The organism is Pantoea phosphatilytica, assembly GCF_051025615.1.
GTDB lineage: Bacteria > Pseudomonadota > Gammaproteobacteria > Enterobacterales > Enterobacteriaceae > Pantoea.
The window spans coordinates 1-56,814 of sequence record NZ_JBPFDF010000005.1 but is presented as its reverse complement, the minus strand read 5'-3'; the positions used below and the strand labels follow the sequence as shown (position 1 = coordinate 56,814).

Genomic DNA, 56,814 nt, shown 5'->3' with positions numbered 1-56,814 from the left:
CCCCCTTCAGCGCGTTGCAGATCGAATGTTTTGCCAGCAAGAAAGCGCTGGCGCAGGCGGTCGTGGCGCGGGCCAGACATCGTCAGCAGCGCTTTTTCTGTCACGGACAGTTTAACCCGTGGATCTGGCTGGCGCTGCTCATCGGGAAACTGCGCCGCTCACAGATCTTCTGGCACGTCTGGGGAGCCGATCTCTATGAAGATTCGCGCAGCCTGAAGTTTCGTCTGTTCTATCAAATTCGCCGGATCGCCCAGGGCCGCGTGGCTCAGGTTTTTGCGACCCGTGGCGACCTGCATCACTATCAGCAGCGCCATCGCCGTGTACCCGGTTCACTGCTCTATTTCCCGACCCGCATGCCCGCCGCCGCCATCGCGTCTGCGCCTTCCGAGCCATTTACGTTGCTGCTGGGTAACTCCGGCGATCCGAGTAACCGGCATATTGAAGGGCTGAAGGCGATTCGCGCGCAGTTTGGCGGGCAGGTGCGCATCGAGGTTCCGCTGGGCTATCCACCGGGCAACCAGGCCTATATCAGCCAGATTCAGGCCGCTGCAGAGACGCTGTTCCCGAACGGGCGGGTCAATCTGATCCGTGAAAATCTGCCATTTGAGCACTATCTGGCCCTGCTGGCGCGCTGCCATGTCGGTTATTTTATGTTTGAACGTCAGCAGGGTGTGGGAACGCTCTGCCTGCTGATTCAGGCCGGAGTGCCATTTGTCCTGACCCGTAAGAATCCATTCTGGCGTGATGTGGCTGAGCAGCAGCTGCCGGTCCTGTTCAGCGAAGATGCGCTGACGCCTTCAGTGATTGCTGAGGCGCGGCGTCAGCTGGCGAGTTGTGATAAGCAGGCTATCGCCTTTTTTGCGCCGGGCTATCTGGCCGGATGGCGGGCGGCGTTACAGCTCAGCGAAGGGGAGTTGTCATGAGTCTGATGCAGTTTGGCGGCCTGCTGGTGGTCTATCTGCTGTCGCTGGTTTTTATCCTGACCCTGACCTGGCGGGAGTTTAAGCGTGTCCGTTTTAACTTCCATCTCTTCTTCACGCTGCTGTTTCTGCTGACTTTCTATTTCGGCTTCCCGCTGACCTCGGTGCTGGTGTTCCGTTTTAATGTCGATGTTGTGCCGGTTGAAAATCTGCTGGAGGCGCTGCTGTCGGCCACGGCGTTTTATGCCATCTATTACGTCAGCTATAAAATACGGCTGAAGCCCGCCAGCCCTACGCCGGCCAGACCCTGGCTGCAGATGAATCGCGTCGAAACCCATCTGACCTGCGTGATTCTGGCGCTGGTGGCGCTGGGCACCGTCACGGTGTTCTTTATTCACAACGGCTTTCTGCTGTTCCGCCTGACCGCCTACAACCAGATCTTCTCCAGCGAAGTCTCGGGCGTGGCGCTTAAGCGATTTTTCTACTTCTTTATTCCGGCGATGCTGATCCCCTACTTTTTACGCCCGACGCGCCGCAACTGGCTGCTGTTCCTGCTGGTCACCGTGACCTTTGGTTTAGTGACCTATGCGCTGGTCGGGGGGACCCGCGCCAATATCATTATCGCGTTCGCCCTGTTCCTGTTTATCGGGATTACCCGCGGCTGGATCACGCTGTGGATGCTGGCGAGCGCCGGTGTGATGGCGATTGCCGGGATGTTCTGGCTGGCGCTGCGCCGCTATAACCTGGACGTCATGGGCGATGAAGCGTTCTATACCTTCCTCTATCTGACGCGTGATACGTTCTCGCCGTGGGAAAACCTCGCCCTGCTGCTGGATAACTACGCCAGAATCGAATTCCAGGGACTGGCCCCGCTATGGCGCGATTTTTATGTGTTTATTCCGACCTGGCTCTGGCCGGATCGGCCGCTGGCGGTGCTGAACAGCGCTAACTACTTTACCTGGGAAGTGCTGAACAACCACTCCGGCCTGGCGATTTCACCCACGCTGATAGGCTCGCTGGTGGTGATGGGCGGCGTCTGGGCGATTCCTCCCGGCGCGGTCGCGGTCGGGATGATTATTAAGGCCTTTGATGCGATCTATCAGCGCGGCTGCCTTGAGACCAATCGCTACAGCGGCGCCATCCTGCAAAGCTTCTGTTTTGGCGCGGTCTTTAACATGATCGTGCTGGCACGCGAAGGGCTCGATGCGTTCGGCTCTCGCGTGGTGTTTTTCTGCATTATTTTTGCTGCCTGCCTGGGCATGGCTAAATTACTTTTCTGGTTACTGGATCGCGCAGGTTTGATTCGCGACCGCAGCAGGCGGGTCGTGCACAGCCCGCTCTGATTAACCTCTGGGATTAACGGAAGATATGACAAAGTTAACGGAAACGCCGCAGTACCGGATTCGTGGCGTTGAGCTGTATGGCTTCGAGAACATGCCGTCGGCGGTGAGTTTTCTGATGCCGCCGCAGCAGGTACGCAGCGGCATTCTGGTGGCGATCAATGCGGAGAAGATCCTGACCGCTGAGCGGGATGAGGGACTACGCACGCTGCTGACCCAGGCGGAATATGCCTACGCGGATGGCATCAGCATTGTGCGTTCAATTCGCAAGAAGTATCCCCGGGCGCGGGTGCAGCGCATTGCGGGTGCGGATTTGTGGGAGGCACTGATGGAGCGTGCCGGGCGGGAAGGGACGCCGGTATTTCTGATCGGCGGTCGTCAGCAGGTGCTGGATGAAACCTGCGATAAGCTGCGCCGCCAGTGGAATGTCAATATTGTCGGGGCGCAGGATGGCTATTTTGCGCCAGCCGAACAGGATGCACTCTTTGCCCGGATTGCGGCCAGCGGCGCAAAGCTGGTGACTGTGGCGCTGGGATCGCCGCGTCAGGAGCTGCTGATGCTGGCGTGCCGCGCGCACTGGCCTGATGCCCTCTATATGGGCGTAGGTGGCACCTATGATGTTTTCACCGGTCATGTGAAGCGTGCGCCTCTGATCTGGCAGCGGCTGGGGCTGGAGTGGCTTTATCGCCTTATTCGTCAGCCCTCCCGCCTGCGGCGGCAGCTAAAACTGCTGAAATATTTGCGCTACTACTGGCGAGGCGATCTCTGATATTGCTGATATATGCCGCATTTTTAGTCTCTGCCCGCGCATGAATGCGCTATTTCTCGACAAAATGCACAAAGCGTAATCAAACGCGTCTTTTTATTTAAAAAGCACTAGACACGATGGGCGCTTATCTCTAGTATGCACATCCGCAACGGCGCTACGCGCCCGTAGCTCAGCTGGATAGAGCGCTGCCCTCCGGAGGCAGAGGTCTCAGGTTCGAATCCTGTCGGGCGCGCCATATCGTTTGTGCGCATGAGCTTCGGTGGTTGATTTACCGCGGTTGGCAGTAAAGATTTAAATGCTGCAGGTTTGTAATCTGTATCATAAAGAATTGTGGTGGCTATAGCTCAGTTGGTAGAGCCCTGGATTGTGATTCCAGTTGTCGTGGGTTCGAGTCCCATTAGCCACCCCAGATTTTGCTGGGATACGCGAAGGTGGCGGAATTGGTAGACGCGCTAGCTTCAGGTGTTAGTGTCTTAACGGACGTGAGGGTTCAAGTCCCTCTCTTCGCACCAGGCAAAACAGTTTAAAAAAATCGGCGAGTAGCGCAGCTTGGTAGCGCAACTGGTTTGGGACCAGTGGGTCGGAGGTTCGAATCCTCTCTCGCCGACCATTTTTAGAAACCTGTCTGAAAAGACAGGTTTTTTTTCGTCTGTGGAAAAGAGGATGAGGACCTCCGAAGGAGGTTTGCGCCGAGCGCAGCGAGACAACGTTGCGTCAGCAACGGCCCGAAGGGCGCAGCTCGAAGAGCGGCGTTATCCTCTCTCGCCGACCATTTTTAGAAACCTGTCTGAAAAGACAGGTTTTTTTTCGTCTGAGGAAAAGAGGATGAGGACCTCCGAAGGAGGTTTGAGCCGGGCGCCGGGCGTTTTCCTCTTCTGACCCTGTGCCCTGCGCGTCCGGCTGGCGATGTATCGAAGTCAGATCTGACCGCCCTCTGACATCTTTCTGTCAGCATTCATGCCTCTGTCAGCCTTAACAGACACTGTCTTCTGAACATAAACGCAGCGTCGTGAATCGCCGACAGATAACGCCTTGTTATTGCTGGATTCACGGAGATTCGCGGCTGGCTGTCTCCATTCAGAGACAGCGAAAGCCACCGCTGTCGCCGGATGCCGACAGTTCCTGCCTGACACCCCCGCAGCGCAGATGACTGATGCGCCTAACTAGCTGAATTTTAATTATTTAAAAAATAGTCATCAACCTGGCATGGCTTGTGCAATACTTCTGCTGTAGATGCTCATTCCACCTCTTATGTCTGCTGATGCTACATAAACCTGGGAATGATGCAGAGCCAATTTTCAGATACCTGTTGTCTGCCTGCCTGTATCGCGCAAGCCTTACAGGGTTAACAGACACTACGTTGAGTCAGGTATCTCCCGGTTGTCTTACCGACCTGATCTTGCACCTGCCCCTGGCAGGTGTTTTTTTTTGCCTGCGTCAGGGCGGGATGAGAGGAGAGGGGCATAAAAAAGCCGGGCAAGCCCGGCTTTTAATGTCTCCAGACGGCATCAGCCGTTGGGATTGCTCTTCAGCGTCAGCAGCAGACCTTCGCGGCGCATTTTCGCTGCCTCTTCGGGACGATGCAGGCGATCGTAAACATCCGCGAGCCACGCATAATCGAACGCATCAGGACGCTGTTCCAGCGCCTGCTGCAGAGCTTCAGCCGCCTGCTGCCATTCGCCATGACGCATCAGCAGCTGTCCCAGCGTACTGTGCAGCAGCGGCGTAGCGCCATGCTGTTTAATCTGCTGGCGGAGCGCCTTCTCCAGCGCTTCGGGATTGCCGCTTTTAATACGAGGCATCAGCAGAACCAGACGATCGTCATAATGACGCTTGAGGCCCTCCAGCACGATCGCCTGCGCGGTGTCGTGATCGTTGCATTCGATCAGATGATCCGCCATTGCCACCTGCAGCGTCGTATCCTGACGGGTTTTACGGCTCAGGGTGTTCCACCAGCGCTTCAGTCCATCGCTGCCCTGATCGGCCATTGCCTGATTCATCAGACCCAGCCAGGCCTGCTGCTGCAGGGCTTCGCGATGCAGATCGTCACCGACCTGCGCTTTCTGCATGGCAGGCAGAATATCCAGCAGGGCACTCCAGGCTCCGGTTCGGATATAGGCCTGTTCAGCCAGACGCAGCACTTCCGGATGACGCGGGGCCACTTCCAGCAGACGATCGATGCTGTGACGCGCCGCGTGATCTTCGTTACGTGCCAGCTGAATGCGCGCGCGCGCGATCTCAACCGGGATGGTATTGCTTTCAGAAAGCTCCGCAGCGCGCTCCAGATGCTGATTTGCACGGACTTCGTCGCCACGCTGCTGCGCAGCTTCTGCGGCCAGCAGATAGTTCGCGACCGGCACATCGGCGTGGTCGGCATCTTTAGACAGCAGTTTTTCTGCCTGACGATGATCGCCCTCTGCCAGCTTCATCAGTGCCGACTGCGTATGACGCTGAGCGCGACGGCGCTTACGTCCGGTAAACCAGCCACGGGTACGTGCCCCGGTGCGCAGCACGCGGCGCAGCAACCACTCGACGGCCAGAATCACCAGCAGGCTGATGATCAGGATAATGGCCAGGCCGGTGACGCTGGTTTCGATGTTCCAGTTATCGGTCTGAATCAGTACATAGCCCTGATGACCGGCGATCATCGGTCCCAGCACCACGCCCGCAATCAGCAGGATAAAGAGGATAAATACCTTAAGCATCCTTAGCCTCCCTGCTGATTAGCAGCGGCAGAAGGTTGCGCTAACAGGTTCCGCACGCGGGTCTGCATCAGCTGCTCCAGCAGCGGCTGACTTTCCAGGTTATCCGGCAGATCCATATTGATGTTCTGCTGGCTCAGCTCATCCAGTTGGGCAAGAAACGCTTTGGTGGCGGCATCGTTGGTGTCGTACCAGGCGCGAACCCAGGCCGAAACGGTATCGATAGACTGTTTGTAGATCTCATCCTGATGACGCGGTACAGCCTGCGCCGCAATCAGCAGGCGTGAACGGATATTCTCACGCAGGTAAACGTCCTGATTAGGGGCCAGCAGGGGCTGAGCGGTGTTGTCACGGCGGCGGATGGTAATAAAATCATCCATAAAGTTATGCCAGCTTTTCACCAGGTTCTGCCGCCATTCGCGCACGGAACCTGATAGTTCGCCGCCATCGCTGTCCATCGGCGCATCATCACTGTCGTTATCCGCCAGACGCAGATTATCAACGTTGTTCGACAGCTGATTGAGCTTGAGGATCACGCCATCATAGTCGACCTGAGTCACAGCGGAGAGGTTACTGATATCCTGGGTCAGGGCGCGACGCACGTTCATGACGCTGGGATCGTTCATGTCGGCCAGGCTGGCATCGGCGCTTTTCAGCAGTGCCGCCGCGGTGGTGACATCCTGATCGCTCCAGAGTTTACGGCCGGCCAGCTTCACCAGATAGTCCGCCTGCGCCAGCAGCCAGCTGCGCACATCGTTGCCGGAGATAACGGCCATTTTTTCACGCAGCGTTTCCAGCTCTTTTGCAGAGGCGGTCTGCTGGGCCTGCGCCGTCTGCAGGGCGCTTTCTGCGCCACTCAGTTGCTGTGTCAGCTGCTGTTTATCGCTGCTGGCCTGCTGCTGCAACGCGCTTAACTGATCGCTCAGCTTCTGATTGGTTTGTGCCTGCAAATCGGCCTGATGTTTCCCGTTAAGGTATAAACCCGCACCTATTGCCAGCGCGATGACAATCGCCACTGCTCCCAGCACCATGCCACCATTTTTCGCCTGACGCGGTGGTGTGCTGTTGCTGGAAGGAGAGCGGTCGACCGCTGGGGTGGTTTCTTCAACCATGGCGGAGGAGTCTTTTTGTTCCGTCATATGTGGCACATCCCATTATTAAAGTTCAGCGTAACGCGCGCAGCAGCGCATCGTTATCGGCACCATCGGCTACCTGAATATCCTGCCAACCCAATCCTGCGGCCAGAGTAGCCAAACGTTCACTGACGACGATCAGTCGGCAGTTGAGCAGCCATTCCTCGCGATCAACTGCGGGGAACAGCGAAAAAAGCTGTTGTAACATTTCACCGCTGGTCACCACCAGCACAGAGACGCCGCGATCGCGCCAGCGACGCCCCTCAACCGGGCCATTGTAGTGCTTCTGACAGCGCTGATAGCAGGCAGCAAACGTCACCTCGGCACCGCGCCGGGTTAACGTCTCTGCCAGCAGTTCGCGTCCGGGATCGCCACGCAGTATCAGCGCACGTTTACCGGCCACCTGCTGAAGCGTATTCAGCCGGATCAGCTCTTCGCTGGTTTCCTGCGCATGAGGCCAGGTCACCTGCTGACCGCTGACGGTATGAAACGCCAGTGCGGTGCTGCGACCAATTGCATAATAGTCCAGCTCAGGGGGCCACGCTTTGATCCGGTGCTGTGCGTAGTGAATAACCTGCTGTGAAAGGATAAAAACGAGGTCACCGGCGCGCAGGCCGGCGAGCGTCTGAGGCAGAGAGGGGAGGTCAGCGCCCGGCGCAAATTCGATCAGCGGCAGGCTCCACGCCTGTTTACCAATGGCATGCAGGCGTGACACCAGCTCTGCCGCTGCGGGTTCCGGGCGCGTCACCAGGATGGTCATGCCGGCGGCTGCCCCTGATAGACCTCTTGCAGGATTTCACGCGCGCCGCCGTTCAGCAGTTCATCGGCGAGTGAAATGCCCATCTGCTCCGCCTGCGCGCGCGGGCCGCGGCGTTCGCCGCTGACCATGACCCGGCCATCCGGTGCGCCGACCATGCCGCGCAGCCAGAGATCGTCACCTTCCAGCACGGCGAAACTGCCAATCGGCACCTGACAGCCGCCCTCCAGGCGGGTATTCATGGCACGCTCCGCTCTGACACAGACTTCGGTGTCGGCGTGGTTCAGCGCCTGTAACAGGCCGATCAAGGTCGTGTCGTCGAGACGGCATTCGATGCCGACCGCCCCCTGGCCCACGGCGGGCAGTGAAACGTCGGCAGGCAGCGCCTGACGAATGCGATCTTCCAGTCCCAGCCGCTTCAGCCCGGCAACGGCCAGGATAATGGCATCATATTCACCGGCATCGAGTTTACCGAGGCGGGTGCCGACGTTGCCACGCAGTGAGCGGATAACCAGATCCGGACGACGCGCGCTGATCTGGCACTGACGACGCAGGCTCGACGTTCCGACGATGGCGCCCTGAGGCAGCGCATCGATAGAGTCATAATGATGAGAAACGAACGCATCGCGCGGATCGTCGCGCTCACAGATGGTCACCAGGCCCAGCCCGTCGGGAAAACTGACCGGCACATCCTTCATGGAATGTACCGCCATATCGGCACGGCCTTCCAGCATCGCCAGCTCAAGCTCTTTGACAAACAGCCCTTTGCCACCGACTTTCGCCAGCGGCGTGTCGAGGATAATGTCACCTTTGGTGACCATAGGCACCAGCTCAACGCGCAGGCCCGGATGGGCGCTCATGAGGCGTTGCTGAACATAATGTGCCTGCCACAGTGCGAGCGGACTTTGTCTTGTAGCAATTCTGAAAATTTTGTCTAACATGCTGTTAACCATTTTTATCGTTCACTGAATATCCTATCATCTCTGGGCGAATACTGTCAGTTTCAACGGATTGAAAAGGGTCGGCGCGCGGCTGACGGCCCGGTTTCTCAAGCCGTCGCGTGCGATCCGGTGCTGAAAATGCAGGAAGCGGGTCAGAACGTGCTAAACTGTTAAGTAGCGCAACTTTCTTTACGGTCAATCTGCCGGGTGTTAGATTGATCACGTTTCCAGCAATTATCTGCCCACTTTTTTACGCCAGCAGAGGCAGAGCGCGGAAACAGGGTGCTTAAACACTGGGACAATCAGGCGAAACGTCTTGTACCTCTATATTGAGACACTGAAACAGAGACTGGATGCAATCAACCAGCTGCGCGTTGATCGTGCGCTGGCTGCCATGGGGCCCGCTTTTCAGCGTGTCTACAGTCTGCTGCCAACCTTATTACATTATCAACATCCGCAGATGCCGGGTTACCTTGAAGGTAACGTTCCACATGGCATCAGCTTTTTCACGCCTGATGAAAACCAATGCCAGCTGCTGGCTGACCTGACCGGCGACAGTGACCTGCGCCATGCCGATGCGCCGAAGGGCGAAAGGCCAATCACGGCCATCTACTCGATGGGCAGCACCTCCTCTGTCGGCCAGAACAGCGTCTCGGATCTCGATATCTGGGTCTGCCATCAATCCTGGCTGGATAATGAAGAGCGCCTGAACCTGCAGCGCAAATGCACGCTGCTGCAGAAGTGGTGCGTCTCTATGGGCGTGGAAGTCAGTTTCTTCCTGATCGATGAGAACCGTTTCCGCCACAACGAAAGTGGCAGCCTGGGCGGAGAAGATTGCGGTTCTACCCAACACATTTTACTGCTGGATGAGTTCTACCGTACGGCGGTTCGCATGGCCGGTAAACGCATCCTGTGGAACATGGTGCCGGGCGAAGAAGAGCATCACTACGACGACTATGTGATGTCGCTGTATGCCAAAGGCGTACTGACCCCGAATGAGTGGCTCGACCTGGGTGGCCTTGGCACGCTCTCGGCCGAAGAGTATTTCGGTGCCAGCCTGTGGCAGCTCTATAAGAGCATCGACTCGCCCTATAAAGCGGTGCTGAAAACGCTGCTGCTGGAAGCCTACAGCTGGGAATATCCGAATACACAGCTGCTGGCGATGGATATCAAACAGCGGTTGCATGACGGCGAAATTATCTGTTTCGGGCTCGATCCCTACTGCATGATGCTGGAGCGGGTCACCGATTATCTGACCAGCATCGACGATCAGCCGCGTCTTGATCTGGTGCGCCGCTGCTTCTACCTGAAAGTGTGCGAAAAACTCAGCACTGATGATCATCAGCAACGCACCGGCTGGCGCCGCGAAATTTTATCGCAGCTGGTTAAAGCCTGGGGCTGGAACGAAGAGAAGATTGCCATTCTGGACAACCGTGCAGAGTGGAAAATCGAGCGGGTGCGCGAAGCGCATAACGAACTGCTGGATGCGATGATGCAGAGTTATCGCAACCTGATCCGCTTTGCCCGCCGCAATAATTTAAGCGTCAGCGCCAGCCCGCAGGATATCGGCGTGCTGACCCGTAAACTCTATGCGGCTTTCGAGGCGCTGCCGGGAAAGGTCACGCTGGTTAACCCTCAGATCTCGCCCGATCTCTCCGAGCCTAATCTGACCTTTATTCATGTGCCGCCTGGCCGCGCCAACCGTCCTGGCTGGTATCTCTATAACCAGGCGCCGGACATGGATTCGATCATCAGCCATCAGCCCCTGGAATATAACCGCTACCTGAACAAGCTGGTGGCGTGGGCGTGGTTCAACGGTCTGCTGACCCGTAAAACCCGGCTGCATATTAAAGGCAACGAAATCTGCGATCTGGCGCGGCTGCAGGAGCTGGTGAACGATGTCTCCAGCCACTTCCCGCTGCGTCTGCCTGCGCCGACGCCAAAAGCGCTCTACAGCCCGTGCGAAATCCGCCACCTTGCGATTATCGTCAACCTTGAGCACGATCCGACGGCGGCCTTCCGCAATCAGGTGGTGCACTTCGACTTCCGCAAGCTGGATGTCTTCAGCTTTGGTCAGCAGCAGCAGTGCCTGATCGGCAGTATCGATCTGCTCTATCGCAACTCCTGGAATGAGGTGCGTACGCTGCACTTCAGCGGCGAACAGGCGATGATCGAAGGGCTGAAAACCATTCTGGGCAAGATGCATCAGGATGCGTCGCCGCCCGATACGGTGGAAGTGTTCTGTTACAGCCAGCATCTGCGCGGGCTGATCCGTACGCGCGTCCAGCAGCTGGTGTCAGAATGTATTGAGCTGCGCCTTTCCAGCACACGCCAGGAGCCGGGCCGTTTCAAAGCCCTGCGTATGGCGGGCCAGACGTGGGGGCTCTTCTTCGAACGCATGAGCGTTTCGGTGCAGAAGCTGGAAAACGCGGTGGAATTTTATGGCGCGATCTCCAACAACAAGCTGCACGGCCTGTCGATCAAAGTCGAAACCAATCAGACGCCGCTGCCGCCGGTGGTCAACGGCTACGCCAGCGAAGGCATCATTCAGTTCTTCTTTGAGAACACGACCGATGAGCGTGGCTTCAACATCTATATCCTCGATGAGACCAACCGGGTTGAGGTTTATCATCACTGCGAAGGCAGCAAAGAGGAGCTGGTGCGCGATGTCAGCCGGTTCTACTCTTCGTCGCACGACCGCTTTACCTATGGGTCGAGCTTTATCAACTTCAACCTGCCGCAGTTCTACCAGATTGTGAATACCGGTGAGCGATTCCAGGTGATTCCGTTCCGCAGTCAGACGCTGACGCAGCTCTGCACGTCGCAGCCTGACAACGACAACGGCGACTATCAACCGCGCTATCAGGTGCATTGATGCTGACGGGCTGCCTGCGCTCCGCAGGTGGCCGCTCTCTTTCTGGCCTGTCACCCGGTTCACGCTATTTGCGGGGATTTCCTGTTGCTTTTCCACCTTCAACTGCGATGATAAGCATCCAGGTAAAGGACATGAAGAGCATAAAGAATGAAGAAAGTAATAAGCCTGTTGGCCATGACAGTGGCAGTAATCAGCCTTGCAGGTTGTGGCCTGAAAGGACCGCTCTACTTCCCGCCGAAGGATCAGCCGAAGAAACAGCAGGCACCGACCGAACGTCAGAAAGCCGATGCCACTAAAGCCGATGTGGGCGGACTGGTAACCGGCAATGCAGGCGTAAAAGCGAACTAATCTGATGGCTTATCCGGCGGAGCAAAAAATGCAGTTCTCCAAAATGCACGGTCTCGGCAACGATTTTATGGTTGTGGATGCGGTGACACAAAATATCTTTTTTTCGCCGGAATTGATCCGCCGGCTGGCCGACCGCCATCTGGGGATCGGTTTTGATCAGCTGCTGATTGTTGAACCGCCTTACGATCCCGACCTCGATTTCCACTATCGTATTTTCAACGCCGACGGCAGTGAAGTGGCACAGTGTGGCAACGGTGCGCGCTGCTTTGCCCGCTTTGTGCAGCTGAAAGGATTGACCAACAAAAGTGACATCCGGGTCAGTACCCAGAATGGTCGCATGGTCCTGACCGTCACGCCTGATGACCAGGTGCGTGTGAACATGGGCGAGCCCAACTTTGAGCCGCAGCAGGTGCCTTTCCGCGCCAATAAAGCGGAAAATCTCTATCTGCTGCGGGTGGCAGAACAGACCGTAATGCTGGGGGCGGTGTCGATGGGCAATCCACACTGCGTCATTCAGGTCGACAGCGTTAAAACCGCGCAGGTCGCGCTGCTGGGGCCGATTCTGGAGAGCCATGAACGCTTCCCGGAGCGCGTCAACGTCGGGTTTATGGAGATCGTCAATCCCGAGCATATCCGCCTGCGCGTCTATGAACGCGGCGCGGGTGAAACGCAGGCGTGCGGCAGCGGCGCCTGTGCTGCCGTTGCGTGCGGCATTCAGCAGGGCATTCTGGCACCGAAAGTCCGTGTGGATCTGCCTGGCGGAACGCTGCATATCACCTGGAAAGGGGCCGGTCAGCCGCTCTATATGACCGGGCCTGCCACACACGTCTATGATGGGTTTATTCATCTATGAAAAATATCGAAGAGCAGGCTGACAGTTCGGTTCTGCTGGACGATCAGGCCGTCAGTGATTACCTGCGGCAGAATCCCGAATTCTTTATCCGCAATGCCCGCGAAGTTGAACAAATGACCGTGCCACACCCGGTGCGCGGCAGCGTGTCGCTTGTCGAGTGGCATATGGCACGGCAACGTAACCATATCCAGCGGCTGGAAGAAGAGATCACGCTGCTGATGGAACAGGCCAGCGCCAACCACGAACTCTTTGATCGTCTGCTGTCGCTGGAGAGCCATCTGGCCGCGGCGGACTCCCTGCAGGATATGCTCAACCGTCTGCATCGCTGGGCGCGTGAGCTGGGCCTGGCGGGCGCGAATGTGCGGCTGTTCAGCGACAAATGGCTGCTGGGCGCACCCTCCGATTTCTTCCAGCTGAGCCTGTCGCGTCAGGCATTTGAGCCGCTGCGCATTCAGCGCTTCGGTAATCAGCATCACTATCTCGGCAGCCTCAACGGGCCGGAACTGCTGCTGCTGCTGCCGCAGGCCAAAGCGATTGGCTCGGTGGCGATGTCGCTGATGGGCGAAGAGGGCGAACTCGGCGTGCTGGTATTTAGCAGCCGTGACAGCCAGCACTATCAATCGGGTATGGGCACGCTGCTGTTGCAGCATCTGTCACAGATGATGCCGGGCCTGCTCGCCCGCTGGGTTGAGCGCGTATGAGTCAGGCGCTGCAGGAGGCCATCGACGGATTTCTGCGCTACCTGAAGGTGGAGCGCCAGCTCAGCCCTCTGACCCAGAGCAGCTATGCGCGACAGCTTGCCGCGCTGGTGGCCATTGCTGATGAGATGAAGCTCAGCAGCTGGGCTGCACTGGAGCCTGCGCAGGTGCGCAGCATGGCGGCGCGCAGCCGTCGTGCCGGACTTTCCGCCAGCAGCCTCGCGCTGCGTCTTTCAGCCCTGCGCAGTTTTCTCGACTGGCAGGTGAGCCAGGGTCTGCTTGCCGCTAATCCGGCCAAAGGGGTGATGACCCCGCGCAAAGCGCGTCATCTGCCGAAGAACATCGATGTTGATGAGGTCAATCAGCTGCTGGAGATCGACTTAGGCGATCCGCTGGTCGTGCGCGACCGGGCGATGCTCGAAGTGATGTATGGCGGCGGGCTGCGCCTTTCTGAGCTGGTGAACATGGATTGCCGCCACGTCGATCTCGATTCCGGCGAAGTGTGGGTGGTGGGAAAGGGCAGCAAAGAGCGTCGGGTGCCGATTGGCCGCACGGCGATCACCTGGATCCAGCACTGGCTGCCGCTGCGTGAAGCCTTTGGCGGTCAGGATGATGCGCTGTTTCTTTCGACGCGCGGCAACCGCATCTCGCCCCGCAATGTGCAGAAGCGCTTTGCAGAGTGGGGTATCCGGCAGGGTGTCGCCAGCCATATTCATCCGCATAAGCTGCGTCACTCTTTTGCCACGCACCTGCTGGAGTCCAGCGGCGATCTGCGCGCCGTGCAGGAGCTGCTGGGGCATGCGAACCTGTCAACGACGCAGATCTATACCCATCTCGACTTCCAGCATCTGGCATCGGTGTATGACGCTGCGCATCCCCGCGCCAAACGAGGAAAGAACGAATGAAGTTTTATCGTCCGCTGTCGGCCATTAAGGCCCTGACTTTCGACCTTGATGACACGCTCTACGATAACCATCCGGTGATCCGTCGCACGACCCTGGCGTCCCACGCGGCGCTGCAGGCGTATCATCCGGCGCTGCGTAGCTTCACGCCGCAGGATTATCAGCGTCTGCGTGACGAGCTGCTGCTGCGTGAGCCTGAGATCTATCACGATGTGTCGGAGTGGCGACGCCGCTCGGTCGAGCTGGCGATGCTGAATGCCGGCCTCTCTGCCGCTGACGCCAGCGCGGGTGCGACAGAGGTGATGGATGTGTTCCACCACTGGCGCAGTCAGGTTGAGATGCCGGATGAGACGCACCAGACGCTGAAAGCGCTGGCGGAAAAAGTGCCGCTGGTGGCGATTACCAACGGCAACGCCAGCCCGGAAAAAATGGGGATCGCCGGGTACTTCCGGTTTACCCTGCGCGCCGGACCGGACGGACGCGCCAAGCCGTGGCAGGATATGTATCAGCTTGCTGCGCAGCGGCTGGCTATCGCGCCACAGCACATTCTGCATGTGGGCGACGACCTCACCACTGACGTGGCGGGTGCGCTGCGCTGTGGGCTGCAGGCGTGCTGGATTAATCTGCGGCAGGGCAATCTGATGCACATCCCGGATGCGCGTCTGTTACCGCATGTTGAAATTTCGCGGTTGGCATCACTCACCTCACTGCTATAATGGCTGTAAATTTATCCAGTCGTCATCTCTTTTCTGCGCTGTCGCCGTCTCCGATCCGGCGTCTGTGTCGCGGTGTTTGCTGCGTCGACAACCCTGCGGCAGGCGAACGCAACAGCGCGACGACGGCGTTTTTTCTCTGGTAAACGGTGCTTATGGACGTTTCTGAACTGCTCGATGGTTTGAATGACAATCAGCGCGCTGCCGTTGCGGCTCCGCGCAGTAACCTGCTGGTGCTGGCAGGCGCGGGCAGTGGCAAAACGCGGGTGCTGGTGCATCGCATTGCGTGGCTGATGTCGGTCGAGAACTGCTCACCCTATTCCATTATGGCGGTGACCTTTACCAACAAAGCGGCGGCGGAAATGCGTCACCGTATCGAGCAGCTGATTGGCACCAGCCAGGGCGGCATGTGGATCGGGACGTTTCACGGTCTGGCGCATCGTCTGCTGCGCGCCCACCATCTTGATGCCGGTCTGCCACAGGACTTTCAGATCCTCGACAGCGAAGATCAGCTGCGCCTGCTCAAGCGTCTGATCAAATCGATGAACCTTGATGAGAAGCAGTGGCCTGCGCGTCAGGGCATGTGGTACATCAACGGTAAAAAAGATGAAGGCCTGCGGCCGAAGCATATCGAAAGCTACGGCAACCCGATCGAGCAGACCTGGCTGCGCATCTATCAGGCTTATCAGGAAGCGTGCGATCGCGCCGGATTAGTCGATTTTGCTGAGCTGCTGCTGCGCGCCCATGAGCTGTGGCTTAACAAGCCGCACATCCTTAATCACTACCGCGAACGCTTTACCAACGTGCTGGTGGATGAGTTTCAGGATACCAACAACATTCAGTACGCCTGGATCAGGATGCTGGCGGGCGACAGCGGCCGGGTGATTATCGTGGGCGACGATGACCAGTCGATCTACGGCTGGCGCGGCGCGCAGGTCGAGAATATCCAGCGCTTTCTGCAGGATTTCCCCGCAGCAGAAACGATCCGACTGGAGCAGAACTACCGCTCGACCAACAATATCCTCAAAGCCGCCAACGCCCTGATCGCCAACAATAATGGCCGTCTGGGCAAAGAGCTCTGGACTGAAGGCAGCGACGGCGAACCGATCTCCATCTACTGTGCCTTTAATGAGCTGGATGAAGCGCGCTTTGTGGTAAATCGTATCAAGGTCTGGATGGAGAACGGCGGCGCACTCAACGACTGCGCGATCCTCTATCGCAGCAACGCCCAGTCGCGCGTGCTGGAAGAGGCGCTGCTGCAGAGCAGCCTGCCGTACCGCATCTATGGCGGTATGCGCTTCTTCGAACGTCAGGAGATCAAAGATGCGCTCTCCTATCTGCGTCTGATGGCGAACCGCAATGATGACGCCGCCTTTGAACGTGTGGTTAACACCCCGACACGCGGCGTGGGCGATCGTACGCTGGATGTGGTGCGTCAGACGGCCCGTGAACGCCAGATGACGCTGTGGCAGGCAACCCGCGAACTGCTGCAGAGCCGTGCGCTGGCGGGTCGCGCCGCCTCCGCCCTGCAACGCTTCTGTGAGCTGGTCGATTCACTGGCCACCGAAACCGCCGATTTACCGCTGCATGTTCAGACCGACCGGGTTATCAAAGACTCCGGCCTGTGGCTGATGTATGAGCAGGAGAAAGGTGAGAAGGGCCAGGCGCGCATCGAAAACCTTGAGGAGCTGGTGACCGCCACACGTCAGTTCAGCTATCAGGATGAAGATGAGGATCTGATGCCGCTGCAGGCCTTCTTATCCCATGCGGCGCTGGAGGCAGGCGAAGGTCAGGCCGACAAATGGCAGGATGCGGTTCAGCTGATGACGCTGCACTCGGCCAAAGGGCTGGAGTTCAGCCAGGTGTTCATCGTCGGCATGGAAGAGGGCATGTTCCCGAGCCAGATGTCGCTGGACGAAGGCGGGCGGCTGGAAGAGGAGCGTCGTCTGGCCTACGTCGGCGTGACCCGGGCCATGCTCAAACTGACGCTGACCTACGCCGAAACCCGCCGACTCTATGGTAAGGAAGTGTATCACCGGCCTTCCCGTTTTATTGGTGAGCTGCCGGAAACCTGCATCGAAGAGGTGCGTCTGCGCGCCAGCGTCAGCCGTCCGGTGAACCATCAGCGGATGGGTGCGCCGGTGACCAAAAATGACAGCGGATTCGCGCTGGGCCAGCGTGTTCACCACGCTAAATTTGGTGAAGGCACCATCATCAATCTGGAAGGCAGCGGCGAGCACAGCCGTCTGCAGGTGGCGTTTCAGGGGCAGGGAATCAAGTGGCTGGTGGCGGCCTACGCGAAGCTGGAAACGCTTTAGCGTGCGGTTGACGGCTTTTTCGTCTCAGCGTAACATGCGCCCACTATTATCATGAGAGGACAATGCCTTGGACACGCCCAGTCGATGCTGGCTCAATGACCTGTTTAGCAGGCATAACATCTAAGGCTACCTCTTTACGCGGGTAGCCTTAGCGGTTATCAGCGACCTCCCTTTTGATTCCGTCGCACGAGTCAGCACTGATTTACCTTTGAAACTCTGTTTCCGTGTTCAGGTTGCCGGTTCCTGTTGAGGAACGGCGGACAGCCTTGTCCCATTTAGTCTGCAATGGGGAGTATTGCTATGCTGAGCGCATTTAAACTGGATCGCAGCCGCCTGACGCGACTGGAGCTGGAAGACGAAAACGACAAACTGACCACCTCGGTCTGGGTCGATCTGATCGAGCCGGAAGAGGGCGAACGTGACCGGGTGCAGTCCGAACTGGGCCAGAGCCTGGCGACACGGCCTGAGCTGGAAGATATTGAGGCCTCGGCGCGTTTCTTCGAAGATGAAGATGGTCTGCATATCCACTCCTTCTTCTTCTATGAAGATGCTGACGATCATGCCGGTAACTCCACCGTGGCATTCACCATCCGTGAAGGCCGGCTCTATACGCTGCGCGAACGTGAACTGCCCGCGTTTCGTCTTTACCGCATGCGCGCCCGCAACCAGACCCTGATCGACGGTAACGCCTTTGAGCTGCTGCTCGATCTGTTTGAGACCAAAATCGAGCAGCTGGCGGACGAGATCGAGAACATCTACAGCGCGCTGGAGAAACTCAGCCGGGTGATCATGGAAGGTCAGCAGGGCGAAGAGTACGATCAGGCGCTGTCACGGCTGGCTGAGCTGGAAGATATCGGCTGGAAGGTGCGCCTCTGTCTGATGGATACCCAGCGCGCCCTGAACTTCCTGGTGCGTAAAGCGCGGCTGCCGGGCAACCAGCTGGAGCAGGCGCGCGAAATCCTGCGCGATATCGAATCGCTGCTGCCGCATAACGAGTCGCTGTTCCAGAAGGTGAACTTCCTGATGCAGGCGGCGATGGGCTTTATCAACATCGAGCAGAACCGCATCATCAAGATCTTCTCGGTGGTTTCCGTGGTCTTCCTGCCGCCGACCCTGGTGGCTTCCAGCTACGGAATGAACTTCGAATTTATGCCGGAACTGAAGTGGAGCTTTGGCTATCCCGGCGCGATTGGCCTGATGATTCTGGCCGGCCTCGCGCCCTATCTCTACTTCAAGCGTAAAAACTGGCTGTAATAACGTAGCGGGCCATCTGAGATGGCCCGTTTTACTGGCTCCCGTCCCCTTTTCTGCGTAATCTCACCCTTCTGTTTTTACAAATAATTAACTTCTTATGGATGCTCTGTCGTTGCCTGTGCAGTGGACGCTGCTGCTACTGATCTCGGTGCTGCTCGGCGCGGTGCTGCACGTTTTCCATGTGCCAGCCGCGCTGCTGCTGGGGCCGATGGTTGTCGGTGTCGTAATGGGGCTGTCGGGCGCTACGCTGCGGATTGATAAACGGCTGTTCCTGCTGGCTCAGGCCGTGCTGGGCTGTATGATCGCCCGGAGCCTGTCGCCGTCGATCCTGACGCCGCTGATTCAGGAGTGGCCGATTATTGTGATGGTGCTGCTGCTGACGCTGGCGGCCAGCGGCCTCTCCGGCTTTCTGCTGGTGCGCTTCAGCCATCTGCCCGGTCCGACCGGCGCCTGGGGATCGTCGCCGGGTGGCGCGTCGGCGATGGTGGCGATGGCGGGTGACTTCGGTGCGGACGTGCGGCTGGTGGCGTTTATGCAGTATCTGCGGGTGCTGTTTGTCGCGTCAGCGGCGGCGCTGGTGGCGCGCATCGGGCTGGGCGATCAGGCGCACAGCGTGTCGTTAGCCTGGTTTCCCGCCCTGAATTACGGCTTTGCGCTGACCCTGGTGATAATGCTGACGGGCGCGTGGCTGGGCACCCGTCTGCGCATCCCCTCTGGCGCGCTGCTGCTGCCTGCGCTGGCTGGCGCGCTGCTGAACGGCAGCGATCTTGTGGCGTTGCAGGTGCCGGAATGGCTGCTGGCGGTGGCTTACGCGCTGATTGGCTGGAGCGTGGGGCTGCGCTTTACCCGACCGATTTTCCTGCTGGCCCTGCGCACGCTGCCACAGATGCTGGCCTCGATCTTCGGGCTGATGCTGTTATGTGGCGGGCTGGCGTGGATGCTGACGCAGATGCTGGATATCGATCTGATGACCGCCTATCTCGCCACCAGCCCTGGCGGACTGGACACGGTGGCGATTATTGCGGCAGGCACCCAGGTCAACATGGCGTTTGTGATGGCGTTACAGACGCTGCGTCTTTTTACCATCCTGCTGACCGGGCCAGCGTTAGCCCGCTTTATTTCACGCTATGCGCGGACGGGCACGGAGTGAAAACGCCACCGCGTCGCAGATAAACACCAGCAGCGCCAGCCAGATGAAGCCGAACGTGACCATCTTGTCCGGCGTGATCGTTTCACCGTAAAACGCGACGGCCAGGATGAACATCAGCGTCGGGCCAAGATACTGAAAGAAGCCGACGGTCGAGAGCCGCAGTCGGGTACAGGCTGCGGCAAACAGCATCAGCGGGATGGTGGTGACAATGCCCGCTGCGATCAGCATCAGGTTGAGACTGAGCGGATTCGCGGAGAGATGGCTGGTGCTGCTGTCGGCAAAGCCAAACAGATAGAGCGCCGCCAGTGGAAACAGCCACAGGGTTTCAATCAGCATACCGCTCTGCGCATCGACCTGAATCTTCTTACGCATCAGCCCATACACGGCAAAACTCAGCGCCAGACCGAGCGCAATGATCGGCAGCGAGCCAAACTGCCACAGCTGCACCAGCACGCCGACGGCAGCCAGCAGCACCGCCAGCCATTGCAGGCGTCGAAAACGCTCACGCAGAAACAGCATACCGAACACCACATTGATCAGTGGGTTAATAAAGTAGCCCAGGCTGGCTTCCAGCATATGCTGATTGTTGACCGCCCAGATAAACAGCAGCCAGTTGCCACCAATCGTCAGTGCGGTGACCGCCAGCAGCAGCACTTTTCTGGGTTGCCGCACTACCGAGCGGACTGTCGGCCAGCTGCGGCTTGCGGTGATCAGCAGCAGCATAAAGAGTGCAGACCAGATCACCCGATGTGTCATGATCTCCGTTGCCGGAACCTGCTTTACCAGCTTGAAATAGGCGGGCGCGATGCCCCAGATAAAATAAGCGCCCAGGGCAAAAAAGATGCCCTGGCGGGTCTGTTGCGTATCCATGTGAAATCCAGAAATGATTAGCCGATCAGATAGGTGGCGGTAGCGGTGGCGATATAGTCACCCTGTTGATTGTGCAGCTCTACGCGCGCCACGGCGACTTTGTTTCCGGCGCGCAGCAGGCTGCTGGTGGCGGTAAAACGCTCGCCGCGTCCGGGGCGCAGATAGTCGACGCGCATATCGATGGTGCCCATGCGCGACAGCCGGTGACGCAGATCCGCTTCGCTGATGCTCTCCTGACGGGTTAAGGCATTGCTGACGCAGACCATGCCCGCCGCCACGTCCAGCACGGCTGCGATCACACCGCCGTGCAGGATCTGCTGCACCTGGTTGCCTACCAGCATGCTTTTGTTACTGAAGCTGATCTCGGCGTAGTCGGCGTCAAGGCGCATCAGCTCCAGGCCCAGCGCCTGATTAAACGGCATGTGATAAACGAAAATTTCGCCGACCAGCTGGCGAGCGTCCTGCGGTGTCAGCACGGGTGATGACATGATGATGTGTCCTGAAAAAATCGGGCCAGAGGGGCGCGGAACGTTAATGAGTTGTGTATTCTATGCCGCCTGCGGGGGTGTTTCCAGTTTAAGAAATCAGCACTCATGCTCACTGCCATTTGCGTGTAGAATGGCCTGCTTTTTACGACACCCTTTCAGTTATTTTGATACGCAGCGCTCACCGGAGAATTTTATGCGTAAGCATCGCGCCTTGCTGGCGGCTATGTTGATCTTCCCTGCGCTGGCGCAGGCGGATGAAGCCCAGATTAAAGAGGTTCATGACGCGCCAGAGGTTCAGGGAAGCATTATTGCTAACCTGCTGGAGAAGCACGATAACCCCTTTGTTCTCTACCCGTATGAGAACAACTATCTGCTTTATACCTACACCAGCGATATGAACAAAGAGGCGATCTCCTCTTATAACTGGGGAGAAAATGCCCGCAAGGATGAGGTGAAATTCCAGCTCAGCCTGGCGTTTCCGCTGTGGCGCGGCATTCTGGGCGACAACTCGGTGCTGGCCGCGTCCTATACCCAGCGCTCCTGGTGGCAGCTGTCGAATCGCGGCGAGTCATCGCCTTTCCGTGAAACCAACTATGAGCCGCAGATTTTTCTGGGCTGGGCCACGGACTATTCGCTGGCAGGCTGGACACTGCGTGATGTGGAAGTGGGTCTGAATCATGAATCCAACGGACGCAGCGACCCGACCTCACGAAGCTGGAACCGCGTTTATGCGCGTCTGATGGCCGAGAACGGAAACTTCCTGGTGGAGATCAAGCCCTGGTATCGTATCCCTGACGGGGCCAACAACGATGACAATCCCGATATCACCAAATATATGGGCTATTACCGCACCCGTCTGGGCTATAAACTGGGCGACAACATCTTCAGCGTAGAGGGCAACTATAACTGGAACAGCGGTTATGGCGGCGCCACCCTGGGCTGGAGCTACCCTATCAGCGAGCACGTTCGCTTCTATACTCAGGTATTCAGCGGCTACGGTGAATCACTGATCGATTACAACCATCGCCAGACGCGTCTGGGTGTGGGTGTAACGCTTAACGACTTGTTCTAATCCCTAACGTAAGACAGGAATCGCGTGGCAACCTCGGCAGTTCTCAATCAGGAAGCGCTGGCGCAGCAGGTATTACAGGATACCTTCGGCTACCAGCAGTTTCGTCCCGGTCAGCAGACGATCATTAATGAGGCGCTGAACGGGCGCGATTGTCTGGTGGTTATGCCCACCGGCGGCGGTAAATCGCTCTGTTATCAAATCCCGGCGCTGGTGCGCGAGGGGCTGACGCTGGTGGTTTCCCCGCTGATCTCACTGATGAAAGACCAGGTCGATCAGCTGCTGGCGAATGGCGTGGCGGCTGCCTGTCTTAATTCCACTATGACGCGCGAGCAGCAGCAGGCCGTGATGGCGGACTGCCGCACGGGTCGGGTTAAGCTGCTCTATATCGCTCCTGAGCGTCTGATGATGGATAACTTCCTGGAGAATCTGGCGCACTGGCAACCCGCGATGCTGGCGGTGGATGAAGCGCACTGTATCTCTCAGTGGGGCCACGATTTCCGGCCGGAATATGGCGCACTCGGCAGGATGCGTCAGCGTTTCCCGGCGTTACCGGTGATGGCGCTGACCGCCACCGCAGACGAAACCACCCGCAACGATATCGTTAACCTGCTGCATATGCAGGACCCGCTGATCCAGATCAGCAGTTTTGACCGCCCCAACATTCGCTACACCCTGGTAGAGAAGTTCAAGCCCACCGATCAGCTGCTGCGCTACGTGCAGGATCAGCGTGGCAAATGCGGCATTATCTACTGCAACAGCCGGGCGAAGGTGGAGGACACCGCCGCGCGTCTGCAAAGCCGGGGATTCAGCGTCGGGGCATACCACGCCGGGATCGACAGCGAACAGCGCAGCCGGGTGCAGGAAGCGTTTCAGCGTGACGATCTGCAGATCGTGGTGGCGACGGTCGCCTTCGGAATGGGCATCAACAAGCCTAACGTCCGGTTTGTGGTGCACTTCGACATCCCCCGCAACATCGAGTCCTACTATCAGGAAACCGGGCGCGCCGGTCGGGATGGCCTGCCGGCAGAAGCGATGATGCTTTACGATCCGGCGGATATGGCCTGGCTGCGTAAATGCCTGGAAGAGAAAGTGCCCGGGCCGCTGCAGGATATCGAACGCCACAAGCTCAATGCCATGGGCGCGTTCGCTGAGGCGCAGACCTGCCGTCGTCTGGTGCTGCTGAACTATTTCGGTGAGGGTCGCCAGCAGCCGTGCGGTAACTGCGATATCTGTCTCGATCCGCCCAAGCGTTATGACGGTCTGGTCGAGGCGCAAAAAGCGCTCTCCGGCATCTATCGCGTCGGTCAGCGATTCGGGATGGGCTACATCGTCGAGGTGCTGCGCGGGTCGAACAACCAGCGTATCCGCGAACAGGGCCACGACAAACTGCCGGTCTACGGGCTGGGTAAAGATCAGAGCCACGAACACTGGGTCAGCGTGTTGCGTCAGCTCATCCACCTGGGGCTGGTGACGCAGAACATCGCCATGCATTCCGCCCTGCAGCTCACTGAAGCGGCGCGTCCGGTACTGCGGGGCGAAGTGCCCCTGATGCTGGCGGTGCCGCGTCTGATTACCGCGAAAACCAAAAGCAGCGGACCGGCGAAGTTTCAGGGTGGCAACTACGATCGCAAATTGTTCGCCAAGCTGCGTAAGCTGCGAAAAGCGATTGCGGATGAAGAGAATATTCCGCCTTATGTGGTGTTTAACGACGCCACGCTGATAGAGATGGCAGAGCAGATGCCGGTCAGCGCCTCAGAGATGCTGAGCGTTAACGGCGTCGGGCATCGCAAACTGGAGCGCTTTGGTAAACCTTTCCTGGTGATGATCAAAGAGCATCTCGATGAAGAGTAAAGGACACTGATTATGCTGATGTTATTTGCAACGGTCGCGCTGGTGCATCTGGTGGCGCTGATGAGCCCCGGCCCCGATTTCTTTTTCGTGTCGCAAACTGCCGCCAGCCGCTCCCGTAAAGAGGCGATGATGGGAGTGCTGGGCATCACGCTGGGGATTGTGGTCTGGGCGGGCGTGGCGCTGATGGGCCTTCATCTGATCCTGGAAAAAATGGCCTGGCTGCATCAGATCATCATGGTCGGTGGCGGACTCTATCTGCTGTGGATGGGCTGGCAGCTGATGTGCTCGGCCCGCCAGCGTCACAAACAGCCGCAGCAGGATGAGCCGGTGGTGGAACTGCCAAAACGCGGCATGAGCTTTCTTAAGGGGCTGCTGACCAACCTGTCGAACCCGAAAGCCATTATCTATTTCGGCAGCGTTTTCTCGCTGTTCGTCGGTGATGATGTGGGTGCAGCGGAGCGCTGGGGCCTGTTCCTGCTGATTATCGGCGAAACCTTTGCCTGGTTTGCGCTGGTGGCGGCTATCTTTGCGCTGCCGTGGATGCGGGCGAAGTATCAGCGTCTGGCCAAGTGGGTCGATGGCATGGCCGGCGTGCTGTTTGCTGGTTTCGGTATCCACCTTATTATCTCGCGTTAAGCCCGGACCCTGATCTTTCTGCCGGAATGCGCCTGGCGCGACCGGCAGAAAGCTCATCCTCTGCCGTTTCTCTCTGATTTGCCGCCCGCGATTTTGTCCTTTCTCTGCCACAGCCGCAGATAAATCCTCATCATTTGTTAAATAGTGAAACGCGTGCCTCTGGTAGGGTCGGTGCGTATGGTCTGTTGATATGAAGAGGATAACCAGAATCAAAACCCTGTTACTGCTGCTCATCGCAGCCGCGCTCAGCGCCTGTGCCTCGCCGGAGGCCACGCCTCCACCGGCACCAGAACCGGCCAGAAAAGAGAGGGTGTCGGCGATCCTGGCGCAGGCACCACCGCTGTCAGCGCCGCAGGGCGAGAGAATCGCGCAGATCTCCGCCGCCTTTCTCGGGACGCCTTATCAGGCGCATACGCTTAAGGGTTCACCGGATATCCCCGAAATGCTGGTAGTGAATTTTCACGGCGTGGACTGCTTCACGCTGCTGGATTACGTTCAGGCACTGAGTCACAGCCGCGACCGCGCCAGCTTTGAGGCGAACCTGATCCGCACCCGCTATGCGGGCGGCGAGGTTCGTTACCTGAACCGCCGCCACTTCTTCTCTGACTGGTTCGCGGAAACGCCGCGTAATGCCGATGATATGACGCGCAGCCTCAGCCCGCAGGCGGTGACGGTCGTGAAGTTGCTGAATCGCGAGGTGCGCGGAAAACCGCAGGTGCCCGGCCTCGGCGTGATCTCCCGCCGCATTACCTATCTGCCCGCGAAAGCCATCACGCCCCAGGTGCTGGCGCAGATCCGCACCGGCGATTACGTGGGGGTTTACGCCACCGCGCCGGGGCTGGATGTCACCCATGCCGGCATCGCTGTGCGGCATGATGGCCGGTTATGGTTCAGAAATGCCTCTTCGCTCGCCGCCACGCGCAAAGTGGTTGATATGCCTTTCCGGGAATATATGCGGTCTAAGCCGGGGATCATTGTCCTGCGCGCGCTGCCGGTGAGTGCGCCTTAACGGCGAGGCAGGAAGAGGGGAAGAGCGGCGCCGACCCGGGCAGGTCGGCGCGCAGGACTCAGGCGATCTTTCTGGCACTGGCGAGCAGGGCGCCCACCGCCATAAAGAGTCCGCCAAAAATACGGTTCATTAACTTCATCTGGCGGGGACCTTTAATCCAGCCGGCAATCCGGGTCGCCAGCGTGGCGTAGCCAATCATCACGATGATATCCACCACCACGGTCGTTACGCCCAGCACCAGATACTGCATAAAGAGCGGCTGATGCGGCTGGATAAACTGCGGAAACAGGGCGGCGAGAAAGACGATACTTTTCGGGTTAGTCAGGTTAACCAGCACGGCGCGTTTGAACAGACGACGACGTGGCATCGCTCTGGCAACGGCATCCAGATCGATCCCGCCAGCGGAGCGCCACTGCTGAATACCCAGCCAGACCAGATAGGCCGCACCGGCCCACTTCAGGATTTCGAACGCCAGCAGCGACTGAGAAAACAGCGCGCCCAGCCCGATACCCACCAGCACGATATGCAGCGCCAGTCCGACCTGCAGGCCAGAGATCGACGCCACCGTGCCACGGTAGCCGTGGCTGATCCCGGTACTCATGGTGTTAATGGCACCGGAACCCGGCGACAGGCTGAGAATTGTTGTGGTAAGCAGATAGGTCAGCCACCATTCGATGGTCATGGGTCAGGCTCTCATTAGTAGCGGAATTGTGACACAATACGCCAGAATTAAGCGCGGCGCTACGGCCTGCACAGGGCATTCAGGACCCGGTATCCGGTCAACAGGAGGGCGAATGGATCAACATAAAGCCAGCTGGCTGAGACGGGAAAAAGCCTTTGCGGCCTTCGCCACCGGGCCGCTGCTCGACTTCTGGCACCGCCGCGAAGAGTGTGAATTCACCGGCGTCGGCAATCTGACGCTGCGCTACGTGCGTTTCACATCACCGCAACATCAGCGTGTGATCCTGATTGTGCCGGGACGCATCGAGAGCTACATGAAATATCCTGAGCTGGCCTACGATCTGTTCCACTGCGGGTTTGATGTGATCATTCTGGATCATCGCGGTCAGGGACGATCCGATCGCCTGCTGGAAGATACCCATCGCGGCCATGTGGCAGAATTTACCCACTATGTGGACGATCTGGAAACGCTCTATCTGAAAGAGATCGTCAGCGGTCACTATCAGCAGCGCTACGCGCTGGCGCACTCCATGGGAGGGGCGATCTTAACGCTGTTTCTGGCGCGTCAGCCGCAGGCTTTTCATGCGGCGGCGCTGGTGGCGCCGATGTTTGGCATCGCGTTACCGTTGCCCTCATTTCTGGCCCACCGGATCCTGGACTGGGCGGAGAAGCGACCGGCCGTGCGTGATGGCTATGCGCTGGGCACCGGACGCTGGCGCGCCCACCCGTTTGGCATTAACCGGCTGACACACAGTGCCGAGCGTTACCGGCGCAATCTGCGGTTTTATGCGGACGACCCGGCGCTTCGCATGGGCGGGCCGACCTATCATTGGGTGCGTGAAGGCATCCATGCGGGTCGCAACATTCTCAGCCAGGTTGATAAGATCACCACGCCGCTGCTGCTGCTGCAGGCCAGCGATGATCGGGTGGTCGACAATCGCTCGCAGGATCTGTTCTGTGCCGCGATGGCCGCGGCGGGTCATCCGTGTGAAGGCAACACGCCACGGGTGATCGACGGTGCGCGTCACGAGATCCTGTTTGAAAAAGATGAGATGCGTGCCGAGGCACTCAATGCAGTGGTCGACTTTTTTTCATCGCATCACTGACGTTATTTATCCGACCGGTTAACACCGGCTGAACCAGCTATCCGAGGTTTTCATGTATCACATCGTTGCATCCGATCTGGATGGCACGCTGCTCTCTCCCGAACATCGCCTGACCCCTTTTGCGCGTGAAACGCTGCAGCAGCTGGTCGCGAAACAGATTCACTTTATTTTCGCCACCGGTCGTCACCATATCGATGTGGGCCAGATGCGCGACAGCCTGGCGATTCCGGCCTATATGATCACCTCAAACGGCGCACGCGTACACAACGCCCGCGGTGAGCTGGTGTTCAGCCACAATCTGGATGAGGATATCGCCAGCGATCTGTTCGGCCTGCAATATCATCACAGCGATATCCTGACGCACGTTTATCGCGACGATGAGTGGTTTGTCAGCCGTTCCAGCCCGGCTGAGCAGGACTATTTCCGCGAGTCGGTGTTTAACTACCAGGTCTATGAGCCGGGTCTGCTGCCCACCGATAACATCAGCAAGGTCTTTTTCACCTGTGAAAATCCTGAGCATCTGATCCCGATGGAGCAGGCTATTGAAGCGCGCTGGGGCGACCGGGTGAATGTCAGCTTCTCGCTGCCGACCTGTCTGGAAGTGATGGCGGGCGGCGTGTCGAAAGGCCATGCGCTGGAAGCGGTCGCGAAACAGCTGGGCCACTCGCTGGAAAATTGCATCGCCTTTGGCGATGGCATGAATGACGTGGAGATGCTGAGCATGGCCGGAAAGGGCTATATCATGCAGAACGCGCATCAGCGGCTGAAAGAGACGTTACCGGAGCTGGATGTGATTGGTTCCAATGCCGATGACGCGGTGCCGCAGACGCTGCGCACGCTCTATCTGGCTTAAGCCATCCGCATAAAAAAGGGCCGGTTATCCGGCCCTTTTTTTATTGCCTTCAGGCAGGGCTCTTTTTGTGCCGGTGTTCGCTGACCATGGTCAGCAGCAGCAGGACTACCGCCAGCACGCAGCCGGCAATCATCACCATAAAGCCGCCGTCCCAGCCGAAGTAGTCGACGGTATAGCCCACGATGGCGCTGGCGGCGACAGAGCCGCCCAGATAACCGAACAGGCCGGTGAAGCCTGCCGCCGTCCCTGCGGCTTTTTTCGGTGCCAGCTCCAGCGCATGCAGGCCGATCAGCATTACCGGACCGTAGATCAGGAAGCCAATCACGATCATGCAGGTCATATCGACCCCGGGGTTGCCCGCCGGATTGAGCCAGTAGATCACGGTCGCAATGGTCACCAGCGTCATAAAGAAGACCCCGGTCGCGCCACGGTTGCCGCGGAAGACTTTGTCCGACATCCAGCCGCAGAGCAGCGTCCCCGGAATCCCCGCATATTCATACAGGAAGTAGGCCCACGAGGACTTATCCAGCGTGAAGTGTTTCACCTCGCGCAGATAGGTCGGCGACCAGTCCAGGATGCCGTAACGCAGCAGATAGACAAACACGTTGGCCAGCGCGATGTACCACAGCAGCTTATTCGGCAGCACATATTTCATGAAGATCTGTTTGGCCGTCAGCTCCTCTTCGTGGCTGGCGTCATAGTCGGGTGGATAGTCGTTTTTGTACGCCTCAATCGGGGGCAGACCGCAGGATTGCGGGGTATCGCGCATCAGCGCAAAGGCCAGAATCGCAATCGCAATGGCACCGAAGGCAGGCATATAGAGTGCCGCTTTCCAGTCGTTGAACCACGCCATCCCGAGCAGGAACAGCAGCGGCGGAATACCGCCGCCCACGTTATGCGCACAGTTCCAGACCGAGACGATTCTGCCGCGCTCCTTCTGCGACCACCAGTGCACCATGGTGCGTCCGCAGGGCGGCCAGCCCATGCCCTGGAACCAGCCACAGATAAACAGCAGCACGAACATCACCATGATGCTGGAGGTGGCCCAGGGAACGAACCCCATGATCAGCATCACGGCGGCGGCCAGAATCAGACCGGCCGGTAAAAAGACGCGCGGATTCGAGCGGTCAGAGACGGATCCCATGATGAACTTAGAAAAGCCGTAGGCAATGGAAATGCCCGACAAGGCAAAGCCCAGGTCACCGCGTGAAAAACCCTGCTCGACCAGATAGGGCATGGCGAGAGCAAAGTTTTTCCTGACCAGATAGTAGGCCGCATAACCAAAAAAGATCCCGATGAAAATTTGCCAGCGCAGACGACGGTAGAGAGGATCGATGCGATCCTCCGCCACCTGCGGCTGACGTGGTGCAGGTTTAAAAATACTCAGCATTAGTGAGGCCCTCCAGGGCACATTATGGTTTTAATTCCCAGCAGGTTGGGGCAGGACGTGGACAGAATAAAATGGACAAAAGATGTTCCATTTCGCGCAAAGAATAGTGTCAGTTGCACAACGTTACTGTGATGAATGACACATTTGTTACAGTTTTATTACAGGTGAGAGCGAAAATGATCACGAGATGGATCATTTCGCGCATTTTGTCTGGCTGAAAACCGATTCCGGCGACAGTTATGTCAGGACGTGTAAATAGCCGCAGAAACGGCTGTTCCGGTCGCCTGGTTTATAACCGGATGTCAACCAGATTTTGCAGCCTCGCGGCGACACATTGTTTACACTGACGGCCTGTTCATTTCGGGATTGTTACCGTGTTCTTACTGATCATTACCACTATTCTGTGGGCCTTTTCGTTCAGCCTGATTGGTGAATACCTCGCCGGTCAGGTGGACAGCTGGTTCTCTGTGCTGATGCGACTGGCGCTCGCTGCGCTGGTGTTTTTACCCTTTCTGCGCTGGCGCGGCTATCGGCCGTCAACGCTGCTGCTTTACATGCTGGTGGGGATGCTGCAGCTGGGCGTGATGTACCTGCTGAGTTTCGAAGCCTATCTCTACCTCAGCGTGTCGGAGTTCCTGCTGTTTACGGTGATGACGCCGCTCTATGTGACGCTGATTTATGACCTGATTAGTCGTCGTCCATTGCGCATCGGCTACATCTTCAGTGCGCTGCTGGCGGTGGCCGGGGCGGCGATTATCCGCTATGACAAAGTCAGCGATCATTTCTGGTTTGGTCTGCTGCTCGTGCAGCTCGCCAACATCTGCTTCGCGGCGGGAATGGTGGGGTATAAGCGTCTGCAGGAGACCCGGCCTATGCCGCAGCACACCGCCTTCTCCTGGTTTTATCTGGGCGCGGTCGCGATCGCGGTGCTCGCCTGGTCCGCCTGGGGTAATCCACAGAAATTGCCGACTACCTCGCTGCAGTGGGGCATTCTGGTCTGGCTGGGCGTGGCGGCGTCCGGGCTTGGCTATTTTATGTGGAACTACGGGGCGACGCAGGTCGATGCCGGCACGCTGGGCATCATGAACAATATGCACGTTCCCGCCGGACTGCTGGTCAATCTGGCTATCTGGCAGGAGAAACCGCACTGGCCGAGCTTTATTGCAGGCGCGCTGGTGATCGTCGCCTCGCTGTGGGTGCATAAGCGCTGGGTGGTGGGGCGGCGCGATCGATAACCCGCTGATAGCAATGCTGAACCGGCGGGCTGATGCCGGTTCAGCCCGCCGGACTGACGTAGTTGCATCGTAAAGTACCGCCATCTTTTTTCGTCGTCCGGGCTATCCTGGCCCGGACACTTCGCCGTTCAGGCGCGTCACCCCTGAAGCGTTAACGACTTCTTCGTGCTTATTGGTTCAGGCAGAGGAATGGGCGATAGCCATGAAGTTAATAGGGTTAATTGCCTGTAGAACTAGTCTGGCTGGCTGCAAGGGATTCGTGTCTTGCTTAATCCCCCATCAGAAACTGAATACTATCCGCCAGCCCAGGCTCACACGACAGGTTAGTCATCGATCGATAGCATACCAACAGGAACCAGAACCGTTATACGCCAGGCTCCTGATGACTATTGCGTCAGACAATCAGAGTGCATACCGGGTGTGCTAATCAATAAAGCGCTAAGCAGAAAAACGTTTGCCACCGTGTTCAAACCTGAATGTTTGAACACGGTCACGTGCTGGCCCGCGAGGGAGAAAACCTCGCGAATAAGGTAAATAAACCGACGGTGAAGGCATTGGAATGGATGGATGTCCAGCTCAGGACATCGCCTGCTCTTTCCGACCGTATGGCACGTGATCAGGCAGGCTTCTCGCTCTTAGGGCGCTGAATCATCGTCAGCCCTTTCAGGAAGTTACGCAGAATCTGATCGCCGCATTCGCGGTAGTTTTTATGGTCAGGCTTGCGGAAAATCGCGCCGACTTCGGCCTGCGAAACCGTAAAGTTCGCGCGCTTCAGCACCTCAGGAATGTCGGTGGTTTTCAGATCGAAAGCGATGCGCAGCTTCTTCATGAAGATGTTGTTGGTCATTTTGCGCTCAATCGATGGCGCAGGCGCATCTTCACTTTTACCGCGACGGTAGAAGATCAGGCCATTCAGGAAATACCCCATCAGCACGTCGGGGCAGGGGCGAAACGCGGCGTCGTCCTCTTTTTTCAGCCATGCCTGAATATCTGTCTGCGGCACGTCGCACTCTGCCAGCGCAAAAATTTCCACCATTTTCGCATCGCTCAGGTTAAGCATGTAGCGCACGCTGCGCAGAATATCGTTGTTAGTCATGGTGAAATCTTCTCATGGTCGGTCGACAGGCTGCGCATTATAGGGGATTTTGTCCGCGCCCGCGCAGGTTTGTGCCGATCGGCTTAACGCTGCAGCACGGCGCCCGGTCGCGCGGCATCGCGCACAAAGGGCAGATGCTCACAGGCGTGCTGGCGGGCAAAGCGGATAAAGGCTTCCAGCACCGGCTGGCGCTGTTCGCCGTCGCGCACTGCGGCATAGAGGCGGCTCCAGAGACCCTCGCCCAGCGTGCGGGTCACGACCAGCCCCTGCTTCTCAAAGCTCTCGACCACCCAGTGCGGCAGCGCGGCAATGCCCATACGCGCGGAAACCATCTGAATCATCAGCAGCGTGTTATCCACATTTTTCAGCGCCGGGCTGACGCCAGCAGGCTGCAGGAAGTGACGCCAGATATCCAGACGCTGACGCTGGACCGGGTAGATCATCAGGACCTCATCGGCCAGATCTTCCGGTGAGATCTGCTCCAGCTGCGCCAGCGGATGATCCGTTGCCAGCACCAGCCGCACCTCAAAATCAAACATCGGCGAGTAGAACAGACCCGAGCGTGCCAGGATATCGGAGGTCAGTACCACATCCAGCTCACCCTGTTGCAGCGCGGGCTGAGGATCAAAGGTCACGCCCGATTTGAAATCCATCACCACCTGCGGCCAGCTCTGACGGAATTTATCCAGCGCCGGGGTCAGCCACTGAATGCAGCTGTGGCACTCGATAGCGACCCGCAGCGTGGTCTGATGCGGCTCGTCGCAGGCCTGGAGTGCCTGCTGGATCTGTGGCAGCACCTGCTCCGCCAGTTGCAGCAGAATATCCCCCTGCGGGGTAAAACGCAGGGGCTGACTTTTACGCACAAACAGGCGGAATCCCAGACGCTGCTCCAGATCGCTGAACTGGTGAGACAACGCCGATTGCGTCTGATGGAGCTGGGCCGCTGCCGCAGCCAGCGATCCCGTATTGCGCAGAGCCTGAAGCGTCCGCAGGTGCTTGAGTTCGATCATGAGTGTCCTTCACATCGAAAATGAACATATTGCGCTTGAGCAACATACAGTACCCGCAGAGTATAGCAGTGTAAACATCTGGACGGCTAAACATCGTTGACTGCCCGGTTAAAGCAACGTGAACCTTTCTCTGGAGACTGGCACATGACTATCCTCAATCATACCCTCGGTTTTCCCCGTATTGGCCTGCATCGTGAACTGAAAAAAGCCCTGGAGCGTTACTGGGCGGGCGACAGCACCCAGGCGGCGCTTCTGGCGACGGGACGCGAGCTGCGCGCTCGTCACTGGCAGCAACAGAAAGAAGCTGGCGTCGATCTGCTGCCGGTGGGGGATTTCGCCTGGTATGATCATGTGCTGACCACCAGCCTGATGCTGGGCAATGTGCCTGAACGCCATCAGAACCCGGCGGGCACGATTGACCTCGACACGCTGTTCCGCCTCGGCCGGGGACGCGCCCCCTCCGGCGAACCCGTCGCGGCGGCCGAGATGACCAAATGGTTTAACACCAACTATCACTATCTGGTGCCGGAATTCAGCCGGGATCAGACCTTTAAGCTGAGCTGGACGCAGCTGCTGGATGAGGTGGATGAGGCACTGGCGCTGGGGCATAACATCAAGCCGGTGCTGCTGGGCCCGGTGACCTATCTGTGGCTGGGCAAGGTCAAAGGCGCGCCGTTTGAGCGTCTGTCGCTGCTGACGGCGATCCTGCCCGTCTATCAGCAGCTGCTGGCGGAACTGGCTAAGCGTGGCATTGAGTGGGTCCAGATTGATGAACCGGCACTGGCCCTTGAGCTGCCGCAGGCGTGGCGCGACGCTTTTCAACCGGCCTATGACGCCCTGCAGGGTCACTGCAGGCTGCTGCTGACCACCTATTTTGACAGCATCGAGCAGAACCTTGAGGTGATCCGCAGGCTGCCGGTGCAGGGGCTGCATGTGGATCTGGTGCATGGGGATGACGATATTGAGCAGCTGCATCAGCAGTTGCCCGCCAGCTGGCTGCTGTCGCTGGGCGTCATCAACGGACGCAACGTCTGGCGCACCGATCTGCGCCACTGGTTTGATCGCCTGCAACCGCTGGTCGCCCGGCGTCAGTTACTCTGGATCGGCTCCTCCTGCTCTCTGCTGCACAGCCCGATCGACCTCAGCACTGAAACGCATCTGGATGAGGAGGTCAGAAGCTGGCTGGCTTTTGCGCTGCAGAAGTGTGCTGAGCTGTCGCTGCTGAGCCAGGCGCTGAACCGCAACGAGGCAGCGTCGCTGGACGCCTGGAGCGCGCCGGTTCGCGCCCGCGCCCACTCCCGCCGGGTGCACAATGCGGCAGTGACGCAGCGTCTGCAGGCCATTACGCCCGAACAGAGCACACGCCAGAGCGCCTGGCCGGTGCGGAGTCGCCTGCAGCATCAGCGACTGCGCCTGCCCGCCTGGCCTGCCACTACCATCGGCTCTTTTCCACAGACCACGGAGATTCGCCGCCTGCGCCTCGACTTTAAGCAGGGGCGGCTCGACAGCAGCCATTATCGCACCGGCATCGCGGAGCATATCAGGCAGGCGATCCGCGAACAGGAGCGGCTGGGGCTGGACGTACTGGTTCACGGTGAAGCGGAACGTAACGATATGGTGGAGTATTTTGGCGAGCATCTGGAGGGATTTGCCTTTACCCGCAATGGCTGGGTGCAGAGCTACGGTTCGCGCTGCGTGAAGCCGCCCGTCATCATCGGCGATGTCAGCCGTCCGGCACCGATCACCGTCGAATGGGCCCGTTATGCGCAGTCGCTGACGGACAGACCGGTCAAAGGCATGCTGACCGGTCCGGTAACGATCCTCTGCTGGTCATTTCCGCGTGAAGATGTGCCACGGGAAACCCTCGCGAAACAGATCGCGCTGGCGCTGCGGGATGAGGTCGCCGATCTGCAGGAGGCGGGTATCGGGATCATTCAGATTGATGAGCCCGCCCTGCGGGAAGGTCTGCCGCTGCATCACTCGGCCTGGGCCGGTTATCTGAACTGGGCGGTGGAGGCTTTCCGGCTGACGGCGGGTGTGGCGCGGGACGAGACCCAGATTCACACCCATATGTGTTACTGCGAGTTCAGCGACATCATGGCGGCGATCGCGGCGCTGGATGCGGATGTGATCACCATTGAAACCGCACGTTCTGACATGGATCTGCTGGCGTCGTTTGAACACTTCGACTATCCCAATGAGATCGGCCCCGGCGTCTATGATATTCACTCGCCCAATGTTCCCAGCGTCGGGGAGATCGAAGCGTTGCTGCTGAAGGCAGCGAAACGCATCCCGGAGGCGCGGCTGTGGGTGAACCCGGACTGTGGTCTGAAAACGCGTGGCTGGACGGAAACGCGCCAGGCGCTGGCGAATATGGTACAGGCGGCGAAAAACCTGCGCGGGGAGAGGGTGTAGCCGACGGCCTGACAGTCAAAAACAGGAGCGCAGAAGCGCCCCTGTTTTTCATCTATCGTGAGGTAACACCATACTGCCTGAACCAGGCCAGCATCCGCTGCCAGCCATCCTGGGCGGATTCTGCATGGTAGCTCGGCCGGTAATCAGCATTAAACGCGTGTCCCGCCTCGGGATAAACGATGATCTCGGCGGTGGCATTGGCGGCATGCAGCGCCTGACGCATCTGCTCGACGCTCTCCAGCGGGATCCCCTCATCCTGACCGCCATACAATCCCAGCACCGGCGCATTGAGATCGACAGCAATATCAATCGGGTGTTTCTGCTGCTTCAGGGTGCGCTCACCCACCAGTCGGCCATACCAGGCGACTGCGGCCCGCAGCTGGGGATTATGCGCGGCATAGAGCCAGCTGATGCGGCCCCCCCAGCAGAAACCGGTGATGCCCATGCGGCGGATGTCGCCGCCGTTACGTGCGGCCCAGTTGGCGGCGTGATCGAGATCGGAGAGCACCTGGCTGTCCGGCACTTTGCTGACCAGTTCGCTGAACAGCGTCGGGATATCGTGATATTCCGACGGATCGCCCTCGCGGAAGTAGAGTTCAGGCGCGATAGCCAGATAACCCTCCAGCGCCAGGCGGCGGCAGATATCCCGGATGTGTTCATGCACACCAAAGATCTCCTGCACCACCAGCACAACAGGCAGCGGGCCGTCTGCGCCCTGCGGCTTAGCGAAGTAAGCTGGCATGTTTTCGCCCTGGCTGGGCACTGAGGTTTCACCCGCATGAATAGCCGGGCTATCGGTCATAATGGTGGTGGTGGCGGTGGGCTGCACGGCAGCGGCAAAGCCGTCCGTCGCCGGTTTTTGTGCCATATTATCACTGGGTTTCATGAGTCTCTCCGTGCAAGCAATTGCGCAATCAGGTAACTATAGCCTGGCTGTAAACCGCGCGCGCCAGGTGCCGGGCCACAGGGTCAGCAGCGAATACAATCCTCCCACTCTTTAACATTGCGCTAACGCTGGCACAGCCTCGCTGCGCACAGTCCCGGTAAAGAAGATGTATTTATGTGATGGTTATCTCAATTTGAATTCTGAAAAATGTAACTTTCATTTTCTTAAGTGAAAGCTGTCACATATTTATCGGGCGTGCTGACGTAAAGTGGCGCAATACTTTCCCTTAACAGGAGTCTGAAAATGACACAGTCTGACGTTTTCCATCTGGGCCTGACTAAAGCCGACCTGCAGGGCGCTACACTGGCGATTGTGCCCGGCGATCCGGAGCGCGTGAAGAAAATTGCCGGACTGATGGAAGATGCCACGCATCTCGCCTCACATCGTGAATTTACCTCCTGGCTGGCAAAACTGGATGGCAAGCCCGTTGTCGTCTGCTCCACCGGCATCGGTGGTCCTTCCACCTCCATTGCGGTTGAAGAGCTGGCGCAGCTTGGTGTGCGGACCTTCCTGCGCGTCGGCACCACGGGCGCGATCCAGCCTCATATCAACGTCGGCGATGTACTGGTGACAACGGCGTCGGTTCGCCTGGACGGTGCCAGCCTGCACTTCGCACCGATGGAGTTCCCGGCAGTGGCCGATTTCAGTTGCACCACGGCCCTGGTCGCGGCCGCAGAAGCCTGTGGCGCGAAGACCCATATTGGCATCACCGCTTCCTCTGACACTTTCTATCCGGGCCAGGAGCGTTACGACACCGTTTCAGGACGGGTAGTCAGTCGCTTCAAAGGATCGATGAAGGAGTGGCAGGAGATGGGCGTCCTCAACTATGAGATGGAATCCGCTACACTGTTAACCATGTGCGCCAGCCAGGGTCTGCGAGCCGGCATGGTGGCGGGCGTGATTGTGAACCGTACTCAGAAAGAGATCCCGGATGCGGTCACGATGAAACAGACAGAAAGTGACGCAGTGAAGATTGTGGTCGAAGCGGCGCGTCGCTTGCTGTAACGGTCGCGTCAGGCAGCAGGTTTTCCGGGCCCGGAACCTGCTGCTGGTCGTTAACGGCGCGTAGCATCAGTAGAACCTGAGGATGTTTATGCGCCCTACCTTTCCTGCCCGACGTCCTGCCCCTGGCCTCAATCCCGCCGCACTTCATGCGCGGCTGGAACGCTGTGCCGAACGTTTCCGCGCCGCCATGCAACAGGGCGACTATGCGCTGGCCGCCCGCTGCTGTGAAGAGGTGCTGCGGTCAATGCCGAATCAGATGCAGGTTCTGAGCGACTATGCTCTCTGCCTGCTGCGTCTGGGCCAGCATGCCAAAGCGTACAAAACCTATCAGAAGATCCTTCAGTCGCCACCTGCGGTGCAGGCCACCGCCTCCGAAACCTGGCTGGATGGCTTAACCGAAGTGTGCGGCTGGCTGAATAAACGCGAGGAGGTAGCGCAGTATGGGCTGGCCTCGCTGATGCGCTCGGATGCGCGTTTCAGTCAGGGGCAGCGCGCAGCGTTTCCGGCCCCGCAGCCCGAACCCGCCGATCTCAGCCAGCCAGAGCAGAACGTTATCGCCTTCTCTCTGTATGGCGATCAGCCTCGCTACTGTGAAACCTTAATTAAAAACGTGGAAGTGGCACCGGCGCTCTATCCCGGCTGGAGCTGTCTTATCTATCTCGACGACAGCGTGCCGCAGCATGTCTGGCAGCGTCTGGATCAGCCACACGTCAGGCTGATCGATATGTCGCACGAGAAAACGCTCTATCCAACCCTGTGGCGTTTTCTGGTGCTCGACGATCCGCAGGTGAAACGCTTTATCGTGCGCGATGCCGACTCGCTGCTCTCGGAGCGGGAAGCCGCAGCGGTTAACGCCTGGCTCGCCTCGCCTTACTGGTTCCACCATATGCGTGATTACTTCTCGCATACCGAACTGCTGCTGGCGGGCATGTGGGGCGGCTGTCACGGCGTCTTCCGGGACGTGGAGCAGGCGATGCGCGATTTCATTGCGCAGTATCAGGGGAGCCAGCGCTTCACCGACCAGTATTTCCTGAAGGTGGCGCTATGGCCGACGGTGCGTGAAAGTCTTCTGAGCCACGATGAAATTTTCCATTTTCATCAGGCCCGTCCCTGGCCTGACCATGCCCCCGTACGCTGGCAGACGCCCCATTTCCATGTGGGCAGCAATGCCGGGTTTGCCAGTATGACCGGTAAATCGGCGGCGGCGGATGGCAGCCGCCAGCGCGTTGCAATCACCGCCGGAGAGAGGACCTGGCACTATCTGGCGCAGGTCAGCAAGGGCGAGTGGCAGCTGCCCATGCCGTTCTTTCTCATCGACGAGTGGCAGGCGGGAAGGCTACTGGTAGCGGCTCTCTAAAGCGCTGAATCCCGGTAAAATTATCTGGACATTCATACAGTGCGACTCTACCTTTTCCCTCAGCAGCCTGAGTCGGGGGAAATCATGGATCAGCATATTATCATCAGCGCCTGTCTGGCGCTTGCCGGGGCGGGGATTGGCTGGATGCTGGCACAGTTACGTGCCGGTCATCTGGTTGCCCGTTTTCAGACCGAGCGTCGTCTGCTGGAGGAGGCGCAACAGCGTCAGCAGCAGCAGATCGATCAGCTTCAGCAGCAGGCGCAGCAGCGCGAGCAGGAGCTGCGTCAGCTTCACGGCGCGCTGAGCGGGGCCACCGAGCGGCTGCAGCAGCTCGATTACTGGCGTAACGAAAGCGAACAGCTTAATCGCGAACTGCGCAATCAGCTGGAGGTGAACAGCGCGCAGGAAGCGGAGCTGCGCGAAGTGACCATTCGTCTGGAAGAGACCCGCTACGCCGCAGAAGAGAAACAGCGCCTGCTGACCAACAGCGAACAGCGTCTCAGCGCCCAGTTTGAAAACCTTGCCAACCGTATTTTCGAAAACAGCGGCCGTCGCGTTGATGAACAGAACCGTCAGAGCCTGAACGGGCTGATCGGCCCGCTGCGTGAGCAGCTGGATGGCTTCCGTCGACAGGTGCATGAAAGCTTTGGCGCAGAGGCGCGCGAGCGCCATACCCTGACCCACGAAATCCGCCAGCTGCAGCAGCTGAATGCGCAGATGGCGCAGGAGGCGCTTAACCTGACGAAGGCGCTGAAGGGCGACAACAAAATCCAGGGTAACTGGGGGGAAGTGGTACTGAGCCGGGTGCTGGAAGCCTCCGGGCTGCGGGAAGGTTACGAATATGAAACGCAGGTCAGCATCCAGTCAGAACAGCAGGGCAGGATGCAGCCGGATGTGATTGTGCGTCTGCCGCAGGGCAAGGATGTGGTGGTGGACGCCAAGATGACGCTGGTGGCCTATGAGCGTTATTTCAATGCAGAGGATGAAATCGCCCGTGAGCAGGCGATTCAGGAGCATGTCAGCGCCATGCGCGCGCACATCCGCCTGCTGAGCCGAAAAGATTATCAGCAGCTTCCCGGCTTGCGGTCGCTGGATTATGTGCTGATGTTTATTCCGGTGGAGCCCGCCTTTCTGCTGGCGATTGACCGGCAGCCTGAACTGATTAGCGAGGCGCTGCAGCAGAATATTATGCTGGTCAGCCCCACTACGCTGCTGGTGGCGCTGCGCACCATTAACAATCTGTGGCGCTATGAGCACCAGAGCCGCAATGCCCAGCGGATAGCCGATCGGGCGGCGCGGCTCTACGACAAGATGCGGCTCTTCGTGGATGATATGAGCGGGATCGGCCATAGCCTGGATAAGGCTCAGAACAGCTACCGCGAGGCGATGAAAAAGCTGGCAGAAGGGCGCGGTAACCTGATTGCCCAGAGCGAGGGATTCCGGGCGCTGGGCGTGGAGATCAAACGCCCCATCAACCCGCAATTAGCCGAACGCGCCATGCCGGAAAACCGGCTGGAAGAGGAGGCCGATGAGGAGAGGGAGGGGGAGGAGCGTGAGCCGCGTGTGAGACGCCTCCACGAATAGTATGGGCGCAACGTGCCTGACTTCCGTGACTCTGATACACTTCGGGAAGTATTGTTTGTGGAGCAGGTAAAACCGATGGCAGATGAATCACAGCAGGAAACCACCCATTTTGGCTTTCAGACGGTCGCCAAAAGCGAAAAAGCGGACAAAGTTGCGGACGTATTTCACTCCGTAGCCGCAAAATATGACCTGATGAACGATTTGATGTCGTTTGGCGTCCATCGCATCTGGAAGCGTTTTACCATTGACAGCAGCGGCGTACGTCGCGGTCAGCGCGTGCTGGACCTGGCGGGCGGAACCGGCGATCTGACGGCGAAATTCTCGCGTCTGGTCGGCGAAACGGGTCAGGTTGTTCTGGCCGATATCAACAGCTCCATGCTGAAGATGGGCCGCGAAAAGCTGCGCAATCAGGGCGTGGTTGGCAATGTCAGTTACGTGCAGGCCAACGCAGAAGCGCTGCCATTCCCCGATAACTATTTCGACTGCATCACCATCTCTTTTGGCCTGCGCAACGTCACGGAAAAAGAGAAGGCGCTGGCCTCGATGTTCCGCGTCCTTAAGCCAGGTGGACGCCTGCTGGTGCTGGAGTTCTCTAAGCCCGTGCTGGATCCGCTGAGCAAGGCGTATGACGCCTACTCATTCCATATTCTGCCGCGCATTGGACAGCTGGTGGCGCAGGATGCAGAGAGCTATCGCTATCTGGCCGAATCGATCCGTATGCATCCCGATCAGGAGACCCTGAAAGCGATGATGAACGATGTTGGCTTTGAAAATACCACTTACTCCAATATGACCGGCGGCATCGTGGCGCTGCATCGTGGATTTAAGTTCTGAGTGAGATGGTCATGAACCTGACGCCCTTGATTACCGCAGGCCTGGAAACGGCGCTGAACCGTATTCTTTATCGCGATCGCGGCCTGAAATCAGCGCGGCAACGCCTGAATGGCAGAGTACTGACGCTGCGCCTGAAAGAGTTCTCTCATCCGCTGGTGCTGGTGTTCAGTGAACAGCAGCTCGATGTGCTGGCTGACTGGCAGGATCGCAGCGACTGCACGGTGATCACGTCGCTGAAAACCCTGCCGAAGCTGCGCGATCGCCAGCAGCTGACGCCGCTGATCCGCAGCGGTGAGCTGCAGGTCGACGGCGACCTGCAGGTCGTGCAGCAGTTCTCTGCGCTGATGGATCTGGCGGAGCTGGATCCGGCAGAATATCTGGCGCCCTGGGTCGGCGATATCGCTGCGCAGGGCATCAGTCAGCGCTCACAACAGGCTTTGCGCTTTTTCAGAGGTGAAGTGCAGCGTCGCCAGGATTATCTCGGACAGGCCATCACGGAAGAGTGGCGTGTTGCGCCTGGCTCGCTGGAGTTAGCCTGGTTTTCTGAGGAGGTCGATGCGATGGAACGTTCGCTTGAGGCGCTTGATGCGCGTCTGGCGCAGCTGGAGGCAAAATGAGTTTTGGAGAGATCCGCCGCTTATATCTGATCATGAAGGTGTTTCTGACCTATGGCCTTGATGAACTGATCCCTCAGACACGCCTTACTTTCCTGTTCCGCCTGTGGCGTCGCTCTGTTTTCTGGATCCCTAACCTGCATCAGCATGAACCGGTCGGTGCCCGTATGCGCATGGCAATGGAGCAACTGGGTCCGGTCTGGATCAAGTTTGGCCAGATGCTGTCAACCCGCCGGGATCTCTTCCCGCCGCTGATCGCCGATCAGCTTGCCATCCTGCAGGACCGTGTCGCGCCCTTTGATGGCGTCAAAGCCAAAGCACAGATTGAAGCCTCTATGGGTGCGCCGATTGAAACCTGGTTTGACGATTTTGACATCAAACCGCTGGCGTCAGCCTCTATCGCGCAGGTGCACACCGCCACGCTCAAATCGAACGGTAAGGCCGTGGTGATCAAAGTGATCCGCCCAGACATTCTGCCGGTGATCAAAGCGGACATGAAGCTGATCTATCGTCTGGCTCGCTGGGTGCCGCGTCTGCTGCCGGATGGCCGTCGTCTGCGTCCGGTCGAGGTGGTGCGCGACTATGAGAAAACCCTGCTGGATGAGCTGAACCTGCTGCGTGAAGCCGCCAACGCGATTCAGCTGCGCCGGAACTTCGAAGACAGCCGCATGCTCTATGTGCCGGAAGTCTATTCCGACTACTGCAGCGAAACCATGATGGTCATGGAGCGCATCTACGGGATCCCGATTTCTGATGTGGCGACCCTGGAGCGACATGGCGTCAACATGAAGCTGCTGGCGGAACGTGGCGTGCAGGTCTTCTTCACCCAGGTTTTCCGCGACAGTTTCTTCCATGCCGACATGCATCCGGGCAACATTTTTGTCAGCTATGAACATCCTGAAGACCCGCAATATATCGGTATCGACTGCGGGATTGTGGGGTCGCTGAACAAGGAAGATAAGCGCTATCTGGCGGAAAACTTTATCGCCTTCTTCAACCGCGACTATCGCAAGGTAGCGGAGCTGCATGTGGATTCCGGCTGGGTGCCGCCTGATACCAACGTGGAAGATTTCGAATTTGCGATTCGCACCGTCTGTGAACCGATTTTTGAAAAGCCGCTGGCTGAAATCTCCTTCGGGCATGTGCTGCTGAACCTGTTTAACACGGCCCGTCGCTTTAATATGGAAGTGCAGCCGCAGCTGGTGCTGCTGCAGAAAACGCTGCTCTACGTGGAAGGCATTGGCCGTCAGCTCTATCCCCAGCTTGACCTGTGGAAGACGGCGAAGCCATTCCTGGAGGAGTGGATCAAGGATCAGGTGGGACTCTCCGCGCTGGTGCGGGCGGTTAAAGAGAAAGCGCCATTCTGGGCTGAAAAGTTACCCGAGCTGCCCGAACTCTTTTACGACAGCATGCGTCAGCACAAACTTCTGCGCCACAGCGTCGATAAATTAGTGGGCGATCTGAATGTGCAGCGCGTCCGTCATCATCAGGCGCGTTACCTGTTTGGTGTCGGAGCCACACTGCTGTTAAGCGGAACAGCGGTTCTGCTCGCCAGGCCGGACTGGGACTTCTTTCCGGCGGTGCTGATGGCGGCGGGAATCGTCTCCTGGGTTATCGGCTGGCGTAAGACAAACTGATTGTCACGTCTGGCTAAAAAAAGGTAATGTCGCTGGTTCAGGCCCGGCTAAGAAGGGCTCGCTGTGGTGCATTACCTCATCATTTTCATAGAACATCAGAGGCTATCTCATGGGCGGTATCAGTATCTGGCAATTGTTAATCATTGCCGTGATTGTTGTACTTCTGTTCGGTACCAACAAGTTACGTAATCTGGGGTCAGATTTAGGTTCGTCGATTCGTGGTTTCAAAAAAGCCATGAGCGATGAAGATGACAAAAAGGATCAACCGAAAGATCAGGACGCTGACTTCGCGGCGAAAACGCTGGCGGACAAACAGCCCACGTCGGCTAACAAAGAAGAAGCCAAGAACGACAAGCAGGTGTAAACCGTGTTCGATATTGGTTTTAGTGAACTGGTTTTGGTGTTCGTTATCGGGCTGATTGTTCTCGGCCCGCAACGTTTACCGGTTGCGGTGAAAACCGTGGTCGGCTGGATCCGGGCGATTCGTTCGCTGGCAGCCAATGTACAACATGAACTGGCGCAGGAGCTGAAGCTGCAGGAGCTGCAGGACAGCCTGAAAAAGGTGGAAGAGGCGAGCCGCGGCACTCTCTCCCCTGAGCTGAAAGAGTCGATGGAAGAGCTGCGTAAAACCGCGGATTCAATGAAGCGCTCGGTCAGTCAGAGCATCGACATTGAAAAAGAGGAAGACGAGGCTAACACCATCCATTCTGCCCGGCACAACGCCACGCCACCGCCGGCCGCTGAGCCTGCGGCAACTCCGGCGACGGCAGAACAGCAGGCCAGCGCACCCGCGCAGGCACCCGCTGCGGTGTCCGCCGATCCGGCTGTGCACGGCTCTGCTGCCCCTTCCGGTGCAGCAAGCGCACCCGCGCAGGCACCGGCTGCGGCTTCCTCCGATCCGGCTGCGCACGGCTCTGCTGCCTCTTCCGGTACGGCCAGCGCACCCGCGCAGGCGCCCGCTGGCGATGTGGTCAGAACGGCTGATGCCGGGCGTCCTGCCGCACCCTCCTCTTCTGCAGGTGATGAACGATAATGGCCGTTGAAGATACCCAACCGCTCATCAGTCATCTGATTGAGCTGCGTAAGCGATTACTGAACTGCATCATCGCCGTCTTAGCCATTTTTCTGGTGCTGGTTTTCTTCGCCAACGACATCTATCAGCTGATTGCGGCCCCGTTAATCAGCCAGATGCCGGTCGGCTCCAGCATGATTGCGACCGATGTGGCTTCGCCTTTTTTCACCCCGATTAAGCTGACCATCATTGTGTCGGTGTTTCTTGCGGTGCCGGTGATCCTCTATCAGGTCTGGGCCTTTGTCGCCCCGGCGCTATACCGGCATGAACGCCGGCTGGTGATGCCGCTGCTGTTTTCCAGCACCTTTCTGTTCTACTTCGGTGTGGCCTTTGCCTATTTCGTGGTCTTCCCGCTGGCATTTGGCTTCTTCACCAAGACCGCGCCGATTGGCGTCACCGTCGCGACAGATATCGCCAAGTATCTCGATTTTGTCATGACGCTGTTTATGGCCTTTGGTGTGGCGTTTGAGGTGCCGGTGGCGATCGTGCTGCTCTGCTGGACCGGCATTACCAGCCCGGAAGATTTGAAAAAGAAACGTCCCTATATTCTGGTGGGCGCGTTTGTGGTTGGGATGTTGCTCACACCGCCGGACGTTTTTTCCCAAACTTTGCTCGCTATTCCGATGTACTGCCTGTTTGAAGTCGGCGTATTCTTTTCCCGTTACTACGTGGGTAAAGGCCGCCGCTTGCAGGATGAGGAAGAGAACACCGACTCCTGACGCTGACACTCTTACCCGCCCTGGCGGGAAGCGATCGCTGCAAACCGCCCTGATGGGCGGTTTTTTGTTTTATAAACTGTGGGAAAAATTATGTTTGATATCGGTGTAAACCTGACCAGCACGCAATTCGCCGCCGATCGGCAAAAGGTGGTTAAACGCGCGCGTGATGCGGGCGTCACCGGGATGCTGATTACCGGCACCAACGCGCTGGAGAGCCAGCAGGCGCAGCGGCTGGCTGAAGATCAACCGGGTTTCTGCTGGTCCACCGCGGGCGTTCACCCGCATCACGCCAGCGAGTGGTCTGCGGAAATCGCCAGTACCCTGCGTCGTCTGGCGGAAAAACCGGAAGTAGTGGCTATCGGTGAGTGCGGACTCGATTTCAACCGCAACCTCTCCGCGCATGAGCAGCAGGAGTATGCGTTTGACGCGCAGCTGGCGCTGGCGGCCGAACTCAATATGCCGGTGTTTCTGCACTGCCGCGAAGCCCATGCGCGTTTTGCCGCAGTCCTGGCCCCCTGGCTGCCAAAACTGCCTGGCGCGGTGATCCACTGCTTTACCGGCACGCGCGATGAGCTGGAAGCCTGTCTGGCGATGGGCTTATCGGTAGGGATTACGGGCTGGGTATGCGACGAACGACGGGGGCTGGAACTGCGTGAGCTGCTGCCGCTGATCCCGGCCGACCGTCTGCTGCTGGAGACGGATGCGCCCTATCTGCTGCCGCGCGATATGCGTCCGCGTCCGACCTCGCGCCGCAACGAGCCCTGCTTTTTACCGCATATTGTGAATCAGGTAGCAACCTGGCGTGGCGAGAGTGCTGAGGCGCTGGCGGTCCGTGTCGATCAGAATGCGCGGACGCTGTTCAGACTGGCTTAAACTTTACGGAACTGCTTGTTATCGACGCTGCGCATCACCTGCTTGTTCAGCAGATTGAGCAGCAGAATTGAGCGCGTTTCACCATCCGGTTCAGCAAAGATGGCGCGCAGCCCCTCAAACGTACCTTCTGTGATCACCACTTCATCGCCGCTTTGAGGGGTTTCCGGGTCGAGCAGGATTTGCGGGACGTCGGTTTCCAGCGCTTCGATCACGGCCGTCGGCACCGTGGCAGGCGTGGTGCCGAAGCGCACAAAGTGGCTGACGCCGCGCGTGCTGCTGATCGTCGTCGTGTGAATCGCTTCGGGATCGAACTCGATAAACAGGTAATTAGGAAACAGAGGCTCACTCACGGTGGTGCGTTTACCGCGCACGATCTTTTCCAGAGCGATCATCGGACTCAGGCAATGCACTTCCTGCCGCTCCAGATGCTCCTTCGCGCGTAATAGCTGTCCACGTTTGCAATAGAGTAAGTACCAGGATTCCATAACTGCTCCCATCGAATGGACGCTAAGAATAGCAAACCTGCTGCCAGAGTTATAGCGCAGGGGCAGCGTAAAGCGTCCCCTGGTGAAAATAAACTGAGACTTTTCTTAACCTGCCGGATCATGGCAGAAACCGCGACGGAAAATTGACGTCTGCTACCGCTCTGTATCAGACTCGATAACCATCACGGCGGCTGTCGTATAAACCTCAGCATATCCGCCTAATCAGACCTATAATGGCCGATTCACTCTGGCCGGAAAGTTAAAGCCGCATGAAATATCACGATTTAAGAGACTTTCTCGCGCTGCTCGAACAGCGTGGTGAGCTAAAGCGCATTACCCAGTCGATCGATCCCGAACTGGAGATGACTGAAATTGCCGACCGCACCCTGCGTGCCGGTGGCCCCGCTCTGCTGTTTGAAAACCCGAAAGGGTATGACATGCCGGTGCTGTGCAACCTGTTTGGCACGCCAAAGCGCGTGGCCATGGGCATGGGCCAGGAGGATGTCAGCGCCCTGCGCGAAGTGGGTAAGCTGCTGGCCTTTCTGAAAGAGCCGGAACCGCCAAGAGGTTTCCGCGATCTGTTCGACAAGATGCCGCAGTTTAAGCAGGTGCTGAATATGCCGACTAAACGGCTGCGTAATGCCCCCTGTCAGGAGGTGGTGTTCAGCGGCGATGAGGTCGATCTGACGCGTATCCCGGTGATGCGGTGCTGGCCGGGCGATGCGGCTCCGCTGATTACCTGGGGTCTGACCGTGACGCGCGGACCGCACAAAGAGCGGCAGAATCTCGGCATCTATCGCCAGCAGGTGATAGGCAAAAACCGGCTGATTATGCGCTGGCTGTCGCACCGTGGCGGCGCGCTGGATTATCTGGAGTGGACAAAAGCGCATCCGGGCGAGCGTTTTCCGGTGTCTGTGGCGCTGGGTGCTGATCCCGCCACTATCCTTGGTGCCGTGACGCCGGTACCGGATACCCTGTCGGAATATGCCTTTGCCGGTCTGCTGCGCGGTAACAAAACCGAAGTGGTGAAGTGTCTGTCGAACAACCTCGAAGTGCCCGCCAGCGCGGAGATTGTGCTCGAAGGGTATATCGAAGCGGGGGATATGGCCCCTGAAGGCCCTTACGGCGACCACACTGGCTACTACAATGAAGTGGATAGCTTCCCGGTCTTTACCGTCACGCATATTACTCAGCGTCGTCAGGCTATCTATCACTCCACCTACACCGGCCGGCCGCCGGATGAGCCTGCGGTGCTGGGTGTGGCGCTGAATGAAGTGCTGGTGCCGATTCTGGTGAAGCAGTTCCCGGAGATCGTGGACTTCTATCTGCCGCCGGAAGGATGCTCATACCGGCTGGCCGTCGTCACCATTAAAAAGCAGTACGCCGGACACGCCAAACGTGTCATGTTTGGCGTCTGGTCATTTTTACGGCAGTTCATGTACACCAAATTTGTTATTGTGTGTGACGATGATGTTAATGCGCGTGACTGGAACGATGTGATCTGGGCGATTACGACGCGAATGGATCCGGCCCGCGATACGGTATTAGTGGAAAATACCCCGATCGATTATCTCGATTTCGCTTCACCCGTCTCCGGACTGGGGTCGAAGATGGGAATGGATGCAACCAATAAGTGGCCGGGTGAAACGCAGCGCGAATGGGGCACACCCATCGTCAAGGATCCTGCGGTGACCGCGCGCATTGATGCTATCTGGGATGAGCTAGGTATTTTTGATCAGCCGCCACAGCGTTGATGGCGAGCACAACCATAAAGACGACCCGACAGAGGGAACGCATGACAACGTTAAGCTGTAAAGTAACTTCAGTTGAGGCGATTACCGACACGGTCTATCGCGTTCGCCTGATCCCGGAAGCGGAATTCACCTTTCGCGCGGGGCAGTATCTGATGGTAGTGATGGATGAGCGTGACAAGCGTCCCTTCTCACTGGCCTCCACGCCGATGGAAAAAGAGATCATTGAGCTGCACATCGGTGCCTCCGATCTCAATCTCTACGCCATGGCCGTAATGGATCGGATCCGCAACGATCGACAGATCACGGTAGATATCCCGCACGGCGATGCCTGGCTGCGTGAAGAGAGCCGCAAGCCGCTGATTCTGATCGCCGGTGGCACCGGTTTCTCCTATGCCCGCTCGATTCTGCTGACGGCGCTGGCGGAACAGCCTGAACGCGATATCGCCATTTACTGGGGCGGACGTGAGCTTAAGCATCTGTACGATCTGGAAGAGCTGGACGCGCTGGCGGTGAAGCATCCTAACCTGAAGGTGATTCCGGTGGTCGAGCAGCCGGAAGCGGGCTGGCAGGGTCGTTCAGGTACGGTCCTGACGGCAGTGATGCAGGACTTCAGCACGCTGAGTGAGCATGAGATCTACATTGCCGGCCGCTTTGAGATGGCGAAGATTGCCCGCGATCGCTTCTGTGCCGAACGTGGTGCCGTGGAGTCACAGATGTATGGCGATGCGTTTGCCTTTATCTGATGCCCGGTAGCGGCCTGCCGCAGCGAGAAAAAACCCGCCGGTAACGGCGGGTAAATCTGACAAAGTAAGACTCAACGTATTACAGACGTTCGAACACGGTGGCGATCCCCTGACCCAGCCCGATACACATCGTGGCCAGACCAAAGCGGGCATCCCGTCGTTCCATAATATTCAGCAGCGTCGTACTGATACGTGCGCCGGAGCAGCCGAGCGGATGGCCCAGCGCGATCGCGCCGCCGTTCAGATTGACCTTCTCATCCATCATCTCCAGCAAACCCAGATCTTTGATGCAGGGCAGTGTCTGCGCGGCAAAAGCTTCGTTCAGCTCAAAGATATCAATATCGCTGATGCTCAGTCCTGCCCGTTTCAGTGCCAGCTTGCTTGCCGGTACCGGCCCGTAGCCCATGATCGACGGATCGCAGCCTGTCACCGCCATGCTGCGGATGCGGGCGCGTGGCGTCAGCCCCCATTCCCGGGCGCGTGATTCGCTCATCACCAGCATCGCGGCCGCGCCATCTGACAGCGCGGACGAGGTGCCGGCCGTGACGGTGCCATTGACCGGATCAAATGCCGGTTTCAGTGCGGCAAGGCCTTCGGCACTGGTCTCCTCGCGGATCACCTCATCGAACGTATAGCGTTTAAGGATGCCGTCGCTGTCATGGCCATAGGTCGCGACAATCTCATTTGCAAAGTCCCCGCGCTGTGTCGCCTGCCAGGCTCGCTGATGGGAGCGCAGGGCAAACGCATCCTGCTGCTCACGACTGATGTGATGCATACGCGCCAGCATTTCGGCGGTTAAGCCCATCATGCCCGCCGCTTTCGCCACGGTGCGACCCAGGCCAGGATGAAAATCGACGCCGTGATTCATCGGCACATGCCCCATATGCTCCACGCCACCAATCAGGCAGCACTGCGCATCACCGACCATAATGGCGCGGGCCGCATCGTGCAGCGCCTGCATGGAGGAGCCACATAAGCGGTTAACGGTCGTAGCGGGCACCGAATGGGGTATTTCGGCCAGCAGCGCGGCATTACGCGCGATATTAAATCCCTGTTCCAGCGTCTGCTGAACGCAGCCCCAGACGATATCGTCCAGCGATGCCGGATCCACCGCCGGGTTGCGGCTCAGGATTTCGCGCATCAGATGCGCAGAGAGATCTTCAGCACGCACATGACGAAAGGCGCCGCCTTTTGAGCGGCCCATCGGGGTGCGTACCGCATCAACAATCACCACATTTTCCATTTTTATGCCCTCAGGCGCTTTTCAGCGCAGCTTCGTCAATCGGTTTGGCAGCGGGATACCAGCTTTCATGCTGATGGGCTTTCTGGACCAAGAGCGCGGGCAGGGTGTACAGGCCACCGAGCGCGCTGTAGCGCCGTGCCTGATCGACGACGTTACTGTTGCCCAGCGTGTCGAGGTAGCGGAAAGCTCCGCCACGGAAAGGCGGGAAGCCGAGACCGTAAACCAGCGCCATATCGGCTTCAGCAGGCGAAGCGATAATCTTCTCTTCCAGGCAGCGCACGACCTCATTCAACATCGGCAGCATCATGCGGTTCAGGATCTCTTCATCGCTGAAGACCCGTGCGGGCTGGCAGACCTGCAGCAGCAGCGTATCCACCTCTGCATCCGGCACTTTCTTCAGCTTGCCCTTTTTGTCATCTTCCCAGCGCCAGAAGCCTTTGCCATTTTTCTGGCCAAAGCGCCCGGCTTCAAACAGCAGGTCGATCGCATCGCGGTAGTCATGCTTCATACGATCCGGGAAACCCTCTGCCATCACGCTTTGCGCGTGATGCGCGGTATCAATACCGACCACATCCAGCAGCCAGGAGGGGCCCATCGGCCAGCCAAACTGTTTTTCCATCACCTTATCGATCTGGCGGAAGTCGGCGCCGTCGCGCAGCAGCAGGCTGAACGCGGCGAAGTAGGGGAACAGCACGCGGTTAACGAAGAAGCCGGGGCAGTCATTGACCACAATCGGGGTTTTCCCCATCTTACTGGCCCAGGCCACCACTTTACTCAGGGTCGCTTCACTGGTTTTCTCGCCGCGCACCACTTCAACCAGCGGCATACGCGGCACCGGATTAAAGAAGTGCATGCCACAGAAATTTTCCGGGCGCTGCAGCGCCTGAGCCAGCTGGCTGATCGGAATCGTCGAAGTATTGGAGGCGAGAATCGCATCCTCGCGCAGATGCTGTTCGGTTTCAGCCAGCACCCTGGCTTTGACCTGCGGGTTCTCTACCACTGCCTCAACCACCACGTCGGCCTGTTCAAAACCGGCGTAGCTCAGGGTGGGCTGGATGGTGGCGATCACGCTGGCGAGTTTATTACCATCGATTTTACCGCGCGCCAGCAGCTTATTGAGCAACTTGCTGGCTTCGTTCATCCCCAGGGTCAACGCCTGCGGATTAATGTCTTTCATTCTGACCGGCACGCCTTTCCACGCAGACTGGTAGCTGATGCCGCCCCCCATGATGCCTGCGCCCAGTACCGCCGCCTGAGCAGGCGCACCGCTTTCGGCGGCACGCTTTTTCGCCAGGCCTTTAACGTATTGATCGTTGAGAAAGATGCCGACCAGAGCACGCGCCTCATCAGACTGCGCCAGCGGCACAAACGCGGCGTTTTCAAGCTTCAGTGCATCATCGCGGCCCAGCGTGGCCGCCGCTTCGATGGTTTTGACTGCCATCAGCGGAGCGGGATAGTGCTTACCGGCAGTCTGCATCACCATGGCTTTGGCAATCGTAAAACTCATGGCCGCCTCGATCGGGCTGAGTTTTAACGGGGCCAGTTTTGGCGCACGGCGCGCCCGCCAGCTGCCATCGCTGGCCGCGGCTTTGAGCATGGTGATGCCCGCCTCGCGCAGTTTGTCGCGGGCAACCACCGCATCGACCAGACCGAGCTTAAGGGCTGCGGCCCCGTCGACATCTTTGCCGGCGGCGATGATCTCCAGTGCGCTGTCAGCCCCCAGCAGGCGCGGCAACCTGACGCTGCCACCAAAGCCGGGCATGATGCCGAGTTTTGTCTCCGGCAGACCGATGCGGGCGTCCGCAGTAGCGATACGCAGATCGGTGGCCAGCACGCATTCACAGCCACCGCCCAGCGCATAGCCGTCAATGGCACACAGGGTCGGCACCGGAAGATCTTCCAGACGATTGAAGATGCTGTTGGCGTAGCTCAGCCACTGGCTCAGCTTTTCGGTCGGGGCATCAAACAGCGAGAGAAACTCGGTGATGTCCGCGCCGACAATAAAGGCGGGTTTAGCGGAGCTCAGCAGCAGGCCGCGCAGATCGGGCTGCTGTTCCAGCACGGCGATCGCCTCGCCCAGACTGGCGACAGTCTGCGTATCAAGCTTGTTGACCGAGCCGGTAGCGTCAAAAACCAGCTCGGCGATGCCATCGTCCAGCCAGTGAAGAGTAAGGTTAGCGCCTTGGTAGAGCATGTGCGTCTCCTGAAACCGCGAAAGGTGATCTGGTCATACCAGATGATCGTGAGTGTGGGAGTGATGTTAATTTTTTGCAAACCGCTCTTTGCTTATTTGCTAACAAGATCACAGCTGCGTCGACTTCGTCATCTGTGCAAGGGGTATGCTAAACTGCGGCCATTTCGCGACACTGGAGAGACGTCAATGGATTCACTGAAGACCTTGTATCACGCGCATATCGCCACGTTGCAACAACGGGCGCAGCAGGTGCTGGCACGCAATAAACTGGATGCCATGTTGATCCATTCCGGTGAATTGTTGACGGTGTTTCTGGATGATCACACCTATCCCTTTAAGGTGAATCCCCAGTTTAAAGCCTGGGTTCCGGTGACGCAGGTTCCCAACTGCTGGTTATGGATCGACGGCGTAAACAAACCGAAACTCTGGTTCTACTCGCCGGTGGATTACTGGCATAACGTGGAGCCGCTGCCGGATAGCTTCTGGACGAAAGATGTTGACGTTGTCGGTCTGAAAAATGCAGAGGAGATTGGGCAGCTGCTGCCTGCTAAGCGCGATAACGTCGCCTATATCGGGCCGGTCAGCGCGCGTGCCACCCAGCTCGGCATCGCCTCAGACAATATCAACCCCAAAGCGGTTATCGACTTCCTGCACTTCCACCGCAGCATCAAAACAGATTATGAGCTGGCCTGTATGCGCCAGGCGCAGAAGCTGGCGGTTGCGGGCCATCGTGCAGCGAAAGAAGCCTTTTCGGCGGGCTTAAGCGAGTTCGACATCAATCAGGCCTATCTGACCGCGACCGGGCACCGCGACACCGATGTGCCCTACGGCAATATCATTGCGCTGAATGAACACGCCGCAGTGCTGCACTACACCCGACTGGACCATCAGCCGCCTGCGAAGCGCCACAGCTTCCTGATTGATGCCGGTGCCGAGTATCTGGGCTATGCCGCCGATCTGACCCGCAGCTATGCTGCGCAGAGCAGTTCGCTCTATGCCAGAATGGTGGAGGCGATGAATGCTGAAGAGCTGGCCCTGATCGCCACGCTGAAACCGGGCGTACGTTACACCGATTATCACCTCCAGATGCACCATCGTATTGCGAAGATGTTGCTGAAGTTCGAGCTGGTCCGGGGAATAAGTGAAGAGGCGCTGGTGGCTGAGGATCTGACCGGGCCGTTTATGCCGCACGGTCTGGGGCATCCTCTGGGTCTGCAGGTACACGATGTGGCCGGTTTCATGCAGGATGAGCAGGGCACCCACCTGGCGGCGCCCGCGCAGTATCCTTATCTTCGCTGCACGCGTGTGCTGCAGCCGGGCATGGTCTTAACCATCGAGCCGGGCTTCTATATTATTGACTCGCTACTGGCACCGCTGCGCGAAGGACGTTTCAGTCAGCACTTCAACTGGCAGGCGATCGATGCGCTGCGGCCTTATGGCGGCATTCGTATCGAGGATAACGTGGTGATCCATGCGCATCGCGTTGAGAACATGACCCGCGATCTGCATCTGGCCTGATATGGAGGCTTTTGATATTCCCGCTGTGCCCGTGAGCAGCAGTGAAGAGACGATCAAGAAGAGTCGCTTCATTACGCTGCTGGCGCACACCGAGGGAGCAGAGGCGGCGCGTGCTTTTGTTCAGCAGGTGAAAAGCGAGCATCCTGCCGCCCGGCATCACTGCTGGGCCTGGGTGGCGGGCGCGCCGGATGATTCTCAGCAGCTCGGCTTTTCCGATGATGGTGAGCCGTCGGGCACGGCGGGAAAACCGATGCTGGCGCAACTGATGGGCGCCGGTATTGGCGAGATTACCGCTGTGGTGGTGCGCTATTACGGCGGCATTATGCTGGGAACCGGCGGCCTGGTGAAAGCGTATGGCGGCGGTGTCCAGCAGGGCCTTAAGCAGTTGCCACGACAGCGCAAAGTGCCAATGAAGTTCTTCACTCTGCAATGTGACTATCCGCAGCTGAGTGATATCGAACGGCTGGTACAGCGTTTCGACGCTAAGGTGACGGAGAGCGACTTTCAGGATCGTATCGCGTTGACACTGGCCGTGCCTTACGGGCAGATCGACGGATTCAAAAAAAATCTGTCAGACTTTAGTCGGGGAGCGTTATCGCTCGTCCCGCTCACACCCTGATCTTCATCTTTTTTTAAAGGAACGGCTGAATGCACTTTCGCGCCATTACCCGCATAGTCGGTCTGCTGGTGATCCTCTTTTCAGTGACGATGATTTTGCCTGGCCTGGTCGCCTTGATTTATCGCGATGGTGCAGGACGGGCGTTTAGCCAGACCTTTATGATGGCGCTGGTGATTGGCTCGCTGCTGTGGTGGCCGAACCGCAAAAAGAAAACCGAGCTCAAGCCGCGGGAAGGGTTTCTGATCGTCGTGCTGTTCTGGACGGTGCTGGGCAGCGTGGGGGCGATGCCCTTTATCTTTGCCGAGCAGCCGCACCTTTCGGTGACGGACGCCTTCTTTGAATCTTTCTCCGGTCTGACGACCACCGGTGCCACGACGCTGGTGGGGCTGGACTCGCTGCCTAAAGCGATCCTCTTCTATCGGCAGATGCTGCAGTGGCTGGGCGGGATGGGGATCATCGTGTTAGCCGTGGCGATCCTGCCAATTCTGGGGGTCGGCGGCATGCAGCTCTATCGTGCTGAGATGCCGGGGCCATTAAAAGATAACAAGATGCGGCCACGTATTGCCGAGACAGCCAAAACACTCTGGCTGATCTACGTCCTTCTGACCGTAGCCTGTGCGCTGGCGTTGTGGCTGGCGGGCATGCCAGCGTTCGATGCCATCGGTCACAGTTTCTCGACCATCGCTATCGGCGGCTTCTCAACCCACGATGCCAGCATCGGCTATTTTAACAGTGGCACCATCAACACTATCGTGGCGGTGTTTCTGCTGATCTCCGGCTGTAACTACGGCCTGCACTTTGCCATGTTCAGCGGACGCAATCCGCGCGTCTACTGGCGCGACCCTGAGTTCCGCATGTTCATTGGCGTGCAGCTGACGCTGGTGCTGATCTGCACGCTGGTGCTCTGGTTCCATCATGTTTACTCGGATGGCTGGCAAACGCTGAACCAGGCCTTTTTCCAGGTGGTTTCGATGGCCACGACGGCGGGGTTCACTACCGACAGCATCTCACGCTGGCCGCTGTTCCTGCCGGTTCTGCTGTTGTGCTCTGCCTTTATCGGCGGATGTGCCGGCTCTACCGGCGGTGGCCTGAAGGTGATCCGCATCCTGCTGCTGTGCAAGCAGGGCAACCGTGAGCTTAAACGTCTGGTTCACCCGAATGCGGTTTACACCATTAAGCTGGGCAATCGTGCGCTGCCGGAACGCATCCTTGAAGCCGTGTGGGGATTCTTCTCGGCGTATGCGCTGGTGTTCCTGGTCAGTATGCTGGCGATCATCGCCACGGGCGTAGATGACTTCTCGGCTTTCGCCGCTGTTGCCGCCACCCTGAACAACCTTGGGCCAGGCTTAGGCGTGGTCGCCGATAACTTCACTTCAATGAATGACGTAGCGAAATGGATATTGATCTCGACTATGTTATTCGGACGCCTCGAGGTATTCACCTTGCTGGTGCTGTTCACGCCGACATTCTGGCGTGAATAATTAATAAGGATGCTGATATGAAAGCGCTGATTCTCTATTCGACCCGTGACGGACAAACGCAGAAGATTGCCGCTTCGCTTGCTGAAGCGATCCGTCCGCAGCAACCCTGTGACCTGATGAACATTCAGGATGCACCTCAGCCTGTATGGGCAGACTACGATCGCGTGCTGATCGGCGCCTCCATCCGCTACGGTCATTTTCAGCCGGTCGTCGACACATTTGTGAAGCAACATCTTCAGGCGCTTCAGCAGCGTACCAGCGGATTCTTCTCGGTGAACCTGACGGCGCGTAAACCGGAGAAACGTTCTCCCGAGACGAATGCCTATACCCGGAAGTTTCTGGCGGCTTCACCGTGGCAGCCCGATTGCTGCGCCGTGTTCGCAGGGGCGCTCTACTATCCGCGTTATCGCTGGTTTGATCGGGTTATGATTCAATTAATTATGCGGATGACCGGTGGAGAAACCGATTCAACGAAAGAAGTCGAGTACACAGACTGGGCGCAGGTCCGTGCTTTTGCTCAGGAATTTGCACAGTTACCAGGCAAATCGTAGCGAAATAACGCGATTTGATGAAAATTACCTCGAACGGTAATCTTTTTGCAATAAACGCTTGTCAGGCCGCGCGAACTCCCTATAATGCGCCTCCATCAACACGGCACACCGGCAACGGGAAGCGCGTTGAAGGCACAGGAGACTGCGCCGCCGGAGAAAACTTCTGAAAAAAGAGGTTGACTCTGAAGGAGGAAAGCGTA

Annotated in this window: 51 protein-coding genes, 4 tRNA genes and 1 other RNA gene (1 of these 56 only partly in view); 42 read left to right on the top strand and 14 right to left on the bottom strand. The window is 58.1% G+C overall.

Translation table 11 applies throughout. The annotated features are described in order from the left end of the window. The 8 genes from wecF to ACR6AS_RS17090 form a co-directional block, all read left to right on the top strand. On the top strand, window positions 1–923 hold the 3' portion of the coding sequence (wecF, locus tag ACR6AS_RS17125) for a TDP-N-acetylfucosamine:lipid II N-acetylfucosaminyltransferase (protein ID WP_434163232.1). Its footprint begins 145 nt before the window's first position; 923 of the gene's 1,068 nt are visible here — the last part of the coding sequence; its start codon lies beyond the left edge, outside the window; its stop codon occupies window positions 921–923. Beyond that, on the top strand, window positions 920–2,263 hold the full coding sequence (gene wzyE, locus ACR6AS_RS17120; protein WP_111139461.1) for an ECA oligosaccharide polymerase: 1,344 nt from the start codon (window positions 920–922) through the stop codon (window positions 2,261–2,263). Before wecF ends, wzyE begins: the two co-directional genes overlap by 4 nt. A gap of 25 nt (window positions 2,264–2,288) precedes the next feature. Next, window positions 2,289–3,029 carry a lipopolysaccharide N-acetylmannosaminouronosyltransferase gene (gene wecG / locus ACR6AS_RS17115; protein WP_434163228.1) on the top strand — a complete coding sequence of 247 codons (741 nt, stop codon included), beginning with the start codon at window positions 2,289–2,291 and terminating at the stop codon, window positions 3,027–3,029. A gap of 158 nt (window positions 3,030–3,187) precedes the next feature. Then, window positions 3,188–3,264: transfer RNA gene (locus tag ACR6AS_RS17110), tRNA-Arg, on the top strand. A 98-nt stretch (window positions 3,265–3,362) separates the two neighbouring features. Further along, window positions 3,363–3,438, top strand: a tRNA-His gene (locus tag ACR6AS_RS17105). Between the two features lie 16 nt (window positions 3,439–3,454). After that, window positions 3,455–3,541 (top strand) — tRNA-Leu (locus ACR6AS_RS17100). Window positions 3,542–3,562: 21 nt separating this feature from the next. Next, window positions 3,563–3,639: transfer RNA gene (locus tag ACR6AS_RS17095), tRNA-Pro, on the top strand. Window positions 3,640–3,671: 32 nt separating this feature from the next. Then, window positions 3,672–3,801: non-coding RNA, RtT sRNA (locus ACR6AS_RS17090), on the top strand. A 736-nt stretch (window positions 3,802–4,537) separates the two neighbouring features. Here the strand turns inward: ACR6AS_RS17090 and hemY are convergent. From hemY to hemC, 4 genes are read right to left on the bottom strand one after another with little or no spacing between them, the layout of a single operon-like run. Beyond that, window positions 4,538–5,734: a protoheme IX biogenesis protein HemY gene (gene hemY, locus ACR6AS_RS17085; RefSeq protein WP_111141998.1), complete on the bottom strand. Its 1,197-nt coding sequence runs from the start codon at window positions 5,732–5,734 to the stop codon at window positions 4,538–4,540. Between the two features lie 2 nt (window positions 5,735–5,736). Beyond that, window positions 5,737–6,870 carry a uroporphyrinogen-III C-methyltransferase gene (hemX, locus tag ACR6AS_RS17080; protein ID WP_111141999.1) on the bottom strand — a complete coding sequence of 378 codons (1,134 nt, stop codon included), beginning with the start codon at window positions 6,868–6,870 and terminating at the stop codon, window positions 5,737–5,739. Window positions 6,871–6,895: 25 nt separating this feature from the next. Further along, entirely contained in the window at window positions 6,896–7,624 is a 729-nt protein-coding gene (gene hemD, locus ACR6AS_RS17075; RefSeq protein WP_434163226.1) for a uroporphyrinogen-III synthase, read from the bottom strand. Next, window positions 7,621–8,562 (bottom strand): hydroxymethylbilane synthase, encoded by a 942-nt coding sequence (gene hemC, locus ACR6AS_RS17070; protein ID WP_111142005.1) that lies wholly within the window; start codon window positions 8,560–8,562, stop codon window positions 7,621–7,623. The genes hemD and hemC overlap by 4 nt, the downstream gene beginning before the upstream one ends. 316 nt (window positions 8,563–8,878) lie before the next feature. Here hemC and ACR6AS_RS17065 point away from each other — a divergent pair, with 316 nt between their 5' ends. From ACR6AS_RS17065 to ACR6AS_RS17020, 10 genes are all read left to right on the top strand, one after another. Then, window positions 8,879–11,437: a class I adenylate cyclase gene (locus tag ACR6AS_RS17065; protein WP_293774076.1), complete on the top strand. Its 2,559-nt coding sequence runs from the start codon at window positions 8,879–8,881 to the stop codon at window positions 11,435–11,437. A gap of 147 nt (window positions 11,438–11,584) precedes the next feature. Further along, complete coding sequence (gene lptM, locus ACR6AS_RS17060) at window positions 11,585–11,785, top strand: LPS translocon maturation chaperone LptM (RefSeq protein WP_111142002.1); 201 nt, start codon at window positions 11,585–11,587, stop codon at window positions 11,783–11,785. 28 nt (window positions 11,786–11,813) lie between these two features. Beyond that, on the top strand, window positions 11,814–12,638 hold the full coding sequence (gene dapF / locus ACR6AS_RS17055) for a diaminopimelate epimerase (RefSeq protein ID WP_111142006.1): 825 nt from the start codon (window positions 11,814–11,816) through the stop codon (window positions 12,636–12,638). Continuing rightward, entirely contained in the window at window positions 12,635–13,339 is a 705-nt protein-coding gene (locus tag ACR6AS_RS17050; protein ID WP_111142003.1) for a DUF484 domain-containing protein, read from the top strand. Before dapF ends, ACR6AS_RS17050 begins: the two co-directional genes overlap by 4 nt. Next, window positions 13,336–14,241, top strand: a complete 906-nt coding sequence (gene xerC, locus ACR6AS_RS17045; RefSeq protein ID WP_434163222.1) for a tyrosine recombinase XerC — start codon at window positions 13,336–13,338, stop codon at window positions 14,239–14,241. Before ACR6AS_RS17050 ends, xerC begins: the two co-directional genes overlap by 4 nt. After that, window positions 14,238–14,954: a 5-amino-6-(5-phospho-D-ribitylamino)uracil phosphatase YigB gene (gene yigB, locus ACR6AS_RS17040; protein WP_111139768.1), complete on the top strand. Its 717-nt coding sequence runs from the start codon at window positions 14,238–14,240 to the stop codon at window positions 14,952–14,954. Before xerC ends, yigB begins: the two co-directional genes overlap by 4 nt. Before the next feature lie 152 nt (window positions 14,955–15,106). After that, a complete protein-coding gene (gene uvrD, locus ACR6AS_RS17035) occupies window positions 15,107–17,269 on the top strand; it encodes a DNA helicase II (protein ID WP_128085406.1) in 2,163 nt (720 codons plus the stop codon). A gap of 67 nt (window positions 17,270–17,336) precedes the next feature. Further along, window positions 17,337–17,393 carry a YsgD/CorL family protein gene (gene ysgD, locus ACR6AS_RS17030; protein WP_353887304.1) on the top strand — a complete coding sequence of 19 codons (57 nt, stop codon included), beginning with the start codon at window positions 17,337–17,339 and terminating at the stop codon, window positions 17,391–17,393. Window positions 17,394–17,569: 176 nt separating this feature from the next. Beyond that, complete coding sequence (corA, locus tag ACR6AS_RS17025) at window positions 17,570–18,523, top strand: magnesium/cobalt transporter CorA (protein WP_111139770.1); 954 nt, start codon at window positions 17,570–17,572, stop codon at window positions 18,521–18,523. Between the two features lie 97 nt (window positions 18,524–18,620). Beyond that, entirely contained in the window at window positions 18,621–19,673 is a 1,053-nt protein-coding gene (locus ACR6AS_RS17020; RefSeq protein WP_293774085.1) for an AbrB family transcriptional regulator, read from the top strand. On the opposite strand, the gene rarD is transcribed toward ACR6AS_RS17020, so the two are convergent. Then, complete coding sequence (rarD, locus tag ACR6AS_RS17015; protein ID WP_111139765.1) at window positions 19,644–20,543, bottom strand: EamA family transporter RarD; 900 nt, start codon at window positions 20,541–20,543, stop codon at window positions 19,644–19,646. The genes ACR6AS_RS17020 and rarD overlap by 30 nt on opposite strands. Before the next feature lie 17 nt (window positions 20,544–20,560). Continuing rightward, window positions 20,561–21,031: a thioesterase family protein gene (locus ACR6AS_RS17010; protein WP_111139764.1), complete on the bottom strand. Its 471-nt coding sequence runs from the start codon at window positions 21,029–21,031 to the stop codon at window positions 20,561–20,563. Window positions 21,032–21,224: 193 nt separating this feature from the next. Between ACR6AS_RS17010 and pldA the strand changes: the two genes are divergently transcribed. From pldA to ACR6AS_RS16990, 4 genes are all read left to right on the top strand, one after another. Beyond that, window positions 21,225–22,103, top strand: coding sequence for a phospholipase A (pldA, locus tag ACR6AS_RS17005; protein ID WP_111139763.1), 879 nt, complete (start codon window positions 21,225–21,227; stop codon window positions 22,101–22,103). Between the two features lie 24 nt (window positions 22,104–22,127). Then, complete coding sequence (gene recQ / locus ACR6AS_RS17000) at window positions 22,128–23,954, top strand: ATP-dependent DNA helicase RecQ (protein ID WP_111139762.1); 1,827 nt, start codon at window positions 22,128–22,130, stop codon at window positions 23,952–23,954. Between the two features lie 12 nt (window positions 23,955–23,966). Continuing rightward, window positions 23,967–24,590 carry a threonine export protein RhtC gene (gene rhtC / locus ACR6AS_RS16995; protein ID WP_111139761.1) on the top strand — a complete coding sequence of 208 codons (624 nt, stop codon included), beginning with the start codon at window positions 23,967–23,969 and terminating at the stop codon, window positions 24,588–24,590. A 190-nt stretch (window positions 24,591–24,780) separates the two neighbouring features. After that, window positions 24,781–25,599: a DUF1460 domain-containing protein gene (locus ACR6AS_RS16990; RefSeq protein ID WP_111139760.1), complete on the top strand. Its 819-nt coding sequence runs from the start codon at window positions 24,781–24,783 to the stop codon at window positions 25,597–25,599. A gap of 58 nt (window positions 25,600–25,657) precedes the next feature. On the opposite strand, the gene rhtB is transcribed toward ACR6AS_RS16990, so the two are convergent. Further along, window positions 25,658–26,281: a homoserine/homoserine lactone efflux protein gene (gene rhtB / locus ACR6AS_RS16985; protein WP_111139759.1), complete on the bottom strand. Its 624-nt coding sequence runs from the start codon at window positions 26,279–26,281 to the stop codon at window positions 25,658–25,660. 112 nt (window positions 26,282–26,393) lie between these two features. On the opposite strand from rhtB, the gene pldB reads away from it, so the two are divergent. After that, the gene (gene pldB / locus ACR6AS_RS16980) at window positions 26,394–27,386 is read left to right on the top strand and encodes a lysophospholipase L2 (protein ID WP_434163215.1); all 993 of its coding nucleotides are present in this window, start codon (window positions 26,394–26,396) and stop codon (window positions 27,384–27,386) included. 52 nt (window positions 27,387–27,438) lie between these two features. Further along, entirely contained in the window at window positions 27,439–28,239 is an 801-nt protein-coding gene (yigL, locus tag ACR6AS_RS16975; protein WP_293774095.1) for a sugar/pyridoxal phosphate phosphatase YigL, read from the top strand. Window positions 28,240–28,288: 49 nt separating this feature from the next. Here the strand turns inward: yigL and glpT are convergent, their stop codons facing one another. Then, window positions 28,289–29,629, bottom strand: a complete 1,341-nt coding sequence (glpT, locus tag ACR6AS_RS16970) for a glycerol-3-phosphate transporter (protein ID WP_418803904.1) — start codon at window positions 29,627–29,629, stop codon at window positions 28,289–28,291. Window positions 29,630–30,003: 374 nt separating this feature from the next. On the opposite strand from glpT, the gene ACR6AS_RS16965 reads away from it, so the two are divergent. After that, window positions 30,004–30,864, top strand: coding sequence for a carboxylate/amino acid/amine transporter (locus ACR6AS_RS16965; RefSeq protein WP_111139755.1), 861 nt, complete (start codon window positions 30,004–30,006; stop codon window positions 30,862–30,864). A gap of 616 nt (window positions 30,865–31,480) precedes the next feature. Here ACR6AS_RS16965 and ACR6AS_RS16960 read toward each other — a convergent pair. Both ACR6AS_RS16960 and metR read right to left on the bottom strand, forming a co-directional pair. Next, entirely contained in the window at window positions 31,481–31,960 is a 480-nt protein-coding gene (locus tag ACR6AS_RS16960) for a YehS family protein (protein WP_111139754.1), read from the bottom strand. Window positions 31,961–32,043: 83 nt separating this feature from the next. Continuing rightward, window positions 32,044–32,970: an HTH-type transcriptional regulator MetR gene (metR, locus tag ACR6AS_RS16955; protein WP_140917365.1), complete on the bottom strand. Its 927-nt coding sequence runs from the start codon at window positions 32,968–32,970 to the stop codon at window positions 32,044–32,046. Window positions 32,971–33,114: 144 nt separating this feature from the next. Between metR and metE the strand changes: the two genes are divergently transcribed. Beyond that, the gene (metE, locus tag ACR6AS_RS16950) at window positions 33,115–35,385 is read left to right on the top strand and encodes a 5-methyltetrahydropteroyltriglutamate--homocysteine S-methyltransferase (RefSeq protein WP_434163212.1); all 2,271 of its coding nucleotides are present in this window, start codon (window positions 33,115–33,117) and stop codon (window positions 35,383–35,385) included. A gap of 52 nt (window positions 35,386–35,437) precedes the next feature. Here the strand turns inward: metE and ACR6AS_RS16945 are convergent, their stop codons facing one another. Next, window positions 35,438–36,271, bottom strand: a complete 834-nt coding sequence (locus ACR6AS_RS16945) for a dienelactone hydrolase family protein (RefSeq protein ID WP_418799304.1) — start codon at window positions 36,269–36,271, stop codon at window positions 35,438–35,440. A gap of 303 nt (window positions 36,272–36,574) precedes the next feature. Between ACR6AS_RS16945 and udp the strand changes: the two genes are divergently transcribed. From udp to tatD, 10 genes are all read left to right on the top strand, one after another. Continuing rightward, the gene (gene udp / locus ACR6AS_RS16940; protein WP_111139750.1) at window positions 36,575–37,336 is read left to right on the top strand and encodes a uridine phosphorylase; all 762 of its coding nucleotides are present in this window, start codon (window positions 36,575–36,577) and stop codon (window positions 37,334–37,336) included. A gap of 88 nt (window positions 37,337–37,424) precedes the next feature. Continuing rightward, window positions 37,425–38,693, top strand: a complete 1,269-nt coding sequence (locus ACR6AS_RS16935; protein WP_434163209.1) for a tetratricopeptide repeat protein — start codon at window positions 37,425–37,427, stop codon at window positions 38,691–38,693. Window positions 38,694–38,777: 84 nt separating this feature from the next. Continuing rightward, window positions 38,778–40,277 (top strand): DNA recombination protein RmuC, encoded by a 1,500-nt coding sequence (gene rmuC / locus ACR6AS_RS16930; RefSeq protein ID WP_367395979.1) that lies wholly within the window; start codon window positions 38,778–38,780, stop codon window positions 40,275–40,277. Between the two features lie 75 nt (window positions 40,278–40,352). Continuing rightward, window positions 40,353–41,111, top strand: coding sequence for a bifunctional demethylmenaquinone methyltransferase/2-methoxy-6-polyprenyl-1,4-benzoquinol methylase UbiE (ubiE, locus tag ACR6AS_RS16925; RefSeq protein ID WP_008926452.1), 759 nt, complete (start codon window positions 40,353–40,355; stop codon window positions 41,109–41,111). An 11-nt stretch (window positions 41,112–41,122) separates the two neighbouring features. Then, a complete protein-coding gene (ubiJ, locus tag ACR6AS_RS16920) occupies window positions 41,123–41,728 on the top strand; it encodes a ubiquinone biosynthesis protein UbiJ (protein WP_111139769.1) in 606 nt (201 codons plus the stop codon). Next, window positions 41,725–43,362 carry a ubiquinone biosynthesis regulatory protein kinase UbiB gene (ubiB, locus tag ACR6AS_RS16915; RefSeq protein WP_111139747.1) on the top strand — a complete coding sequence of 546 codons (1,638 nt, stop codon included), beginning with the start codon at window positions 41,725–41,727 and terminating at the stop codon, window positions 43,360–43,362. Before ubiJ ends, ubiB begins: the two co-directional genes overlap by 4 nt. A gap of 109 nt (window positions 43,363–43,471) precedes the next feature. Next, complete coding sequence (gene tatA, locus ACR6AS_RS16910; RefSeq protein ID WP_111139746.1) at window positions 43,472–43,726, top strand: Sec-independent protein translocase subunit TatA; 255 nt, start codon at window positions 43,472–43,474, stop codon at window positions 43,724–43,726. Between the two features lie 3 nt (window positions 43,727–43,729). Continuing rightward, window positions 43,730–44,395: a Sec-independent protein translocase protein TatB gene (gene tatB, locus ACR6AS_RS16905; RefSeq protein WP_293774106.1), complete on the top strand. Its 666-nt coding sequence runs from the start codon at window positions 43,730–43,732 to the stop codon at window positions 44,393–44,395. After that, a complete protein-coding gene (gene tatC, locus ACR6AS_RS16900; RefSeq protein ID WP_111139744.1) occupies window positions 44,395–45,153 on the top strand; it encodes a Sec-independent protein translocase subunit TatC in 759 nt (252 codons plus the stop codon). Before tatB ends, tatC begins: the two co-directional genes overlap by 1 nt. Window positions 45,154–45,243: 90 nt before the next feature. Continuing rightward, window positions 45,244–46,026, top strand: a complete 783-nt coding sequence (gene tatD, locus ACR6AS_RS16895) for a 3'-5' ssDNA/RNA exonuclease TatD (RefSeq protein ID WP_111139743.1) — start codon at window positions 45,244–45,246, stop codon at window positions 46,024–46,026. Here tatD and rfaH read toward each other — a convergent pair. Beyond that, window positions 46,023–46,511, bottom strand: coding sequence for a transcription/translation regulatory transformer protein RfaH (gene rfaH, locus ACR6AS_RS16890; protein WP_111139742.1), 489 nt, complete (start codon window positions 46,509–46,511; stop codon window positions 46,023–46,025). The two genes, tatD and rfaH, sit on opposite strands and share 4 nt — an antisense overlap. 269 nt (window positions 46,512–46,780) lie before the next feature. On the opposite strand from rfaH, the gene ubiD reads away from it, so the two are divergent. Continuing rightward, a complete protein-coding gene (gene ubiD, locus ACR6AS_RS16885; RefSeq protein WP_111139741.1) occupies window positions 46,781–48,265 on the top strand; it encodes a 4-hydroxy-3-polyprenylbenzoate decarboxylase in 1,485 nt (494 codons plus the stop codon). A 41-nt stretch (window positions 48,266–48,306) separates the two neighbouring features. Beyond that, the gene (fre, locus tag ACR6AS_RS16880) at window positions 48,307–49,008 is read left to right on the top strand and encodes an NAD(P)H-flavin reductase (protein ID WP_111139740.1); all 702 of its coding nucleotides are present in this window, start codon (window positions 48,307–48,309) and stop codon (window positions 49,006–49,008) included. Window positions 49,009–49,087: 79 nt separating this feature from the next. Here fre and fadA read toward each other — a convergent pair whose 3' ends face one another. After that, window positions 49,088–50,251: an acetyl-CoA C-acyltransferase FadA gene (gene fadA / locus ACR6AS_RS16875; RefSeq protein ID WP_367395984.1), complete on the bottom strand. Its 1,164-nt coding sequence runs from the start codon at window positions 50,249–50,251 to the stop codon at window positions 49,088–49,090. Window positions 50,252–50,261: 10 nt separating this feature from the next. Continuing rightward, window positions 50,262–52,445 (bottom strand): fatty acid oxidation complex subunit alpha FadB, encoded by a 2,184-nt coding sequence (gene fadB, locus ACR6AS_RS16870; protein ID WP_293774113.1) that lies wholly within the window; start codon window positions 52,443–52,445, stop codon window positions 50,262–50,264. Window positions 52,446–52,631: 186 nt separating this feature from the next. On the opposite strand from fadB, the gene pepQ reads away from it, so the two are divergent. From pepQ to hemG, 4 genes are read left to right on the top strand one after another with little or no spacing between them, the layout of a single operon-like run. Next, window positions 52,632–53,963 carry a Xaa-Pro dipeptidase gene (gene pepQ / locus ACR6AS_RS16865; protein WP_111139737.1) on the top strand — a complete coding sequence of 444 codons (1,332 nt, stop codon included), beginning with the start codon at window positions 52,632–52,634 and terminating at the stop codon, window positions 53,961–53,963. Window position 53,964: 1 nt separating this feature from the next. Then, entirely contained in the window at window positions 53,965–54,582 is a 618-nt protein-coding gene (locus tag ACR6AS_RS16860; RefSeq protein WP_434163203.1) for an IMPACT family protein, read from the top strand. A 29-nt stretch (window positions 54,583–54,611) separates the two neighbouring features. Next, window positions 54,612–56,063 carry a Trk system potassium transporter TrkH gene (gene trkH, locus ACR6AS_RS16855; protein ID WP_111139735.1) on the top strand — a complete coding sequence of 484 codons (1,452 nt, stop codon included), beginning with the start codon at window positions 54,612–54,614 and terminating at the stop codon, window positions 56,061–56,063. 17 nt (window positions 56,064–56,080) lie between these two features. Then, window positions 56,081–56,614, top strand: a complete 534-nt coding sequence (hemG, locus tag ACR6AS_RS16850) for a menaquinone-dependent protoporphyrinogen IX dehydrogenase (RefSeq protein ID WP_111139734.1) — start codon at window positions 56,081–56,083, stop codon at window positions 56,612–56,614. Window positions 56,615–56,814 lie beyond the last annotated feature (200 nt).

Excerpts from the sequence above, each read along its gene's own strand:
- pldA (WP_111139763.1), top strand. The coding sequence starts at position 21,225 with ATGCGTAAGCATCGCGCCTTGCTGGCGGCTATGTTGATCTTCCCTGCG.
- wzyE (WP_111139461.1), top strand. The coding sequence starts at position 920 with ATGAGTCTGATGCAGTTTGGCGGCCTGCTGGTGGTCTATCTGCTGTCG.
- uvrD (WP_128085406.1), top strand. The coding sequence starts at position 15,107 with ATGGACGTTTCTGAACTGCTCGATGGTTTGAATGACAATCAGCGCGCT.
- ACR6AS_RS17020 (WP_293774085.1), top strand. The coding sequence starts at position 18,621 with ATGGATGCTCTGTCGTTGCCTGTGCAGTGGACGCTGCTGCTACTGATC.
- hemY (WP_111141998.1), bottom strand. The coding sequence starts at position 5,734 with ATGCTTAAGGTATTTATCCTCTTTATCCTGCTGATTGCGGGCGTGGTG.
- ubiD (WP_111139741.1), top strand. The coding sequence starts at position 46,781 with ATGAAATATCACGATTTAAGAGACTTTCTCGCGCTGCTCGAACAGCGT.
- ubiB (WP_111139747.1), top strand. The coding sequence starts at position 41,725 with ATGAGTTTTGGAGAGATCCGCCGCTTATATCTGATCATGAAGGTGTTT.
- metR (WP_140917365.1), bottom strand. The coding sequence starts at position 32,970 with ATGATCGAACTCAAGCACCTGCGGACGCTTCAGGCTCTGCGCAATACG.
- wecG (WP_434163228.1), top strand. The coding sequence starts at position 2,289 with ATGACAAAGTTAACGGAAACGCCGCAGTACCGGATTCGTGGCGTTGAG.
- ACR6AS_RS16945 (WP_418799304.1), bottom strand. The coding sequence starts at position 36,271 with ATGAAACCCAGTGATAATATGGCACAAAAACCGGCGACGGACGGCTTT.
- yigB (WP_111139768.1), top strand. The coding sequence starts at position 14,238 with ATGAAGTTTTATCGTCCGCTGTCGGCCATTAAGGCCCTGACTTTCGAC.
- ACR6AS_RS16990 (WP_111139760.1), top strand. The coding sequence starts at position 24,781 with ATGAAGAGGATAACCAGAATCAAAACCCTGTTACTGCTGCTCATCGCA.
- glpT (WP_418803904.1), bottom strand. The coding sequence starts at position 29,629 with ATGCTGAGTATTTTTAAACCTGCACCACGTCAGCCGCAGGTGGCGGAG.
- corA (WP_111139770.1), top strand. The coding sequence starts at position 17,570 with ATGCTGAGCGCATTTAAACTGGATCGCAGCCGCCTGACGCGACTGGAG.
- tatD (WP_111139743.1), top strand. The coding sequence starts at position 45,244 with ATGTTTGATATCGGTGTAAACCTGACCAGCACGCAATTCGCCGCCGAT.
- udp (WP_111139750.1), top strand. The coding sequence starts at position 36,575 with ATGACACAGTCTGACGTTTTCCATCTGGGCCTGACTAAAGCCGACCTG.
- rhtB (WP_111139759.1), bottom strand. The coding sequence starts at position 26,281 with ATGACCATCGAATGGTGGCTGACCTATCTGCTTACCACAACAATTCTC.
- metE (WP_434163212.1), top strand. The coding sequence starts at position 33,115 with ATGACTATCCTCAATCATACCCTCGGTTTTCCCCGTATTGGCCTGCAT.
- fadA (WP_367395984.1), bottom strand. The coding sequence starts at position 50,251 with ATGGAAAATGTGGTGATTGTTGATGCGGTACGCACCCCGATGGGCCGC.
- trkH (WP_111139735.1), top strand. The coding sequence starts at position 54,612 with ATGCACTTTCGCGCCATTACCCGCATAGTCGGTCTGCTGGTGATCCTC.
- ACR6AS_RS17010 (WP_111139764.1), bottom strand. The coding sequence starts at position 21,031 with ATGTCATCACCCGTGCTGACACCGCAGGACGCTCGCCAGCTGGTCGGC.
- xerC (WP_434163222.1), top strand. The coding sequence starts at position 13,336 with ATGAGTCAGGCGCTGCAGGAGGCCATCGACGGATTTCTGCGCTACCTG.
- yigL (WP_293774095.1), top strand. The coding sequence starts at position 27,439 with ATGTATCACATCGTTGCATCCGATCTGGATGGCACGCTGCTCTCTCCC.
- ACR6AS_RS16935 (WP_434163209.1), top strand. The coding sequence starts at position 37,425 with ATGCGCCCTACCTTTCCTGCCCGACGTCCTGCCCCTGGCCTCAATCCC.
- hemG (WP_111139734.1), top strand. The coding sequence starts at position 56,081 with ATGAAAGCGCTGATTCTCTATTCGACCCGTGACGGACAAACGCAGAAG.
- pldB (WP_434163215.1), top strand. The coding sequence starts at position 26,394 with ATGGATCAACATAAAGCCAGCTGGCTGAGACGGGAAAAAGCCTTTGCG.
- ACR6AS_RS16960 (WP_111139754.1), bottom strand. The coding sequence starts at position 31,960 with ATGACTAACAACGATATTCTGCGCAGCGTGCGCTACATGCTTAACCTG.
- ACR6AS_RS17050 (WP_111142003.1), top strand. The coding sequence starts at position 12,635 with ATGAAAAATATCGAAGAGCAGGCTGACAGTTCGGTTCTGCTGGACGAT.
- dapF (WP_111142006.1), top strand. The coding sequence starts at position 11,814 with ATGCAGTTCTCCAAAATGCACGGTCTCGGCAACGATTTTATGGTTGTG.
- pepQ (WP_111139737.1), top strand. The coding sequence starts at position 52,632 with ATGGATTCACTGAAGACCTTGTATCACGCGCATATCGCCACGTTGCAA.
- fre (WP_111139740.1), top strand. The coding sequence starts at position 48,307 with ATGACAACGTTAAGCTGTAAAGTAACTTCAGTTGAGGCGATTACCGAC.
- ACR6AS_RS16860 (WP_434163203.1), top strand. The coding sequence starts at position 53,965 with ATGGAGGCTTTTGATATTCCCGCTGTGCCCGTGAGCAGCAGTGAAGAG.
- rhtC (WP_111139761.1), top strand. The coding sequence starts at position 23,967 with ATGCTGATGTTATTTGCAACGGTCGCGCTGGTGCATCTGGTGGCGCTG.
- ubiJ (WP_111139769.1), top strand. The coding sequence starts at position 41,123 with ATGAACCTGACGCCCTTGATTACCGCAGGCCTGGAAACGGCGCTGAAC.
- rmuC (WP_367395979.1), top strand. The coding sequence starts at position 38,778 with ATGGATCAGCATATTATCATCAGCGCCTGTCTGGCGCTTGCCGGGGCG.
- rarD (WP_111139765.1), bottom strand. The coding sequence starts at position 20,543 with ATGGATACGCAACAGACCCGCCAGGGCATCTTTTTTGCCCTGGGCGCT.
- hemD (WP_434163226.1), bottom strand. The coding sequence starts at position 7,624 with ATGACCATCCTGGTGACGCGCCCGGAACCCGCAGCGGCAGAGCTGGTG.
- hemX (WP_111141999.1), bottom strand. The coding sequence starts at position 6,870 with ATGACGGAACAAAAAGACTCCTCCGCCATGGTTGAAGAAACCACCCCA.
- fadB (WP_293774113.1), bottom strand. The coding sequence starts at position 52,445 with ATGCTCTACCAAGGCGCTAACCTTACTCTTCACTGGCTGGACGATGGC.
- ubiE (WP_008926452.1), top strand. The coding sequence starts at position 40,353 with ATGGCAGATGAATCACAGCAGGAAACCACCCATTTTGGCTTTCAGACG.
- lptM (WP_111142002.1), top strand. The coding sequence starts at position 11,585 with ATGAAGAAAGTAATAAGCCTGTTGGCCATGACAGTGGCAGTAATCAGC.
- tatA (WP_111139746.1), top strand. The coding sequence starts at position 43,472 with ATGGGCGGTATCAGTATCTGGCAATTGTTAATCATTGCCGTGATTGTT.
- hemC (WP_111142005.1), bottom strand. The coding sequence starts at position 8,562 with ATGTTAGACAAAATTTTCAGAATTGCTACAAGACAAAGTCCGCTCGCA.
- tatC (WP_111139744.1), top strand. The coding sequence starts at position 44,395 with ATGGCCGTTGAAGATACCCAACCGCTCATCAGTCATCTGATTGAGCTG.
- rfaH (WP_111139742.1), bottom strand. The coding sequence starts at position 46,511 with ATGGAATCCTGGTACTTACTCTATTGCAAACGTGGACAGCTATTACGC.